The sequence below is a fragment of the Bacteroides fluxus YIT 12057 genome (assembly GCF_000195635.1).
Classification (GTDB): domain Bacteria; phylum Bacteroidota; class Bacteroidia; order Bacteroidales; family Bacteroidaceae; genus Bacteroides; species Bacteroides fluxus.
The window spans coordinates 1-51,958 of record NZ_GL882639.1; the positions used below are offsets into that span (position 1 = coordinate 1).

Below are 51,958 nucleotides of genomic sequence, written 5' to 3' on the forward strand. Positions count from 1 at the left end.
GTAGATAAATCAGGGTTCCTCACCTTTGGAAGGGGCGCACGTTCTATACAAACACATTATCTGGATATAATCATTTTTTTTGAAAGGAGGGCAACCAATGCCGCAGCAGAGTCATTCAATGCTAAAATCAAAGCATTTAGAGCACAGTTCAGAGGAGTAAGAGATAGAGCTTTTTTCTTATATAGACTTGCTAAATTATATGCTTAAATACAAAATCCCTCAGGTTTTTACGTTGACCCAAAATGCGCCCTTATTTGCCTAAAAACAACCTCAAATAAGAGGATTTTTACAAAAAAGGACGAGCCGACGCAAACTGCATCAGCTCGTAACCAATAATTTACCTTCTAATAATCAGTGTTTTATCACTGATTTTGCTCGTGTCGGGGTAGCGGGATTCGAACCCACGACCCCCTGCTCCCAAAGCAGGTGCGCTAACCGGACTGCGCTACACCCCGAGTGCTTTACTTCTTAAAAGCGAGTGCAAAGGTAAATACTTTTTTGATTTCCACCAAATGTTTTGAAAACTTTTGTGCTAACAAAATTACATTTTCAAATAAAAATCTTTTGTCAAAGCTATATATTCGGGAGTGAACTCATTGTGATTCACTTCAATACATAGATTCTCCTCTATACATGTTTTTTCTTGAAAGCCAAAGGTCAATAATACCCGCCGGCATGGTTTTCCCGGTTTGGTAAAGACCTGCATGCGGTGTGATGGAAATAATTTGTGGCTCCAAGCCGCATCAACTGCTGTTTTCTCGACTTCGGATGGAATAATGATACTCACTTTTCCTTGCTCGGAAAGCAAATGAACTGCATGGCGGAACAGTGAATGATAATTTAATCCCCCTGCATGCCGTGCCATGCAGCGTTGCTCGTCCGGACATTTAAGAGCATCCATAAAATAAGGGGGATTGGATACTATGAGGTCAAATTTATCATCCTGCTGATAATTTCGGAAATCAAGACATAGTACTTCTATTCTATCTGCCCATGGAGAATGTAGCACATTATTTTTTGCCTGTTCTGCGGCAACAGTATCTATTTCAATGGCAGTAATCTTCGCATGTGGGTTACGCTGAGCTAACTGCAAAGCTATTAAACCAGTACCTGTACCTACGTCAAGTACACGTTTAACATTGGCTATCGGAGCCCAAGCCCCTAAAAGTACGCCATCCGTACCTACTTTCATGGCGCACTTGTCATGGTAAATGGTAAATTGTTTGAACTTAAAGGATGAATTGGACATATTTGTCTTCTTTAATTGGCTCCAAAATTAATCAAAGACATTAAAATTGCTGCAAAATTGGCACTGTTTTTGTGTTTTTAAAGGAAGAAGAACTTCTATTTATAAAGAAATAGCTTAACTTTGCAGGCGCTTTATTGGCCTGTCAATATGACATAAACTAAAAAGAAAGAAATGAAGAAAAGAAATTACCTGAGTGATATCGAAGATAGAAGTGGTAACGCTTTCTCTGTAATTGCTGATTTTGAGGGAAATGAAGAACAATTAATGGATATTGAGGTGGATGAAGTCCTTCCTGTGCTGCCTCTTCGGAATATGGTATTGTTTCCGGGTGTGTTTATGCCTGTATCTGTAGGAAGAAAATCTTCTTTGAAATTAGTGCGTGAAGCAGAAAAGAAAAACACTTATATAGCTGTGGTATGCCAGAAGACGGCTGAAACCGAGGCTCCTTTATTCGAGGATTTGCATACCATTGGTACGGTTGCCAAGATTGTCCGTGTTCTGGAAATGCCGGACCAGACGACTACCGTCATTCTCCAAGGTTCCAAGCGGATGGAATTGAAAGAGATTATAGCCACAGCACCTTATCTGAAGGGACGCGTGACGACCCTGAACGAGGAACTTCCCGACAAGAAAGACAAAGAGTTTCACGCATTGGTAGAAGCATGCAAGGATTTGACAGTACGTTATATCAAGTCCTCCGATATGTTTCCGCAGGATTCCTCTTTTGCCATCAAAAACATCAGCAATCCTATGTTTTTGGTGGATTTCATCTGTACCAACCTGCCGTTGAAGAAGGATGAAAAGATTGAATTGCTGCGTATTGATTCGTTGCGTGCGCGTACTTACCGTTTATTGGAAATATTGAACCGTGAAGTACAGCTTGCAGAAATCAAGGAGTCTATTCAAATGCGTGCTCGTGAAGATATAGATCAACAGCAGCGTGAATATTTCTTGCAGCAACAGATTAAAACCATTCAGGATGAACTGGGTGGCGGCGGCCAGGAACAGGAAATAGAGGAAATGCGTAAGAAGGCTGAAACCATCAAGTGGAATGAAGAGGTGAAAGCTACTTTTCTGAAGGAAGTGGACAAGTTGGAGCGTACCCATCCGCAATCTCCCGATTATAGCGTGCAATTGAACTATCTGCAAACAATGCTCAGTTTGCCTTGGGGCATTTATACGACGGATAATCTGAATCTTACCAATGCGGAAAAGACACTGAACAAAGACCATTATGGTTTGGAGAAAGTGAAAGAGCGCATTCTGGAACACTTGGCTGTATTGAAGCTGAAGGGTGACATGAAATCACCCATCATCTGCCTGTATGGTCCTCCGGGAGTGGGAAAAACATCATTGGGACGTTCCATTGCAGCTGCTCTGAAGCGGAAGTACATCCGCATGTCCTTAGGAGGTGTACATGATGAAGCGGAGATTCGCGGACATCGCAAGACGTATATCGGCGCTATGCCGGGACGCATCATCAAGAGCCTGATCAAGGCAGGTTCTTCCAACCCTGTTTTTATTTTGGACGAGATTGACAAGGTAAGCGCAGACCGCCAGGGGGATCCCTCCTCTGCCCTTCTTGAAGTGCTTGACCCGGAACAGAATACCACTTTCCATGATAACTTCTTGGATGTGGATTTCGATTTATCCAAAGTAATGTTCATCGCTACTGCCAACAATCTGAATACTATTCCCGGCCCGTTATTGGATCGCATGGAGCTGATTGAGGTAAGCGGATACATTACAGAGGAAAAGATTGAAATCGCCCGTCGCCATCTGGTCCCGAAGGAATTGGAAGCTAATGGGATGAAGAAAAGCGACATTAAAATTCCGAAGAATACGCTGGAGGCTATCATCGAAAACTATACCCGTGAGAGCGGTGTGCGTGAGTTGGAAAAGAAGATTGGAAAGGTTCTCCGCAAGTCGGCGCGCCAATATGCTACGGACGGTTATTTCTTGAAGACGGAAATCAAGCCGGGAGATCTGTATGAGTTCCTCGGTGCTCCGGAATATACCCGTGATAAATATCAGGGCAATGAATATGCCGGTGTCGTGACCGGTTTGGCCTGGACAGCAGTCGGCGGTGAGATTCTGTTTGTAGAAACAAGCCTGAGCCGTGGTAAAGGTGGGCGTTTGACGCTGACCGGAAATTTGGGTGATGTAATGAAGGAGTCAGCTATGCTGGCATTAGAGTATATCAAAGCCCATGCATCTCTGTTGGATCTTGATGAAGATATCTTCGATAACTGGAACATTCATGTCCATGTACCCGAAGGCGCCATTCCAAAAGATGGTCCGTCTGCAGGTATCACGATGGCTACGTCATTAGCCTCTGCCCTTACCCAACGAAAGGTGAAGGCAAACCTTGCCATGACGGGCGAAATAACCCTCCGGGGTAAAGTGTTGCCGGTTGGCGGCATCAAGGAGAAAATATTGGCTGCTAAACGTGCCGGTATCAAAGAGATTATTCTGAGCGACGAGAATCGTAAGAATATAGATGAGATACAAGAAATCTATCTGAAAGGACTGACTTTTCATTATGTAAAAGATGTAAAAGAGGTATTTGCCATTGCGCTGACTGATGAAAAAGTTGCCGATGCCATTGACTTGTCCGTAAAAAAAGAAAAGAAAGAAGAATGACATTTGAGTTACAGTACACAGACAGTAAGACAAATGCGCGTGCCGGTCTGATTACTACCGACCACGGGCAGATTGAAACACCTATCTTTATGCCGGTAGGGACGGTAGGGACAGTGAAAGGCGTGCATTTGCCCGAACTGAAGGAGGACATAAAGGCGCAGATTATACTGGGAAATACTTATCACCTCTATTTGCGTCCGGGACTGGAAGTAATTGAAAAAGCCGGTGGACTTCATAAGTTCAACGGTTTTGACCGTCCTATGTTGACAGACAGCGGTGGCTTCCAGGTATTTTCTTTATCCGGCATTCGTAAACTGCGTGAGGAAGGTGCGGAATTCCGTTCGCATATAGACGGCAGCAAGCACATTTTTACTCCCGAAAAGGTGATGGATATCGAACGTACTATCGGTGCGGACATCATGATGGCCTTCGACGAGTGTCCTCCGGGAGATTCTGATTATGAGTATGCCAAGAAGTCATTGGGGCTGACGCATCGCTGGCTGGACCGTTGCATTAAACGCTTCAATGAAACCGAACCTAAATATGGCTACCAACAGTCATTGTTCCCCATCGTACAAGGATGCGTATATAGAGATCTTCGTGAGCAGTCGGCCGAGTTCGTAGCCTCCAAGGGAGCTGACGGCAATGCTATCGGTGGACTGGCGGTAGGTGAACCGGTGGACAAGATGTACGAGATGATTGAATTGGTGAACGGCATTCTCCCCAAAGACAAACCCCGATATCTGATGGGGGTAGGTACTCCCGTAAATATTCTGGAAGGCATAGAACGCGGAGTGGATATGTTTGATTGTGTAATGCCCACCCGTAACGGACGTAATGGCATGATATTCACCAAAGATGGTATCATCAACATGCGTAACAAGAAATGGGAAATGGACTTCTCTCCTATCGAGGCAGACGGTGCTTCTTATGTGGATACAATGTACAGCAAAGCTTACTTGCGGCATCTGTTCCACGCCCAGGAACTACTTGCCATGCAGATAGCTTCCATACACAACTTGGCTTTTTATCTATGGTTGGCAGGTGAGGCTCGCAAACATATCATTGCCGGTGACTTCTCCACGTGGAAACCGATGATGGTGAAACGCGTATCGACAAGGTTATGAGAAAAATTGATTGGAAGATACTGAAAGAAATAGGACTGCCCAAAGGCAAATTCCTAAAGCGGCTGGACTGGTACATCATCAAGAAGTTCTTAGGAACGTATGTCTTTGCCATCGCTCTGATTATCTCTATTGCGGTAGTGTTTGACTTTAATGAGAAGATGGACCGTTTCATGTCGCACGAAGCGCCATGGAATGCCATTGTTTTCGATTATTACCTGAACTTCATCCCCTATTTTGCCAATCTGTTCAGTCCGTTGTTTGTTTTCATTGCAGTAATCTTCTTTACTTCCAAACTGGCGGAAAACTCGGAGATTATAGCCATGTTTTCTACCGGTATGAGTTTCAAGCGTATGCTGCGTCCTTACATGGTGTCTGCAGCCATCATTGCGATAGTCACCTTCAGTCTAGGATCTTATGTCATACCGAGAGGCAGTGTGACACGCATCAATTTTGAAGACAAATACTACAAACCCCGTAAAGCGAATACTGCACGTAATATCCAGTTGGAAGTAGATTCCAATGTCATTGCCTACATCGAGCGTTTTGAAGATTACAGCAAGACCGGTTATCGTTTTTCTTTGGACAAGTTCCGGGACAAGCAGTTGGTATCCCATCTCACTGCCCGTTCCATCACGTATGATACGGCATCTATACACAAATGGACTATCAAGGATTATATGATTCGCGAGATGGACGGAATGAAGGAAAGCATCACCAAAGGAGACCGGATTGACACGACCCTTTTCATGGAACCTGCAGACTTTCTGATTATGAAGAATCAGCAGGAAATGTTGACCAGCCCCCAGCTAAGCGAATATATCGACAGGCAACGGCAACGAGGCTTTGCCAACATCAAGGAGTTCGAGATAGAATATCATAAGCGCATTGCAATGTCATTCGCTTCATTCATTCTGACATTGATAGGTGTTTCTCTTTCATCAAAGAAGACAAAGGGAGGAATGGGACTTCATTTAGGGATAGGATTGGCATTGAGTTTCTCGTATATCCTTTTTCAGACAATTGCTTCCACCTTCGCCGTTAACGGAAATGTGCCCCCGGTAATTGCCGTGTGGATACCTAATGTACTTTATACATTTATAGCGTTCTACTTATATAAGAAGGCACCGAAATAGATACAAGGAAACGGAAAAATAAGAAGCCCCTCCCGCTTATGTGAATTCACAAGTGCGGGAGGGGCTTTTTGTTGTATTCGTTTCCTCTTTTGTTCTGCTCTCTTTCAAGTAAGCCCTATTATGCTGTTGTCAAGAGAACATTTCACTTTCTTCTCATAAGTTCTTCAAGTTCCACGGCATCAAGGGATGCTTATAAAACTCAATTCAAATAAGCAGAAAGCTCTGCAGCAGAGATGTTTTTGGCAATAATAACACCATTATCATCCAGTAAATAGTTAGTAAATCCACGGCCTAAACGGTATTTTTTAAATAAGCCTGAAGATTCGCCTTTAGTTTCCACGAAACAAGTGGGCGTAACTATTTGGTCCTTACGAATGGTTTCCTCGAAAATAGACTGGTATTCATCGAATGAAACAGAAACCATTTCCACATTACTACGGGAAGTAGAACGAAGTGCATTGCTCAAACTTGCGTTTTGCATCCGGGACTGCGCATCGTAACTTGCCCAAAAGCTAAGCAACACATACTTACCTTTCAGTTCAGAAAGGTCAGCTTTAAAAGATTGCTTGGCCGACATAGTTTGGATTTCAAAATCCGGGGCTATGTCACCCACATTTAAACCTCCGGTAGGTTTGTCTTTTTCTACAAAAGAAGTCAAGGAACTGATTAGTAATACAACAAAAATCCATTTTACATATCTCATGCAATACGGTTTTGGTTAATACTATCCGGGACTGTCCTTCAACAGTGATTTCTTCCCGGAACATTGTCTTTTCAGACTTTGCATAGCAGATAGAAACCTACTGATATTCAAAGTATTTAGTTCTGAAATCGGGCGCAAAGGTAAGTAATTCTTAAACTAACTTCCAAATAAACAAGCAATTTTCTTACTTTTTAGAGTTTATTTTTTATGTTATTTAGCATATTTATCGGAATTTTTCTCCTGTTTCCGATGAACAAAAATCAATTGTAACCCTGCAATAAGTGAGCATAAATTTCTTTATACATCCGATTTGTACTACTTTTGTGACTTGTTATTTTTTTCAAATATAGATAACTTTATGCAATCATTGAAAACAGAACTCATTCTTATCCGTATTACGGGTGAAGACCGTCCCGGACTGACAGCTTCCGTTACCGAAATATTAGCCAAATATGATGTGACCATTCTTGACATCGGCCAGGCAGATATACACAACACCCTTTCACTGGGAATTCTGTGTAAAACAGAAGAGCGACACTCCGGATTCATCATGAAAGAGTTGCTTTTCAAGGCTTCGTCTTTGGGAGTTACCGTACGCTTCTATCCCATTACGTCCAAGGAATATGAGGACTGGGTGGGCATGCAGGGCAAGAATCGTTATATCCTTACTTTATTGGGACGCAAATTGTCTGCTCGCCAGATTTCGGCAGTTACTCGTATTCTTGCAGAGCAGGGAATGAATATCGATGCTATCAAGCGTCTGACAGGACGTATTCCGTTGGACGAATGCGGATCGCGCACACGGGCATGCATTGAATTTTCTGTCCGCGGCACTCCCAAAGACAGGATTGCCATGCAGGAACAACTGATGCAGCTGGCTTCCGATTTGGAAATGGATTTTTCTTTTCAATTGGATAACATGTATCGCCGGATGCGGCGTCTCATCTGTTTTGATATGGATTCTACCTTGATTGAAACGGAGGTGATTGACGAACTGGCAATACGTGCAGGTGTAGGAGATGAAGTAAAAGCCATTACGGAACGTGCCATGCGCGGTGAAATAGATTTCACAGAGAGTTTCCGTCAAAGAGTGGCATTGCTGAAAGGACTGGACGAGTCCGTGATGCAGGAGATAGCGGAGAAACTTCCCATTACAGAGGGGGTGGACAGATTGATGTATGTCTTAAAGAAATATGGTTATAAAATAGCCATCCTTTCGGGGGGATTTACTTACTTCGGAGAATACCTTCAGAAAAAATATGGAATCGACTATGTATATGCCAACGAACTGGAAATTGAAAGCGGTAAGTTGACCGGACGTTATCTCGGTGATGTGGTGGACGGCAAACGTAAAGCTGAGCTTCTGCGCCTGATTGCTCAAGTAGAAAAAGTAGATATCGCACAGACCATTGCCGTGGGTGACGGTGCCAATGATTTGCCGATGCTTGGAATAGCCGGATTGGGAATCGCTTTCCATGCGAAGCCTAAAGTAGTGGCGAATGCCAAGCAGTCCATCAACACCATTGGTCTGGATGGTGTACTTTATTTCCTGGGTTTCAAGGATTCGTATATCGACATACCCAAGTAATCCAGTGATGAGACAGAATGCATTTTAACGATACAAAATCAGATAAATTTAATCATGCTGCCATGCTAATTGCATAATCTTTTGCATTATCTTTGCAGCAAATAAAAAGAAACATGAAGTTTTCCGAACTACAACTAAATGAACAAGTGCTTGAAGCATTGGATGCCATGCGCTTTGATGAGTGTACTCCCATACAAGAGAAGTCTATTCCCGTCATACTTGAAGGCCGGGATTTGATTGCCGTGGCACAAACCGGAACAGGAAAAACCGCTGCATACTTATTGCCTGTACTTGACAAACTGTCGGAAGGCAGACATCCCGAAGACTCCATTAACTGCATCATCATGGCTCCCACCCGTGAACTGGCTCAGCAGATAGACCAGCAGATGGAGGGTTTTTCTTATTTTATGCCAGTCAGCAGTGTTGCTGTGTATGGTGGAAACGACGGAATTCTGTTTGAACAGCAGAAAAAGGGACTCACTTTGGGAGCCGATGTCGTGATTGCTACTCCGGGACGTTTGATTGCTCACCTCAGTTTGGGATACGTGGATCTTTCACGTGTCTCTTACTTTATTTTGGATGAAGCGGACCGTATGCTCGACATGGGTTTCTATGACGACATCATGCAGATTGTAAAACACTTACCGAAAGAGCGCCAGACCATTATGTTTTCGGCAACCATGCCGGCAAAGATACAACAGTTGGCCAATAATATTCTGAATAATCCGGCGGAGGTGAAGTTGGCAGTGTCCAAGCCTGCCGACAAAATTGTACAGGCGGCATACGTGTGCTACGAGAATCAAAAATTGGGTATCATCCGCAGCCTCTTTGCGGAACAGACTCCAGAACGCGTCATCATCTTCGCTTCTTCAAAAATAAAAGTGAAAGAAGTAACAAAAGCCTTGAAGCAAATGAAACTGAATGTAGGTGAAATGCATTCGGATCTGGAACAAGCGCAACGTGAAGAGGTCATGTACGAATTCAAGGCCGGACGAATCAATATTCTGGTGGCCACTGATATTGTTGCAAGAGGCATTGATATAGATGACATCCGGTTGGTAATCAACTACGACGTACCTCATGACAGTGAGGACTACGTGCACCGCATCGGCCGTACGGCGCGTGCCAACAATGACGGGGTGGCTTTGACTTTCATCAGTGAGAAAGAACAGAGTAACTTCAAGAATATCGAGAACTTCCTGGAAAAAACCATTTATAAAATACCCGTACCGGAGGAATTGGGTGAAGCTCCTGAATACAAGCCCAAATCCGGTGGCGGAAGCAGGAGAAAAGGCAGTTATAACAATAGCGGTAACGGACGGAAGAAAGGAAACGGAAACAGGCGGAATGATGACGGCAAAGCCAAACCAAAGCGTCCTCTAAAAAAAGAGACTAAATAAAAAAAAGCGGTTTATTCCGCTTTTTTTATGCTCAATTTATTATTGAAATCAATAATCATGTTCACCAGATTGGATACGGAACTCTCCGGAATACGGAGGATGGCTTGGTAATGATACCCTTTACTGCTAACTCCCGTGAAGTTCATGTCCGAGAGAATGGTCTGGCTCAGAAATGCTTCCGGGAATATACCGGAGAACACCTTTTTGGTAATATCCTGTCCATACAGCATTTTTCGTCCTTCATATACACAGATGTGTATCACATTGTCATAGTACACATTATCCACGCTGTATCCGTTTTCCGAATAGGAAGTCTTGGTCACTTTCATTTTGGATGGGTTGATATACACATATCCCCTGTAGCGTGTACCTTTGTACAGCACGATACTATCTTTCTTTATCACTTCGGGAGCAGTGGGAATTACTTCTACTTCCCCGTTGGTAAAAGCCAAGGAATCTTCCGCATTGTCCGACTTATGCATTTTTATAATTTCATCTGCCAAGGAATGAAACCAGAAACTATATTCGGTTTGCCTGTCTATCTTGTAGCGGGCAGGTTCGTTACCGTAAACGTAGAGAGTGTCGTGAACGACTTTGAACATTACGGGTGCATTCTGCGGGTCAGCATAATAGATAGTATCCCCGTCAATACGCATCATCGGCATTTCAGTTTCGTCATCCATCCAAATACCCTGCAATAACCCTTTGGCAGTAAGATCCTCCTCTGTCAGTCCTGCATCCTTGCTGCTGCCGTTGCAGGCAGCCAACAGAATGATGGAACATAGTCCAGTGACAATTTTTCTCATGGATACTTCTCTCCTTTTATTTACCAATGCAGTGATAAACAAATCCTTGTTCTTCCATTTCTTTTTTGTCGTAGATGTTGCGGCCATCCAATACTACCGGCTGTTCCATTGTTTTTTTGATGACAGCCCATGAAGGCAGGCGAAACTCTTTCCATTCCGTTATCAGCATCAATGCATCCGCATCCAATACGGCGTCATACATGTCTGTTGCATAATGGATGCCTTCCCCTATCCGACGGCGGCATTCGTTCATCGCAGCAGGGTCGTATGCACGTATCTTGCAACCCGCTCTCAACAAATTGTCTATCAGAATCAAAGCAGGGGCTTCGCGCATGTCATCTGTTTCCGGCTTGAAGGATAGCCCCCATAAAGCAATCGTCTTGCCCTGCAGGTTGCCATTGAAGTGTTTCTGCAATTTTTCAAACAGAATACTTTTCTGGTTCTCGTTCACCTCTTCCACGGCCTTTAGTACACGCATCTGGTATCCGTTTTGTTCGGCTGTCTTGATTAAAGCCTTGACATCCTTGGGGAAACAGGAGCCACCGTACCCAATGCCCGGATAAAGAAACTTGCGTCCGATGCGGGTATCCGAACCGATACCACTACGTACCATATTGACATCTGCTCCAACCAGTTCGCACAGGTTGGCTATATCATTCATAAAACTGATACGGGTGGCAAGCATGGAGTTGGCGGTATATTTGGTCATCTCAGCCGAAGGAATATCCATAAAAATAACCCGGAAATTGTTCAGCAGGAATGGTTTGTACAACTTACTCATCAATTTTCGGGCATGTTCCGACTCAACTCCTACCACCACACGGTCCGGACTCATAAAATCGTTGACAGCATTACCTTCTTTCAAGAATTCGGGATTGGAAGCGACATCAAATTCAATATCAATCCCTCTCTTGTCCAGTTCTTCCTGAATGACAGCACGTACCTTTTGGGCAGTTCCCACAGGAACTGTACTTTTGGTGACCACCAGTATATACTTTTGCATGTTGCGTCCGATAGTACGGGCAACGGCCAATACATAGCTCAAGTCGGCGCTTCCGTCTTCGTCCGGGGGAGTACCCACGGCGCTGAACACTACATCCACTTCATTGAGGCAACTCTCTAAAGAAGTGGTGAACTGCAGACGTCCGGCTTTTGTATTCCGGATAACCATTTCTTCCAATCCATTCTCGTAGATAGGAATAATACCTTTTTTCAAGGATTCGATTTTTTCGCTGTTGGTATCCACACATATAACGTTAACACCGATTTCAGCGAAGCAGGTACCGGTTACCAAACCGACATATCCTGTACCGACAATGGCTATTTTCATAAATTATTCAAAATAAACCGCATCTTTGAAAGATACGGCGTGTCCGTCTTTTTCAGATAATAAAAGCTGTTCTTCGGCAACCGGCCATTCAATGCCGATCGTTTCGTCGTTAAAGCGAATGGAGGCTTCTGCCTGCGGCGCATAAGCATTATCTACTTTATAGGTAAAGACCGCTTCATCACTCAGTACCAGAAAACCATGTGCAAATCCGCGTGGAATGAAGAACTGCCGTTTGTTTTCTTCGCTCAGTTCCACACTGACATACTTGCCGAATGTAGGAGAAGACCGGCGCAAATCAACGGCGACATCCAAGACTCTGCCTTTGAGGACACGCACTAACTTGGCCTGGCTATATTCACCCTTCTGATAGTGCAGTCCGCGCAATACTCCGAAAGAAGATTTCGATTCATTGTCCTGAATGAAATGAACATCTCCGATGTGTGCACGAAACTCCTCTTCCTTGAACGCTTCCATGAAATATCCACGGGCATCACGAAAAACCTTGGGCTCAATTAGCCACACCCCATTAATCTCTGTTTGTATGTAATTCATTTTTCAAAATGTTTTATGTGCTTTCAGTTGGAAACCAACATTGTCTCCATATAAGTCCCCCATATCAAGGGCAAGGGAGGCATTGTAACTCCAACCTTTCCATTTGCGGGGGATATAGTAAAACGATGCAAAAGTAGAAAAATTTTCTAATATTTGAGGTATAGGACGATTAGGAGTTCCAAAAGTTTTATTGTAAGATAACTTTGCGATGTATTTCCACTCTTCGCTGATGACACCGCTCCATCCCAGATGCACTGCTTTCACACGGTTGTATTTGAAACTCATATCACCGTCTTGATTGTATATGGGTGAGGCAATAAGCGGATTGGCTATACCCATTCCCCAATGTATCCATCCCGGGTAGTAGCCGTTATTGTAATAGTTGTCGGCTCCTCCTGTTTTTCCAACGGGAGAATCCTGAAGGCCATGCAGCGGACCGCTCATATTGGTAGTCTGTAGATATTCAACAACGACTCCGCTGATGCTTCCTCTGTGGTTGGACTTATACTCAAGCCCCCACAGTCCGTCCCATCCGTTCAGTTTTCCCATAGCGGAGAAATCGTCGAAATGGTTATCCATATAGGCACTTATCGAGAAATCCGTTGGATGGCTATAGGTCATCTTGATATATTCGCTTCCCAGAAAATTGCCCTGGAAAGCAAGATGCTCCCCTACCGGTCCGTCTTCGCCCCCATGACCGGGGAAAAAGACCCGTATGTAATCTTTCCAACCGTTGCCCAGGTCTCCAGGTTCGGCACCTCCTATTTTATGCCCTCCAAACTGTGTGTCAAGGGTCACGCCTATTTCCAATTGCCATTTTCCTTGAGGAACCCCAATACGCAGAAAACCTTCTTTATGATGATACTTGATATCCTTGGTGTACCAGTATCCGTTGCCAACCTGTTTTTTCTGATATGTATTGTCGGTAAACCATCCGTATGAGATCTCTCCCTTCAAGCCCAGGCGGGGCAATATCTGTACATATTCCGGTATTCCTATCTGTACCTGCGGAAGGGGTCTTGCATTGCCCGCCCATGTCATACCACCGCTGCTTAATTGCTGGTTTAACAAGGGGGAACTCTTTTCCCTGCTTCCTGCATAGAACCCAAGCCATTTGTAACGGATATCCACATAAGCCTGTTGGACGACGAAGGTGGAAGTGAACCCGGCTGCCGCTGCCAAATCCACCATTTCTTCGAATTTCCATTTGCCCAGCTCATGCTTGTAAGATACACCGCCACGGATATAGGTATTGTTGTCGAGAGAGGAAAGTCCCTGCTGATTGCTCACCTGCCAAAGAGGAGTATGGTCTCCGGAGTGAACAGAAGTTCCATATTCCACGAAAGATGAAAGTTCTTGTGCCATAATTGCGTTTTTCCCTATCATCAGAAAAACCAATAGGCAGAAACAAATACGCATAATAGTTTTTTGTTAAGTGCCGTTTCAAATCCCCTTTATTTCATTCGTCGGGGCAGATAAACGGTGCAAAAGTAGGGAAAAAAACGGATATAACGACAAGGGGTTGTGTGTTGTTTATAAAATGTTGATAAGAAAAAAGCTCTGAAAGTAGCGTATATCCGATATTTCCGCTACTTTTGCAACATGATTGAATTAGCACAGCACATAGAAGTTTTGTTATTGGAGAATGATTGTGTCATTGTTCCGGAACTGGGAGGATTCGTAGCTCACTATACTCCGGCAATGAGAGTGGCGGAAGAGAATATTTTCCTGCCCCCTACCCGTATTATCGGCTTTAATCCTCAATTGAGAATGAACGACGGTCTGTTGGTACAATCTTATATGGCTGTGTATGGTACCAGTTTCTCGGATGCGACGAAGATGGTGGCCAAGGAAGTGGATGAGTTATTTGCAGTCCTGCATGAAGAAGGAAAAGCAGACCTGCCCAATGTAGGAGAATTGCGTTATTCCATTCACGACAGATATGATTTTATTCCTTATGACCATAAAATCACAACTCCTGGCCTTTACGGGTTGGACAGCTTTGAAATGAAAGAATTGTCGGCCTTGGCACAACCTGCCGGAGTGAAGGTAATTCCGGCAGTTCCTGCCGCACCTGAAAAGAAGAAATACCGGTTTGATGTCAGAATCAACCGTTCATATTTGGCCAATGCAGTGGCTATGATAGCCGTTGTTGCGCTCTTTTTCCTTTTGTCCACTCCGATAGAGAATACGGAAGTAATTGAGGGAAACTACGCGCAACTACTCCCCGAAGAACTTTTTGAGAAAATAGAAAAGCAGTCACTTGTCATTACTCCCATCATTGTCAAACAGACAAAAGACCCTGCGAAGACCAAGACTCAATCCAGATCCGCGTCATCTAAAAAGAAAACAGTGGTTCCGGTTGTAGTCAAGGAAGTCAAGGTTGGCCAGCAGCCCGATACAGTCGCTACGGCTACTCCGGCTCCGCAACCGAAACGTGCGGCAGAAAAGCCTCATGCAGTTGTTGTCTCTTCCAAATCTTACCATATAATCATTGCCAGTGTAGGTACCGAGAAAGATGCTGAAGCCATGGCAAAGCAGTTGATTGGAAAAGGATTTTCCGGTGCAAAGGCCATCATCGGCGATGGCAAGATGCGTGTCAGCATCGAATCCTGCGACACGGAGGTGGAAGCCTACCACACTTTGAATAAAATTCGTCAGAATGAGGCCTATCAGAATGCATGGGTATTGAAGAAGTAAAGTTACCCTAGCCTTTTCCTATGTTTTAATTTAAATATCCCGTCTATAATGAAACGAATCCGTTGCCCTAAATGTGAAAGCTATCTGACCTTCGATGAAACAAAGTATAGCGAAGGCCAATCGTTGGTCTTTGTCTGCGAACAATGCAAGAAGCAGTTCAGTATCCGTTTGGGCAAGACCAAAATGCAGGCTCCCCGAAAAGAGGAAAAGCTGGACGAGGAAGAGTTCAAGGAAGCTTTCGGCAGCATCACGGTCATTGAAAATGTATTTGGTTTCAAGCAAGTATTACCTCTGCAGGAGGGCGACAATGTGATAGGACGCCGTTGTGTGGGTACGGTTATCAACGTTCCTGTCGAAACTTCCGACATGAGCATGGATCGTCGCCATTGCATTATCAATGTACGGCGCAACAAACAGGGAGGATTGGTATACACACTGCGTGATGCTCCAAGCCTGACGGGTACATTTCTGAATAATGAGATTCTGGGTGACAAAGACCGTATCCGTATAGAAGACGGAGCCATTGTCACTATCGGTGCCACTACTTTCATTTTGCGTGCAGCAGAACAATAACCATTCCTTTTCAAAAAGCTCCAGGGCTATTGTCGCAAACTTCGTTATAAATAGAAAACATAAAAAAACAGGGCAAGAGTGGTGAGTACTCTGCCCTGTTTTCACTACATTATTTTAATTAATCGGATTAAAGAATTCCTTTAACGGTTTCCAGCATACCTTTTTCCTGAATGGAATCAAGGAAAGATACTACCATATCGGTCAATCCGGGGATGGCATTCAAATCACCATGTTCGCCCCAAATGAGATTCTGAGCCGCCAACACACCTTCTGCTACCTTGCGGTTGTCACCGGTTGCCCAAAGGTCTTTCAGCAGTTGCATGATTTCCGGAGCATCGTTGGGCGTGATTTCCGCACCGTCCTCACGAACACCGCCCTTATAATAAGTGATGATGGCTGCCAGACCGAGAACCAGTCCTTTCGGCAGTTCACCTTTGCGCTGCAAGTATGTTTTCAAACCGGGAAGGTCGCGAGTCTGGAATTTCGGGAAAGAGTTCAGCATAATGCTGGTAACGGCATGATCAACAAACGGATTGTTGAAACGCTCCAACACATCTTCTGCAAACTTTTTCAGTTCGTCTTTCGGCAAATTCAAGGTTTCCATCAGTTCGTCAAACATGACCTTGTGAATATATTGGCCGATGACCGGATGCTGGCAAGCATCACGGACGATATTTACGCCCGACAGGTAAGCCACCGGTGACAATACAGTGTGAGGCCCATTCAGTAAAGTTACTTTTCTTTCGTGATACGGTTCTTCGGAAGGAACGAACAATACGTTTAGTCCGGCCTTGTCGGCAGGGAATTCCTTGGCTACTTCCCGGGGAGCCTCTATCACCCACAAGTGGAAGATTTCTGCCTGTACAACCAGATTGTCGTCGTATTGCAATTTTTCCTTGATGGCAGCAATGTCCTTGCGGGGGAATCCCGGAACGATACGGTCAACCAACGTTGCGTAAACACCGCAAGCCTCTTCAAACCAAGTTTTGAACTCGTTACCCAATTGCCATAGCTCGATGTATTGATAGATGGTTTCTTTCAGTTTGTGTCCGTTCAAGAAGATAAGTTCGCAAGGGAAGATGATCAAGCCTTTGCTCTTGTCACCGTTGAAGGTCTTGAAGCGGTGGTACAGAAGCTGGGTCAATTTGCCCGGATAAGAAGAAGCCGGAGCGTCCGTCAGTTTGCAGGCGGGGTCGAAAGCAATGCCGGCTTCGGTGGTATTGGAGATGACGAAACGCATTTCAGGCTGTTCAGCCAGTTTCATGAACTCGTCGTTCTGTGAGTAAGGATTCAATGCACGGCTGATGACATCAATCATAGTCAGGCTGTTGACAGATTCACCCTTGTCCAATCCCTGCAGATTTACGTGATAAAGGTCGTCTTGTGCATTCAGCATATCTACCATGCCTTTGTCAATCGGCTGAACAACTACTACACTGCTGTTGAAGTCAGTCTTCTGGTTCATGTTGTAGATAATCCAGTCAACAAACGCGCGCAAAAAGTTTCCTTCGCCAAACTGGATGATGCGCTCCGGACGTTGCACTTTGGGAGCAGTTTCTTTGTTTAATGCTTTCATCTTAAAAGTGATTTAAATTGATTTATATGATATTTATTGCAAATGACAAATTTGAGATCCTTGATTTACTCGAATTCAAAATAGAAGTCAATATTCTCTTTCATGAGAATGTCTATAGGCATATACTTGACAGCAGTAACCGGTTTCTTGAATACGATATGGTTACAAAGTGCCTTTACGCCATAATAACCTTGGAGTCCCGGACGTTGTCCGATAAGATAATTCACTTCCCCTGCCCTCAAGGACTCAACGTTTTTCCTTAAAAGGTCGTAACCTACCAACCCTTCCAGTTTTTGGCCTTTTTCGTGCAAGTAATCCGCCACTTGATATACGCGTGAATTGAATACGGCACCCAATGCGGCACGCGGATGCTCTCTAAAGAAAACGTCCAACATTCGTTTATTGCCATCAATATCTTTTTTATGCAACACGACGTCGTGAATTTTCACCTGGTCATGTTCCTCGGCAAGATATTGCATGAAACCTTCCAAGCGGCGTTGCATCTGGATTTCTGCCGGATTGTTTTTCTGGTTATTTAGGAAAAGGACAAGCTCCCGGCCTTCCTGATAACGGCGCATCAAGATTTTTGCCGCCATATATCCGCTGGTTTTGGAGTCTTGGCCAATGTAACACAGAGGATGTGTCTGTTCTACATTAAAATCGATAAATACGTAAGGTATATCTTTATCCTCCAGATAACCGGTAAGTCTGATGGTTTCTTCGCGAAAGTTGGGTGCTACCAGAACAGCATCGGCAGTTTCCTTTTGAAGCAAGGTACATGCTTTTTCGTAGGAAGCCTTGTCTGTATGATGATAATGCAAATAATCCACTCCTACATTGAACGGACGCAGTTCTTGTGCGGCACGCTCAATACCCTGCGCTACGGCATGCCAATAATCATGCTCTATATAATAAGGTAGGATACAAACAATGCGGTAACGCTTTTTGGCTGCCAGTCCGATGGCAAACATGTTGGGATGGTAATCTATCTCATCAAGCACTTTCTGCACTTTTTCCATACTTGCCAAAGATACATCTCCGCGATTATGCAGTACACGATCTACGGTTCCGGCAGATACACCCGCCATCCGGGCAATGTCCTTGATTGTATAATTCTTGTTTTCCATCTTGTTTCTTCCCTAAGGTGATAAAGGTTCAATGAGTTAAAACTTAAATATTATAAATATTTGCCGCAAAGATACGAATTATTTTGTTTCTCCAAGTAAAATTTCTACTTTTGTGTTCGATAACGGTTAATAAAAGCAAAAAGACCTATCAAGCCTATTAGCTTTACAATCAATACTATATAGGTGTAATGACAAGAAAGTAATATTTTTAGATACTTAAAACACAAGAAGATGAAAAACTTTATGGACGAAAACTTCCTGTTGCAGACGGAAACCGCACAGAAGTTGTACCACGAACATGCGGCTAAAATGCCGATTATCGACTATCACTGTCACTTGATTCCCCAGATGGTAGCAGAAGATTACCAATTCAAGTCATTAACGGAAATCTGGTTGGGTGGCGACCATTATAAATGGCGTGCCATGCGTACCAATGGTGTAGACGAGCGCTTCTGTACCGGCAAAGACACTACGGACTGGGAAAAGTTTGAGAAGTGGGCGGAAACCGTACCCTACACTTTCCGCAATCCTTTATACCACTGGACTCATCTGGAATTGAAGACGGCTTTCGGCATCGATAAAATACTGAATCCGAAAACAGCACGTGAAATCTACGATGAATGTAACGAGAAATTAAAACAACCCGAATATTCAGCCCGTGGCATGATGCGCCGTTACCATGTAGAGGTGGTTTGTACTACGGATGATCCGGTTGATTCCTTGGAATACCACATCAAGACCCGTGAAAGTGGTTTTGAAATCAAGATGTTGCCCACCTGGCGTCCGGACAAAGCCATGGCTGTAGAGGTTCCGGCCGACTTCCGTGCCTACGTAGAAAAGTTGGCCGAAGTAAGCGGGGTAACGGTCTCCACTTTCGATGACATGATTGCCGCTTTGCGCAAACGTCACGACTTCTTTGCCGAACAGGGCTGTAAACTGTCCGACCACGGTATCGAGGAATTCTATGCAGAAGATTATACGGATGCTGAAATCAGGGCTATATTCAATAAGGTATATGGTGGCACCGAATTGACGAAAGAAGAGATCCTCAAATTCAAATCGGCCATGCTGGTTGTATTTGGAGAAATGGATTATGAAAAGGGCTGGACGCAACAGTTTCACTATGGTGCCATCCGTAACAACAACAGCAAGATGTTCAAGCTGCTCGGTCCGGATACCGGTTTTGATTCCATCGGTGAATTCACTACAGCCAAAGCTATGGCTAAATTCCTTGACCGCCTGAATTCCGAAGGCAAGCTGACCAAGACGATCCTTTACAATCTGAACCCGTGCGCAAACGAGGTGATTGCCACTATGCTGGGTAATTTCCAGGACGGTACTGTCGCAGGAAAGATCCAGTTCGGTTCCGGATGGTGGTTCCTCGACCAGAAGGACGGTATGGAAAAGCAGATGAATGCCCTTTCCGTACTCGGACTGCTGAGCCGTTTTGTAGGTATGTTGACAGACTCCCGTTCATTCCTCTCCTATCCGCGTCATGAATACTTCCGCCGTACGTTGTGTAACCTCGTAGGCCGTGATGTGGAAAATGGCGAGATTCCAGTTTCAGAAATGGAACGCGTAAACCAAATGATTGAAGATATCAGCTATTACAACGCCAAGAAATTCTTCCAATTCTAAACGGCAGGAAGATTTCCGGTCAATCAGTGCCGACTGTCATGTTGAGCGTATCGAAGCATCTCTTCTTTTTTAAGGGGGAATATCCTTCGATTCCGCTCGGCATGACAGTTGTTTTATGACGCCCGGCCTGCTAAAGATATCCCGGCACCTCTCCAATAGTATTCAAGGACAGGTATCGGGGATGTTTTATCTCTCCTTCATACTGTTCGTACGCCCACGTCACATGATGAGGAATATGGACGGCATATCCGCCGAGTTCCAATACCGGAAGGATATCCGATTTTATGGAATTGCCTATCATAAGGAAATTCTCCGGTGAACAGCCTATGTTCCCGAGCAGTTTCCGATAGTCCGCATCTTTCTTGTCGCTCATAATTTCTATATGGCAAAAATACTCCTGCAATCCGGAAGCTGCAATTTTTCTTTGTTGGTCGAACAAGTCCCCTTTGGTTGCCAATACCAATTTATATTTTCCATAAAGCTGTGTCAATACTTCCTTGCTGCCCTCCAACAGTTCGACCGGTTTTTCCAAAAGTTCCTGCCCTATATTTATTATCTCTTCTATACAACCGGTCTTTCCATCCTTACCAATGATCCGGCACGCTGTCTCAATCATGCTGAGCATCATGCCTTTCAAGCCGTAGCCATATAGGCGCAGATTCTTCATCTCTGTGCCGAGTAATTCCCGGGAGACTGTTGAAGCAGGCAAATGACAGGCAAGCAGGTGACAGAACTTGCGTTCAAACTCCTGGCAATGGAGTTCATTTTCCCAAAGCGTATCATCTGCATCGAACGCTATAAATTCTATTTTATCTTTCATGGGTTGCTCTTTTTACGGTTATATTAAGTATCTTTGCCCCAAATATACTTATTTTAAACATAAAAAAGAATAGCAAAGGATGACACAATCACCCCAAACTACCTCCAAAGGGTTCAGCAGGGCCTTTTGGGTAAGCAACACAGTAGAGCTCTTCGAGCGCATGGCCTATTATGCCGTATTTATCGTTCTCACTATCTATCTTTCCAATATTTTAGGTTTCAATGACTTTGAGGCAAGTATGATTTCCGGTCTGTTTTCGGGCGGACTGTATTTATTGCCCATCTTTACGGGAGCGTATGCCGACAAGATAGGTTTCCGCAAATCGATGATTATCGCTTTTTCATTGCTTTCTGCCGGATATTTAGGATTAGGATTGCTTCCTACGCTCTTGGAGGCGGCAGGCCTGGTGGAGTATGGCGAAGTGACACGTTTCACCGGTCTTCCCGGCAGTAATGACCGGTGGATGATTGTTCCTGTCCTGACACTGATTATGGTGGGCGGTTCATTCATAAAGTCTATCATTTCGGCTTCAGTTGCCAAAGAAACGACTGAGGCAACCCGTGCACGCGGTTATTCCATCTTCTATATGATGGTAAACTTCGGTGCCTTCACCGGAAAAACAATCATTGACCCCTTGCGCAATGCCATCGGTGAACAAGCTTATATTTACATCAACTATTTCTCGGGAGCAATGACCGTCCTGGCACTGCTTGCTGTCATCTTATTGTACAAGTCGGCCCATACGGCAGGCGAAGGAAAAAGCATGCGTGAAATAGGACAAGGTTTCCTCCGCATCTTGACAAACTGGCGTTTGCTGATGCTGATTCTTATTGTGACAGGATTCTGGATGGTGCAGCAGCAATTGTATGCCACAATGCCGAAGTACGTTATCCGCATGGCGGGCGAAACGGCAAAACCGGGTTGGATAGCCAACGTCAACCCTTTTGTAGTAGTCTGCTTTGTCAGTTTTATTACCAAATGGATGGCCAAGCGTACCGCCATCACTTCCATGAATATCGGAATGTTCCTGATTCCTGTTTCCGCATTGTTGATGGCATGCGGAAATCTGTTGGGTAACGACCTGATTACAGGCATGAGCAACATTACGCTGATGATGATACTCGGTATTGTAGTCCAGGCATTGGCCGAATGTTTCATTTCTCCCCGTTATCTGGAGTACTTCTCTGTACAGGCTCCCAAGGGAGAAGAGGGCATGTACTTGGGGTTCAGCCATCTGCATTCATTCTTGTCTTCTATTTTCGGATTTGGTATAGCCGGTGTGCTGCTTACCAAATATTGTCCCGATCCAGCTTTGTTCGACACGCATGAGGCTTGGGAGGCCGCCAGTGCCAATGCGCATTACATTTGGTACTACTTCGCTGCCATCGGTTTGATTGCGGCAATCGCTTTATTGATTTTTGCCAAAGCCACCGAATTCATCGACAAAAAGAAGAAAGCATAAGTTTATATATTGCATATTTTCACTATATTTGCGTCCCAATGCAAAGATAGGAGGCACTGTCTTTGCCGCCGCTTTTACTGAAAGCGGCGTTTTTTGTAATTAAGAAGATTAGGATGAAAGTAAAATTTATAAGCCTGGCAAGCGGAAGCAGCGGTAACTGCTACTACATAGGTACAGAAAAATACGGAATACTCATTGACGCCGGCATTGCCGTACGCACGATAAAGAAAGGATTGAAAGAGGCGGGTATCAGTATGGAAATGATACGTGCAGTGTTTGTAACCCATGACCATGCAGACCATATCAAGGCTGTAGGCGGATTGGGAGAAAAATTGAATATACCCATTTATACTACCGCCCGCATTCATGAAGGAATCAACAAAAGCTACTGCATGACAGAGAAGTTGCATACTTCCGCCCGCTATCTGGAAAAGCAGCAACCCATGCAGCTGGAAGACTTCCATATCGAATCTTTTGAGGTTCCTCATGACGGAACGGACAATGTGGGTTACTGCATTGAAATAGATGGAAAGACCTTTTCTTTCCTTACCGACCTTGGCGAAATCACCCCTACTGCAGCAGAATATATCCGCAAGGCCAATTATCTGATATTGGAAGCCAACTATGACGACGAGATGCTGCGTATGGGAACATACCCCCAATATCTGAAAGAGCGTATAACCAGCCGTACCGGCCACATGAGTAATATGGATACTGCCGAGTTCCTTGCCGACAATATAACGGAACAGTTGCAGTATATCTGGCTTTGCCATCTAAGTAAAGACAATAATCATCCGGAACTGGCATACAAAACAGTGGAATGGAAACTGAGAGAGAAGGGTATCATTGTAGGCAAGGATATACAGTTGTGCGCATTGAAGCGTACTACTCCCTCTGATTTATACGAGTTTGAATAAAAAACACCGATTCCATCGCAAAAAACAGCCCTTTTATTTGGCTAAATAAAATAAAAGGGCTACTTTTGCACCCGCAAACAGGAAAACAATATGCACTCTTAGCTCAGTTGGTAGAGCAACTGACTCTTAATCAGTGGGTCCAGGGTTCGAATCCCTGAGGGTGTACTTAAAGAAATGCGTGAAAGATATTCTTTTACGCATTTTTTGTTGGTTTCCTTTCTTCCACAAGCGGTTTCTCTACTGACAATGAAAAAACTCAATTGACAACCAATATATTATGATGGAGAATACTATAATCGATATCCTGCACACCGGCCAATATTCGTGTGTCATAAAGAACCGGACAGAAATCCGTACGTTTACCCAACGGGGTGTGGCCGACCTGTATGATTTGTACCAATCGGATCCGGCATTTATGAAGGGGGCTTCCATTGCCGACAAAGTCATAGGCAAGGGAGCCGCGGCATTGATGGTGCTTGGAGGTATGAGGACGGTATATGCCGACATCATCAGTACCCCGGCATTGACGTTGCTCCGCCATGAAGGCATAGAAACTACTTTCGCCAAGGAGGTGCCGCATATCATCAACCGGGACAAGACCGGCTGGTGCCCGTTGGAAACGGCATGTGACAAACTGGAATCTGTGACGGAAATGTACCCGGTCATCCAGAATTTTATAAAGAATATACGGTCAAAGAAAAACCAGCCCTTCTGATTGTCTCCCCTTTCCCAACATACGGATATGGTCATTGAAGCCAATACTCCGTTCAAAGCCTGTGAATGCTTGTTCGCACTGCGTGAATATATGTTCAAGCACTGCGGATATCCGTTCGCAGGCTTTGAACAGAGAATGCACCCTATAGAGAAAGACTTTATTACCTGTATCCGGGACTTTTGTAGTTAGTATCGGGAAACTTTTCCTCCTGTATATTGAATCCCCTTTTGGTCCAGCATTTCAAAGTCTTCCTTGCACATTCCTATATCGTCCAAAGAACGTGCTTCATTGTGGTCGTTCAGATATACCCTTTGCTTTTCAGTGAACAAGGCATTCACTACAGATAAAGAATCATTCCGGTACGGCATTTCTATACCTCCCAGCTCCAACATGGTCTGGAAAAAGGAGCTGCTGGAAGAGATTTCTTTTTGCCGGTTACTTCGGGCGGCTTCAAGCAGAGCCGGATAGGTTTCTTTGTAGCTGTCCGACATCCAGACAAGGAAAGGCACATGTATCTGATAATATGAAGGCACCGGTGAGGCATGCAGGAAAAGATGCCTGTCGTCATCGAAGATGTCTTCTCCGTGGTCGGATGTATAAAGCATGGCTGCATCTATGCCCCGGTCTTGCAACAGGTGGATTACGCGTGCCAGAAAGTTATCCGTATAGCGGACGGAATTGTCATACGCGTTCAGCAGGTTCTTTTTATACTTCACTTCAGCGTCTACAGGAGTATCCGGCAGGAAAAAAGCTTTGTCGGCCGGATAGCGTTCGCGGTAATTGAAGTGGGAACCGTAAGTGTGCAGAACAATGAACTGCTTGGATGCGCCTTTGTCCAACTCTGAAGCCACCCGTTTCAGCAGTTCGTCGTCAGAAGGATTATAGCCGGAATTTCCCGTATCTTCCTTGATGAAATCAAAGGTATCGGCCTCCTTGCCAAAAAAATCGATGAAGGAATGGTTGTATCGCTGATTGGAAAAAAAGGCCGTCCGATAACCGGCTTCTTTAAATGCCGTAATAATCCCCTTTTGATGATAGATGGAATCAAAATCATTGGCATTGACGGCAGAAAGCAACATCGGGACACTTTTATGAGTGGTGTTCGACTCTGTCAGTACATGGCCGAAAGCTGTCAAGCCTCCTACTTTCGACAGTTCCGGATTCGTCTCACGGCCGTAACCGTAGATAGACCAGTTGGCGGCACGGGAAGTCTCACCCACTACCATTATATAAGCTTCTTTCCTGTCCGCTGAATGAGTGGCTCTGGCATTGAATGTGAAGTCTTTCGAGGTTTCCCCGTAATTCTGTGTCCGGGCAGTCCGCTGGAAAGCAAGTGCAATATTATAGCACACATTTGCCGGATAGAGATCTGATTTCAATTCATAGCGGTTGTCCAACCAAAAGGCTGAACCTAAAGATACGATACCGATAGCCAATGCAATCCACGACCGTTTCCGTTCCCGACGGAGAAATGATTCGGGCAATTTCCGTTTCCGTATCATTGAGACCGTTGCCAGGACCAGTGCGGGTATATACAGCACTACTACGAGAACGATGGCAGGTATCAGATTATCGAGCAACTCCAATGCCTCGCTCGAATTGGTCGTTACCAGATTCAGGAACATATCCACAGCAATAATGGATTGTCCGAAAAGATAAAGCAGCACTAACTGGAAAGCCCCGAAGAATAGGAACGGAAATAGAATCCAGAAAGTCCTGCCGCAGTTTCCCGACCGGGCCATTACTGCATAATACACGGAGAACGGAAACAGCACATTGCTGATTTTTGCCACCAAAGACATCGGCTCCGTAAAACAAAGTACGATATTGGGTACTGTCAGAATGACCAGAAACAAATAGAACAGATGTTCCTGATTGCCCAACCAACCCTTTATGTTTTTAAAAAGCTTCATTGATATTGAATATAAATCCTGTTTGATGTTTGCCAAATCCTAAGTCCAGACGCACGTTCACTCTTTTCTTGAACTCCCAACGATAACCGAATCCATAGTTGGGGAGAATGTGTTTGGTGTCAAACGCCGAAAAATCCGGGAATACGGTTCCCGCCCCTACCCATACGGCCACTCCATTCCGCTTCCATACATGCTGGCGCAGTTCCAGCTGGATATCCATCGCACATTTATCGCGATAACGTCCTTCGTAATAGCCACGCATGGAATAAGAGCTGCCCAATGTCGCCATCAGCCCCCAGGGAGGATTGCCGTAGTTCAATAAGGTATGAAACTGGCCTGCCAGCACCCCTCCTTTCCAGACCGGATGATAATAGCTGGTCGTTAACTCCGTACTGCTGAAAGCATATCTGTTTCCCATAAAAGCAGGGCTGAAACGCTGGTCTATCCTCAAGTAATATCCTCGGTAGGCATTGGTCAAGAAGTCGCGTGAATCATACAGCAGAGAAAATCCCAGGCTGATGTTGGCAGTCCTTGCCTTCATGCCTCCCCACAATTCCGGCTTCTCAAAGTCGTGCCCGTTTATATAATCGAACACAGCCATCGGGCCGATATAGAAATTCCTTGCCATTCTGAACATGAAATCTACCTTTACCTGCGCCTGAAAACGGTCATACTCACTTTCATTGTCATCATCGGCACCCATATCATATCCTTTTCCCCAGTAAAGGCTTGGAAAAGAATAGAAATACAGGTTATAGTTCAAACGGTATTTATCTTGCGGAAAGAGATGGTTTCCCCGCACTCCCAATAGATAAAACCCTACCGTGGAAATATCTCCATACAGAGATACATTAGACGGCGGAAGCAAGGTGTCGTTGCGGTCTGTCCGGTAAAGTCCGGCAGCTACCAACCCTAGTCCCAACTTGGTGTCACTCGAATAATGCGGCCCTCCTATGATGCTGAAATCAAATTTCTTATTTTGCTTTTCCTTATTGGCATCATTGAAATAATCAAGGAATTTCTTGAAGAAGCTACGCTTTGCAGGAAGCGAATCCGTAACCGGCACAGATACGGAATCCGCCGGAATATCAACTTCCGCAGAGGCCGTTTGTGCATGGACAGCAGTTTCTGTTATCAGCAACAACCCTGTCAATATACATTTCGTTAGTTTAGTGTTCATCTGCCAATAGGAAACTTCAAGGGCAAAGTTAGTTTTTTGTTATCCTTATTACAACAACGTTACCGGTGTTTTTGTTTCCTTTTTATCTGTTTTAGTGGTCCATTTTGTCTTTCTGCAAAAGTTCACTCTTTTTAACCCGGTCATTCATAGAACATTCCGCCATTTGTAGTGTTTCTTTATATACAAAGAACAACATGATATTTGATTATGAAAACAGCAATGGACATTCCCGCCAAAGAGGGGCGGAAACGGGTGGTTATCGCAGGTGGTGGTTTTGGCGGACTGAAGCTGGCACGTAAATTGAAAAGCAATAAGTTCCAGATTGTTTTACTGGATAAAAACAATCACCATATTTTCCAGCCTTTACTCTACCAAGTAGCTACGGCAGGTATCGAGCCGAGTGCCATCTCTTTTCCGTTCCGGAAGATATTTAAGAAAAGAGAACATTTTCATATACGCATCTGCGAAGCGCAACGTGTCATTCCGGAAAATAATCTTTTAGAGACTTCGATCGGTACATTGGCCTACGATTATCTGGTCATTTCCACCGGATGTGACACGAACTATTTCGGCAACGCCTCTATGGCCAGGCAGACCATGGCTTTGAAAAATACTTCGGAGGCCCTGTTCAACCGGAACCAGATACTGGACAGTTTCGAGCAGGCACAGAATACCGGCAACGAGGAGGAACGGAAACGGCTGATGACCTTTGCCATTGTAGGGGGCGGCGCCACGGGTATCGAACTGGCGGGTGCCCTGGCTGAAATGAGAAAATTTGTACTGCCGCAAGATTTTCCGGACCTGGACATCAACGAAATGAGGATTATTCTGATAGATGCCTCTCCCCGCCTTCTATCCGCCTTTTCGGATGCCTCTTCCCGAGATGTGGAAGACTATCTGCACAAAAGGAATGTGGAAATAAGATTGAACGCACGCGTGGTCAGTTATGAAAACAATGAGCTGGTGCTGAGTGACGGAACCATAGAGACAAAAAATGTATTCTGGGTGGCCGGTGTAAAAGCAAACAGCATTCAAGGGTTGCCGGCAGAGGCTTACGGGCCGGGAAACCGGCTGAAAGTGGACAGTTACAACCGACTGGTTGATTTTCCAGACATCTTTGCCATCGGAGATACGGCTCTCATGGTTTCTTCCGAGTACCCTAAGGGGCATCCTCAAGTGGTGCAGCCCGCCATCCAGCAGGCCCGGAATCTTATATATAATTTACACCGAATGCAGGAAGGCCTTCCTTTGCGTCCTTTCATTTACCGCAATAAAGGTTCCATGGCAACTATCGGACGCAATCATGCGGTCGTCGAGCTGGAGAAACTCCGTTTCGGCGGTTTCCCCGCATGGGCTGTATGGCTGTTTATCCATCTGATGAGCATTGTAGGAGTAAAAAACCGTCTATTCATCTTTATCGACTGGATGTGGAGCTATTTCACTTACGACCCGTCTTTGCGGATTATTATCAAACCGTTGAAGAGGGAGTAAACATTATTCATTAATGATTGTTATAGTCCATATACGAACTTAAAAACGGATGAATATGTTTAAACGACTTTTATTTCCTTCCAGACCGGACGGAACGGCAGCATCTGCCATATTGTTGATTGTAAGAATTGTATTTGGTTTATTATTGATGAACCACGGTATAGAGAAGTGGTCCAATTACCAGGAATTGTCCGCAGTATTTCCCGACCCGTTGGGCATAGGCAGTCCTTTGTCCTTAGGACTGGCCATCTTTGGTGAACTGGCCTGTTCCATGGCATTTATCATAGGCTTCCTGTACCGTCTGGCCATGATACCGATGATTTTCACGATGATGGTCGCATTCTTTGTGATTCACGGCAATGATCCGTTTGCCGCCAAGGAACTTGCTTTCATTTACTTGGTGGTATTCGTGCTGATGTATATCATTGGCCCGGGAAAATTTGCCGTCGATCACTGGATAGGAAAAGCCTTTTCACAAAAGGCTGGCAGATAACTTATTTGGTTTTACGGATTATAGTTTTTAAAGCCAAAATTATATTTTTCATTAAAAAAGCCTATATTTGCAGATACTTAAAATGGCCTATCAGGCTAAACTTATTAAACACTGTAAAATAAAAAGAGCAAATTATGAAAAAATTAAATTTGAAAATGGCTGCAACTGTAATGATTTGTGGTACATTTCTTTTCAGTTCCTGTATTGGTTCTTTCGGATTGCACAGCAAGTTGGTAAACTGGAATCAAAGTATCGGCACTAAGTTTGTCAATGAACTTGTATATCTGGCATTCAATATTATTCCTGTATATGGCGTATGCTATTTGGCTGATGCCTTGGTCATCAACTCCATTGAATTCTGGAGCGGCAGTAATCCGATGGCCAGCGTGGGCGACGTCAAAAAGGTAAAAGGTGAAAATGGCAACTACCTGGTAGAGACACTTGAGAATGGCTATTCCATTACAAAAGAAGGCGAAACAGCTTCTATGGAGCTGATTTATAATAAGGAATTGAATACCTGGAATGTGGTAGCCGATGGTGTCAGCACAGAATTGCTGCAAATGAACAATGACGGTACCGCACAGATGACTTTGCCGAACGGTGAGGAAATGACCGTTACTCTGGATGCCCAGGGTGTGGCTGCTGCCCGTCAGGCTACAATGGTTAACTGCTACTACGCTCTTAATTAATTGTCAGAAAGGATATCCCACTGCAAAGTGGAATGCGAAATCACGACCGAAATCCGGATGAAAGACCGGATATCGGTCTTTTCCTTTTTTATAGACCGGGTTGATGGCCTTCATGCCTCCGTCAAAACGGAGTACAAAGAAATCCAAATCCATACGCAGCCCTAAACCGTAGGCTACGGCAATCTGTTTGTAGAATTCATTGAACTTGAATTTTCCTCCCGGCTGGTCCTTATAATCACGCAATGTCCAGATATTGCCGGCATCCACGAAAACAGCTCCTCTGAATTTCCAGAACAAACGTGTACGGTATTCTATGCTCATATCCAGTTTGATGTCTCCGGACTGGTTCAGGAAGTTGTCGTCACCGGGGAAAGAGCCCGGTCCCAAATCACGGACCGACCAACCGCGCACGCTGTTGGCACCTCCCGAGAAGTAACGTTTTTCGAAAGGTATGATGGTGGCGTTGCCATAAGGAACGGCGATGCCCGCACCGAAATGGAATGCCAGCGAATTGCGGTTGTCAATGACTATGTTTTTGGCGAAATCAAAATCTCCTTTCAGATACTGTGCAAAAGGTATGCTTAATAAGGTATATTCCCCGTTGTCGTTTTTCTTCATGCGGCCCATCTTGGCTACGGCATAAAGGAGATTTCCGGCAGACTCGAAATTAACGCGGATCGTGTATGAATTACCCATAACAGCATTGTTCATCAACGCCTGGCCGGTACTGTTGTAGGTATAACTGTATCCGGTACGGACAATCAGACGGTCATCGTAATTGTACTGCAGAATGTAATTCTCGTCTTTTTCCAGATAATTTTCTTTGAACGTCGGATCTATCCAGGGCATATACAGGTAGTTGATGTCCAGCAAGTCTATGCGGTGTTGTGAGCGTTGGCGCTGCACTCCCCATTTATAGCTCCAGCCCGCCGATGCCACGATACGTGTAAACTCCGGACGCATCTGGTAACTGTATTGCAGCCCGAACTCCGTAGTAGCCCGTATCCTCCGTTTGAAATCGTTGGAGAGGAACGGGAACATGAAGCGCGGGAAGTTGATGGTAGTCTCCGCTCCAAGCTCGGTATAATTCTGGTTGTGTGCCCCACTGCCCTGCAAGCCTGACACAGCCTCGTATGCACCGCGCAATTTGATCATGAATGCCTCGGAGCCCTTGAACAGGTTACGATGTTGAAACGCCACCGATGCCGCAGCTCCCAAATCGCCCGCCGAATTTGTTCCTTCCACCTCAAAAGAGATGGACTGGTGCTTGCTTTTGGTCAAGAGTACATAAGCATTCAGCTTGGCGCTGTCTCCTTGCTGTGTCTCGAAAAAACGGATATTGGTATATTTCAATGCCTGCAGGCGGCCGAAGTTGGAATAGGTACGCTGCACATCCTGCTCATTGAACAAACTTCCCGGAGTAATCCGCAAATTATTTGTCAACACCTTGGGACGCAGATACAGCTTGTCCTTATAATATATGGGGAACCCTCTGTAGTGCAGGGAATCGTTTACCTCTACACTGCTCAGGGCAGATGACTCCAATACATTATAATCCGTAATAAAGTTCACCTTATTGATAGTGTACTGGCGATGGTTCTGCGTCTTTTCCTCATTAGGCAGACGGTAGGGAGACAAGTGCAAGGTCAAATCTACCAGATAAGTGTTTCGTACGGTATCCGCTGTGTATGAGATATAGTCCTTATTGAATTTATAATATCCGTTCTGCAAAAGATGGCTGGTGATACGCTGCCGTTCCGAATCCAGTGTATTGACATCAAAGTACATCCCTTCGGACAAAAGAGTGGATGCAGAATCCTGCCGCAGATACTCTTCGATTTTACTGTCTCGGATATCATATTTCAGTGTACGCACTTTATATGGCTTTCCTGCAGTGACTTTGTAAGTCAGTTTCATTTTCTTCTTTCTGACCTGCCGCACCGGCTCCACCATGGCACCCATATATCCCATGTTCTGTACGGCTTTCGTCATCTCTTCACTGGTACGGCCGGTCTCCGTTTCACTATAGATGACGGGGGCATCCCCCAACCTGCGTAAAGTACGGTTGATCCAACGTGTGGAGTCGCGCCCGGACCAGTTGTAAACATACAACTGGGTTTTTATCAGACTGAACCATTTCGAATTGGGATTCTGACGGACATAGACCGACAGGCTGGAGGGCTTGATCTCTTTATTATCCGTCTGTATGCGCACCTCATCCAACAGATACGCACCATCCGGCACATATTTGGTGGAAGAACAAGAAGCCAACAAAAATATAACAGTAGCATATATCGCGTAACGAAAGCCTTTCTTCATATCGAATCATTTATTGCGCATAAACAGTTACAAATATACTCGTATTTTTTTGTTCCCGAAAAAAGAAAGCATTTTGATTTGCTCTCTTTGGTACTTTTATTCTCCTGCCTGCAAAATATTAAATATTTCTTCTGCAAACTCTGTCGGTTATATAGAAATAATCATGTATTTTTGTCAAGTGTAACAAGTTTATCCTATGGCATTAAGTAAAAACCGGATTAAATATATCCACTCGCTGGAATTGAAGAAAAACAGGAAAGCAGACAAAGTATTTCTGGCAGAAGGTCCTAAACTGGTAGGCGACCTGTTAGGACATTTTCCCTGCTGTTTCCTTGTCGCAACCTCCGAATGGCTTTCCCAAAACCATCATTTACCCTTGACGGATGTGACGGAGGTTTCAGAAGAGGAACTTTCCCGTGCCAGCCTGCTGAAAACGCCCCAACAAGTATTAGCCGTCTTCAAGCAACCTGAAGACGAAACGGATGCATCCGTTATCGGCCGTTCCTTATGTCTTGCCTTGGACGATGTACAAGATCCCGGTAATCTGGGAACCATCATCCGCCTTGCCGACTGGTTCGGGATAGAGCATATCTTCTGCTCCCCCAATACGGTGGATGCATACAACCCCAAAACCGTACAGGCCACTATGGGAGGCATTGCACGTGTCAAGCTCCACTATACTCCCCTGCCCGCACTGATAGGCTCGCTGACTGACATTCCCGTTTACGGTACCTTCCTCGACGGGGAAAATATATACGGACAGCCTTTGTCGGAAAACGGGCTGATTGTGATGGGAAATGAAGGGAATGGCATCGGAGAAGAAGTAAGGCAACTCATCAACCGTAAACTATATATTCCCAACTATCCAGCAAACCGAGAAACCTCCGAATCTCTGAACGTAGCCATCGCTACCGCAGTCGTCTGTGCCGAGTTCCGGCGACAGGCCGCATCGTTGTAAAGTTAAAGGGAAACAATAGATAAGGAATAAAAGAAACAGGCTTCCCTTTCTCCTTTTCAAGGATATATGATAAATTTCCGGAAACCGGCGACAATATAAGGGAAGTATCGAAATACGGCTCATACGAAGTTATATCCGGCCGGATATCTTCATCAAGCAGCAGGATGACACCCGGCAGCCACTCGGTATTTTCCACTTCTTCCGACAGGGGGAATATACGGACCGCATGTCCTCCTTCCATCTCAACGGCAAACTGCCTCAAATAGCCATATCCTGGAAGAAACAGGAAATGAGAAGCATAGCGTTTCATTATTAGCGTTCGGTTTGGCGGACAGGCTTGTCTGTATTCTGTATCGTGGGGCGGGGACGAAGATTGCCGCGACGATTGACGTCACTGCCCTGTTTCCGAATCTCTACCGGCTTGACAGCAGTCGGTTTCCGTTCAATTTTCTTGCTTTCCTCCTTACCGGCATTCTCACGGATACTGTCCCTGTCAGCAGAAGGTATGGAATCCGTAGCATGGTAGCGCATCAATGAGATACGGTCTATCAATAAAGGTTGGGGAACTTTCTGCATCGGATAATAAATGAATCCGCGCACTTCCTTGATTTTTCCCAATGTGTCGGCAAACAGGCTGATGGTTTCAATCCCCGCATCCTTCACTTTCAGCATGCCGTTGATGACACTGTCATTCTCATACTTTATCTGCATAGCCATCAAAGGAGCATGCAGGCTGTCCGGTGTCCCGTTGTAGAAGCGGAAACCTACATTCCAACGCAATGTATCCCTGTCATGGAAATTAGTGTCGGCAGGAAGGGTGAATGTAAGCTTGTTGTCCAAAGGCATGCCGGTCAGTTGACAGATATGCTGTCCTATCCAGACATCGATACTGTCACCGGGAAGGGATTCTTTCGGCTTATGGTCACGCAGGGCAATCAAGTGGTTGATTCCATCTCGCTCGGCTTTCAACCGCAGGTTGACTTTTTCATAAATCTTCGTGAGTATCTGGGGATTGCGGGCAAACCAAACCATAGAAGAGTCGAAGTCGGCTTTGGTAATGCCATGTTTTTTAAAAACCGATTCAATGTACAACAACCGCTTATAACTTTCGTTATAGGGTGTCTCCTCACCCATAGCTTTCGCTATGTGGTAGTCATAAAGCACGTTTTCCATCTTGGCATCCGGCAAAACGTCCTTAGGTCTTTTCACCTGACAGGCCGTTAGGCAGAATGCCAAAAGGATTACGCTATACCATTGAATTCGATTTCTTCCTTTCATGATTTCTTCGTGACAGCATGATAGGCATCGTTCAAATATTTGCTGTAGAACAGCAGCATCGCAATTATGCCGCAACTGATTGCCGCATCGGCAAAGTTGAATATCGGACTAAAAAAGATAAAATGATCTCCTCCGATAAGCGGCATCCATTCCGGCCAGTTGGTGTCAATGATAGGGAAATAGAACATATCCACGACCTTGCCATAGAAGAGCGGAGCGTATCCGCCTCCTTCGGGCATGAAAGAGGCTATTTGAGAATGGGTGCTTTCATTGAACAGTACACCATAAAGCACACTGTCAATGATATTGCCCAACGCCCCGGTCAGAATCAAGGCGACACAGACTATAAATCCGGTCTTCATGCCCTGCTTCACGAACTTGTATAGAAACCAGCCGATTACTGCAACAGCAATGATGCGGAATGAAGTGAGGAACAATTTCCCGAATATTTCCATACCGAACGCCATACCGTTATTTTCCGTAAAGTAAATGTAGAACCAGTCTGTCATACGTATGCTTTCGTGCCAATACATGTGCGTCTTGATCCATACCTTTATTACTTGGTCGATAATCAGTACCGAAAAAATAATAAGCAAGGCAATACGGCCTTTCGTGAAAAGTTTACTCATTCTTATTTCTTGCCGTTGTTTTTAGCTTCGATACTCAATGTCGCATGAGGTACGGCACGCAAACGTTCTGCCGGAATCAACTTACCGGTTTCACGGCAAATGCCATACGTTTTATTCTCGATACGTACCAAAGCAGCCTGCAAGCCTTGAATAAACTTCAACTGGCGCTGTGCCAGACGTGTGGTTTCTTCCTTGGACAAGGTATTGGCACCTTCTTCCAAGACCTTATATGTAGGAGACGTGTCATCGGTATCGTTACCGTCTGCACCCGTAAGGCTGGATTTCAGCAACTCATAGTCACGTTGTGCCAACTCTAACTTCTCATTTATAATGGCGCGGAATTCTTCCAATTCAGCATCCGAGTATCTTGTTTTTTCTGCCATAACTTTAAGATGTTAATCGGTTAGTATTATTATTCTTTTACTACGCTTGCATACAATGAGAAATCGTCGAAGTTCAATTCAGCACCGTTTTCCACACCGTCTGCCAACGTTAGCGAGGTTCCTAAAACTTGGTTGCAAATATAGTCTTTATATTCTGTTACCGCATCATCCGTTTGCGGATTTTTTGAGATTGTAATCTTTATTTTATCCGTTATCTCGAACCCGCTTGATTTACGGATATTCTGGATACGGTTCACCAGTTCGCGTGCGATACCTTCCCGACGAAGCTCCTCGGTAACGGTAACTTCCAAGGCCACGGTCAGCTTGCCTTCATTGGCAACCAGCCACCCCGGAATGTCCTCACTGATAATCTCCACATCTGATGTCTCAATCACAGCTTCCGCACCGTCCAGGTTCAGCATGTATGAACCGTTCTTTTCCAATTCGGCAATAGCCTCCTGCGACATGCCTGCAACAGCGGCAGCTACGGCCTTCATCTGCTTTCCAAACTTGGGGCCCAATTTCTTGAAGTCGCACTTCACTTTCTTCACCAATACGCCTGCGGCGCCGTCCACGAACTTGATTTCCTTTACGTTCACCTCGTTCATGACAAGCGCTTTCACAGCCTCGATATGTGCACGCTGCTCTTCGTCCACTACCGGTATCATGATGCACTGCAACGGTTGGCGCACTTTGATGTTCACCTTGCGGCGCAATGCCAGCACCATGGAGGTAACATCCTGGGCCATTTGCATGCGTGCTTCCAGTTCCTTGTCTATCATTTCCTCTCTGCATTCGGGGAACTTGGCAAGGTGTACGGAAACTACGTTGTCCCGTCCGGTTGCTGCGATTAGATCGGAATACAACATGTCCGCATAGAATGGAGCGATAGGAGCCATCAACTTGGCCACGGTTTCCAAACAGGTATAGAGAGTCTGGAAGGCGGACAGCTTGTCCTGCGTCATTCCCCCACCCCAGAAACGCTTACGGTTCAAGCGAACGTACCAGTTGGAAAGGTTGTCGTTCACAAAGTCAGAGATGAGACGTCCGGCTTTAGTCGGTTCATATTCGTTATAACAAGCATCTACATTCTTCACCAAGGTATTTAGTACGGACAGAATCCAACGGTCGATTTCCGGGCGTTCCGCCATCGGCACATCAGCCTCTTTGTATTCAAACCCATCTACATTGGCATAAAGGGCGAAGAATGAATAAGTATTATATAAAGTTCCGAAAAACTTACGACGTACTTCTTCCACTCCATCCACGTCGAATTTCAAGTTGTCCCACGGTGAAGAGTTGGTAATCATGTACCAGCGCAACGGGTCGGAACCATACTTTTCTATTGTAGAGAACGGATCGACGGCATTGCCAAGGCGTTTGGACATCTTGTTGCCGTTCTTGTCGAGTACCAGACCGTTGGAGATGACAGCCTTGTAGGCTGTGCTGTCAAATATCATTGTGGCGATAGCGTGCAGCGTGAAGAACCAACCGCGTGTCTGATCCACCCCTTCGGCGATGAAATCGGCAGGATATACCTGATGGCTATCCAGTAGTTCCTTATTCTCGAACGGATAGTGTATCTGTGCATACGGCATGGCGCCGGAGTCAAACCACACATCGATCAAGTCCGTTTCGCGCTTCATCGGCTTGCCGTCTTTGGAAACGAGAATGATATCATCCACATACGGACGGTGAAGGTCTATCTTATCGTAGTTTTCCTGTGTATATACTCCCGGCTGGAAACCTTTTTCTTTATAAGGATTCGATTCCATCAGCCCGGCAGCCACGGCTTTCTCTATTTCATCATAGAGTTCTTCTACGGATTCAATGCACTTTTCGTCGCTGCCATCCTCCGTACGCCAGATGGGCAGCGGAGTACCCCAGTAGCGTGAACGGCTCAGATTCCAGTCATTCAGGTTCTCCAACCACTTGCCGAAACGCCCCGTACCCGTGCTTTCCGGTTTCCAGTTGATGGTCTTGTTCAGCTCCATCATGCGTTCCTTACAAGCTGTACTACGGATAAACCAGCTGTCCAGCGGGTAGTACAATACCGGCTTGTCCGTACGCCAGCAGTGGGGATAGTTGTGCACATGTTTCTCTATCTTGAATGCCAGGTTACCGATCTTCATCATCATGCAGATTTCAATGTCGAGCGTTTCGGCAGCCTGTGCGGCTTTTTCGTCATATTTGCCGTCAACGGTGAATTGCGGGTCGTAGGCATTTTTCACCCACTTGCCCTGATATTCCTTGTAGAGTTCCACATCCACACATTCGTTCACGAATCTTTCATCCAGTTCATCCAACAGATAGAACTTTCCGGCAAGATCCACCATCGGGCGGGTTTCACCTCTTTTGTTTATCATGAACAAGGAAGGGATACCTGCCGCACGGGCTACAAAGGCGTCATCCGCACCGAATGTAGGAGCGATGTGCACAATACCCGTACCGTCCTCGGTCGTTACATAATCACCGAGGATTACACGGAACCCCTTGGTGCTGACACTCCAGTTACCATCGTTATCAACATCAACCGGCTTTACCCACGGGATGAGCTGCTCGTACTCCATACCTGCCAAGTCCGGACCTTTATATTCACCCACTACCTTGAACGGGATTAGTTTATCTCCCGGCTTATAATCCTCTAATGCAGCGTCTTCCGCCTTTTTATTGAAGTGAGTATACAGCAAAGCTTTGGCCAATACCACAGTCATCTTTTCACCGGTATATCCATTGTAAGTCTGCACGGCAACGTAGTCTATCTTAGGCCCTACGCAGAGTGCGGTGTTACTGGGCAATGTCCACGGAGTGGTAGTCCATGCCAAGAAGTAAGGAGTCCCCCACTCTGCCATTTCCGGCTTCGGGTTCTTTATCTTGAATTGTCCCACTACGGTCGTATCTTTTACGTCACGGTAGCATCCGGGCTGGTTCAACTCGTGCGAACTGAGTCCCGTACCGGCAGCGGGAGAATACGGCTGTATGGTATATCCTTTATAAAGGAGTCCTTTCTTATAGAGTTGTTTCAACAGCCACCACAAGGTTTCAATGTAACGGTTGTCGTAAGTGATGTACGGGTTCTTCATGTCCACCCAATAGCCCATCTTGTGCGTCAGGTCTTCCCACTCTTTCGTGAATTTCATGACGTCCTTACGGCAGGCAGCGTTGTATTCCGCCACGGAAATAGTCTTGCCAATATCCTCTTTGGTGATACCGAGTGCCTTTTCCACACCCAGTTCCACAGGAAGCCCGTGGGTATCCCATCCTGCCTTACGCTTTACCTGGAATCCCTTCATCGTTTTGTAACGGCAGAAAATGTCCTTGATGGAGCGAGCCATTACGTGGTGAATGCCCGGCATACCATTGGCCGAGGGAGGCCCTTCGAAAAACACGAAAGAAGGACAACCTTCACGTTCTGTCATACTCTTGGCGAAAACCTGGTTTTCGTCCCATTTCTCCAACACTTTCCCGTTCACTTCGGAAAGGTCAAGTTTCGAATATTCGGCAAACTTCTTACCCATCTTGATATTTACTATTTGACAATTTACGATTTACGATTGAAGGAACTCTTGACAGGCACTTCTCAGCATACCCGGAGCCACCCTTCTGTTTTTAAGGGTGCAAATTTACAAAAAAGTTAGATATAAGAGTTGTTTGGACGGAAAAAATAAAAAGAGCCGCCTTCCTTATACATCAGAAAGGCGGCTCTGTCTAAGAAACTGTCTCGATTTTCACCAAACTATTGTCTAACGAAGGGGAACAAGAGTGTTTTTCACTTTTGCATCACGCCAGCTTCCGGGGATAATGGTTGGAGGCAATTGCTTACCAACCTGCCTTTGCGTACTGTAATCGCGCAAAACGCTGCGGTTTTTCACACGGTTTATGCCGTCGTAAGTTGCAAATTCCTCGAAGCTGTATTTCCACTCTGCACCTTCGGACAGGGTCATGATGGCTTTGTAGATTGCTTCACGGCTTGGAGCATTGAACCACGGGATATTATAGCGCATCATACTGTTGTCAGTGGGGCGATAGGCACCGAATCCATAAAGGTAAGAACCTTCATAAATCCCCGTTTCATCCTTATAACGCTCATCAGCCAGCAGATGTGCCCACTTGACGGTAGAGGTTGTGCCATGATAATCCACATTGGCTCCCCACCCCCAATCAAGGTTCCACACTTCATCCAAGTATGTTTTTTTCTCTTTGGGAAGGGTCAGAGCCTCATTGCCTTGTTCTATATATTCATCCAGCAGCTTGGCAAATCCATGGCCGCCAACCTCATGAACCAACACCTCATTCACTCCTTCCAACATATAGCCTACAAAAGAACCGTCTTCATACATATTGGTATAGCTTCTGCCTGTTGAACCGATAGTATTGTATACGACAGAAACCATAAGCCTATCTTCTGTAACCGGTGCTTTCAAAGCTAAATCGAAGCATATCCTGTCATCCCCATTGAGGCGGCGCCTGGCATCCGGCGCAAATTCTGCGTTTGGCGAAATCACCTTTACGGCATATGCGTTGAAGCGATTTCTGAATGATTTATAAGGCTCAATGGAGAAGAGCTCTTCCATAGCTTCGTTCATCCGTTGCTCATAAAGTCCTCCGTCGCCCATGTCTTTATCCACGAAAGCTTCGCCCATAAATACAAGATTGATTCCCTTACCCTTAGAGGCTTTCTGCAGGGTGACGACCTCACCGTCGCGAGAATAGTCGGTAGAAGTATAATAACCCGCAGGCTCTATCTCTCCAAGCTGTCCGGCGAGGAAGTCAGAAAATTTTGCATAATGTTCCGTAAGAGACTGGAATACAATGTTTTTATTCTGGTCTACAACATATACACAAGGAGTACCTCCATAACTCCAGAATGCCGGAATCATGTTGGGGCTTTCGGCAAAACTACCACCGATGAATTGTTCAGCAAAGTTCCTCCAAGGTATGTTGTTGTCAGCGATATACTGCTTCATCTCTTCCAGCTTGTCACAAGGTTCTGAGTAAGGGCATATCGTGTTGAAGCCAATTATGTCCAGTCCTTTGGAGTGGTATCCCTTGTACATATTCAGAAGTTTCCCCATGAAAGCCTGAGAGTATGGACACCAAGCCGCCCAATGACATAAGATTGTGAACTTGCTCTTCACGTATTCCGCTTCGGAGTCAATCAGATTGCCCGACAAATCGGTTGCCGTAAAGCTGGGGGCAGGTATGACTACATCTTTAAAGTCTATTCCACCACCTTTGTCCGGATTCTGGCACACAAAGCTGGGCCAGTAGTCTTTCCAACGGGCATGTTCCACAATAGCCTTTGGCAACTTGCCCGAAAATCCGTTAGTCTGTACGTGGAAGTTTCCAACTGTAATTTGTCCCATCAGTACGGACAATGTCTCTGGAAATTCCCCTTGTAAGTTATTCCATGATATGTCAAAGTATTCAAGCGCAGTAAGATTGCCGATAGAGGCAGGTAGATGCCCTTTCAAGTTGTTATGGTCTAACCTCAGCATTAAGACTCTTCCACTTTCCATCGTAGATACCCCATGCCACTCGTCCAGCGGCTTGTCGCTACACCAATTTGTATTTTTGGTCCAATTGTCTCCATCGGTGGCATTGTACAAGTCAATCAGCGCTTGCCGGTCTTGCTTTCTTTGAATATCCACCTCATTCTCATTGATACTGAGTGTATAGACGTTTCCGGCTTTGAGTCCCTCGGCAGGGGCTTTCTTGACCAGCAGGCAGTCTCCTCTTCCATCTTTCCTTTGATGATGAAATTTGAGAACCGCCTCCTTGCTTTGGGGTAATATGGCTATATAGCAGGTCACTTCTCCCGCACTTCCCGGTGTAATATCTTCAGGAATGAGATAGTTGATATAGTTATATAGCTCATTGGTAATCTCTTCCTTTTCCAGATTGAAGCAGGAGTTGGAGGCATAGCTGATGTTCTCGGATGATTGAACGAGAAGCCCGCCATTGTCCCCCCTATCCGGTATTAAATCCAACGGGATGGTGAGCTTGATAAAGGCAAGCAGATGCTTGAACTGCAATGCCAGTTTGTTGTCTGCCACTTTGCCGGTGGTGTAGACAAAATCCAGTTTGGTCACGTCATTGGTATAGTTTTGCCAAACCATGACGGGTAGTGCTATATGATCCTTGCTTTCAGAAGATTCGCTGTACGGATAGTAAGCATACACGGTTTCTCCGTCGGCGGCATTCAGCTTGCTGCTTGCCGCCTTGAAAGAAGTCTCCTTACCCGCACTTTGTGCCATGTACTTCAGATTAGCCTGTTCCTTGCTTATCAAGCCGATTCCATCTCCCGTATTCCAACTGACATGGGTAACTCCATTGGCTTCTGTAAAGGAAGTGCGGGTATTTGTAAAGCCTGCCGTAACCGAGATGTCTCCATTGCTTCTGAACGGGTCTTCATCGCTGCAACCGAAAAGAATGATTACTGCCAGAACTTGAATTATATATTTCATTTTACAGTTCATATTTTTTACATTTAAAGATTCCTACCAAGGTTGTGTGGGCATATCGTCAATGCCTCCATCCGTCTCTTTTCCTGCCGACTGCTTCACCGTGACCGTCCGGGAAATGCCTGCACCCTTTATGGCAATCTTGCCCGAACGTGCGTCATCGTCCTTGTTTTCCGCAATGGAAAAGCGCAATGTTCCTGTTGCCAGCCCCCGTGTCGTGACCTGCTTTATCCAGTCCTCACCGACAGTTACCGTATAGTCCACATTCGCACTCACCTTGACATCTATCGTGCCTCCTGCCGCCGCTATATGGTACTCGTTCTGTGTCACGACGATGTCGTCTTTCTGCTTCTGGGTTACCTTCACCTTCTCCTCGATACCGTTCTCCTTATTTAGAAAGGAGATTTCCGCCATACGGGCATCATGGGTTCCGTTGGGCTTTATCGTGAAGTAGTGCGTGTTCGAAGAAAGAGCGCGTGTCGCGGTCTCGCTTATCCAGTCGACGTCCGGTAGCTTTATCTCGTAATCTACATTGCTACGCAGTTCCACTTTGATGTTTTCCCCCTGACTGCCTACGGTGTATTCGTTTTGCGTCAGTATGACCGCAGGCTTGCTACCTTCCTGATAGACAGTGACCACTTCCGTAAACTCTTCGTCGCGGATGGTAATCTTCCCTTCCCGCTTGTCGGTATTCTGATTCTCCGATACACTGAATTCCAAGACGGAAGTCGCCAGTCCCCGTGTTGCCGTATGCGTAATCCAGGATTGCGCCTCCTTTTCTATTTCATATTCATACAGCACATTGGCCTTTACCTCTATGACGGCCTTTCCGCCCGCAGCTTTCACCTCTATCTTATTGGAACTTACAGTCAGTGCATTCTTTTGCTTCTGGCTGATGGTGAAAGACTTGCTTGCCGCGCCCGCCTTCAGCACGACCGTAGCATTGCGTTCATCGAAAGTGTCATTTTCCGTAGTGGTGACGGTAAGGGTATGCGAACCTGCGCCACCACTTTCGGGCAACACGCTGACCCACGATGCCGAACGGGCGGATGCCGCATTGACGGTTGCCGTCCATGCCGTATTGGTGGTGAATGATAGACTTGCCTTCCCTCCTTTCTGCTCTATCACGGGCAAAGGGTCGGTAGAAGGAATATTTATCACCGGCTTTTCGTCCGGTGCGGGAGGGATAGGCTCTTCTTCTCCACCGGAACCGCAACTCCAAAAGAAAAGACAACTGAAAATAAAAATAAAATGTTTCATCATGGTTGAAAAATGTTTTAAGGATTGGACTTCCGTTTATTCGCAAATATGGCGATTTAACGTTTCATTAAAGATTCATTCAAACAAAAGAGCTTTCATTCAGACAAAAGAATTCCAATTTTTGTCTGAATGAAGCCTCTTGTTTGAATGCACGGAAAAGCAAATTGCCGCGTTTTTTGGAGCATTGCTTAATAAAAAGAGAGTTAGAAGGAGTTATCGCCCTTAAATGAAAGCTCCGTGTAATAAACCTTTGTTTTTGTTTTAAAGAACCAATTCGTTTCCATACTTTTGTTTTTATTATTCTATATCAATACTATGACGGAACAAAATATAGCCTATTTCTTGAACGGCTCTGCCTTTATGTACTTCCTATGTACGGGTTATTTCATGTTGAAATACTCTGCCCGCCTGCGCATACATCTGATAGTAGGAATCATTTTCTGTTATCTCGCCGCATGGAACTTCAAGGACATCATCTATGCTTTTCAGGCTTTCCATACCGATGAAATGCTCAACCTGATTGTTTTTCTGGACGGATGGTCGGCCGTGTCATATGCTGTGCTTCTGTTTGAGTTGGTATCGCCCGGATGGGTTACTTTAAAAAGGATGGCAGTCTTGTTGCTGCCCTTCCTCTGTTTCACCGCTTTGTATACAGTGTTTCCTTCGGATACTCTGCAGCAGATATATTGGGGGTTCTTGATATTATTCGGGCTGACCATCATTTTCATCGCCTACTTTAAGGTGAAGAAATACCAACAGTATATCTATAATAATTTTCAGAATATTAAACACATGGACTTGTCGTGGCTGAAAACCATCTTTCTCATCGCTTTTATGTCCCAGCTGCTCTGGGTGCTGGACAGTTTCTATCCTTCGGGCATCACAGACGGAGCCTATTATTTCAGCCTCATTATCCAGTGGCACTTTGTGGCCCATTATTGCTGGAACCACCGGAGCATCACCATGCCCGGCAAACTGGAGCTGCAAAAGGAAAAGGAAATGGTAGCCAAAGAGGAAGAAACGGCAGGTTTTCCCTTTGCCGGCAAGCTGGAACAACTTATCGGCGAACAGGAACTATACCTAAAACCGGACCTTACCTTACAGGACCTTGTGCAACTGGTAGGAAGCAACCGCACATATCTGAGCGACTACTTCAACAAGGAACTGAACACAACTTTCTATAATTACATCAACCAACGACGCATAAAAGAAGGGTGCATCCCGCTCTTCGTCCACCATCCCGAGCTTACCATAGAGACTATCGCCTACCAGTCGGGCTTCAATTCCATCTCAACTTTTCGCAGGGCATTCCAGAAAGAAACGGGAATGACCCCGAAAGAATACCGGAAGAAACTGGATGAAACATAGAGGTTACTATCCGAAATAAGATTATTTTTTCATTTTCACCTCATATAAATCGCTTCTCCGGTCTTTCAGGTTGCGCACACTGCCATAGGTATGCAGTTCATTCAGCAAATCCAGATCGACATCCGATACAAGAATCATTTCGGTATTCGGAGTAGCTTCCGCACGCTTACCGTCCGTGGGGAAAGCAAAATCGCAGGGAGTGAATACACCGGACTGGGCATACTGGATGTCCATATTGTGTACACGGGGAAGATTGCCTACACTGCCGGCTATCACTACGAAACACTCGTTTTCGATGGCGCGGGCATGGGCACACACCTTTACGCGGCTGTAAGCATTCTGCGTATCGGTAAGAAAAGGCACAAAGAGTATCTGCATGCCTTGGTCTGCCATGATACGGCTCAGTTCAGGGAACTCTACATCGTAGCATATCAGTACGCCTATCTTGGCACAGTCCGTATCGAAAGTCTGGATGGACTTGCCGCCGCTCAGTCCCCAGGACTTTATTTCATCGGGAGTGACGTGTATCTTCTCATACATTTCATAGCTCCCGTCGCGTCGGCAAAGGAATCCTACATTGTATAGCAGTCCATCGTCCTTGATAAGCGGCATGCTGCCCGTAATGATGTTGATGTTGTAACTGATGGCAAGTTTGACGAAACGTTCCCTGATTTCTTCGGTATAGGTTGCCAGTCCGCGGATGGCCTGTGACTCTCCCTCATTGTTGAATTTCGCCATCAACGGTGCGTTGAAGTATTCGGGAAAAAGGATAAAATCACTCTTGTAGTCACTCACGGCATCCACAAAGAACTCCACTTGTTCAAAGAGGTCATCCAGTGTCTTGTAGGTACGCATCTGCCATTGCACCAGACCGACGCGGACGGTGGTTTTCGGATTTACGAACTCTTGCGTGGGGGGTTGGTAATAAATATTATCCCATTGCAGCAGACAGGCATAGTGTTTGGACTCCTCATCATTCGGAAGATAATTGCGCATCACCTTGCGCACGTGGAAGTCGTTGGAGAGTTGGAAAGTCAGCACCGGGTCGAAGATTTCCTTCTGCTTCACCTTGTCTATATACTCTTTGGGACGGATTTGATCGGCATATTTATAGTAGTTCGGGATACGCCCGCCAAACATGATTGCCTTCAGGTTCAGCGTTTCGCAAAGTTCCTTACGGTATTCATACATGCGGCGCGCCAAGCGCAAGCCGCGGTATTTGGGATGGATAAATACTTCGATACCGTAAAGTATATTACCTTTCGGATTGTGGGTGTTGAAAGTCTCCTTGCCTGTCACTTGGGCATAGGTGTGGTCGTTCTTCACGTCATCATAGTTCACGATGATGGAAAGCGCACAGCCCACAATTTGCTCATCGACCACCGTCACAATCTGCCCTTCGGGAAAGATACGAATCAGTTTCTCTATTTGCTTGTGTGTCCAGAATACATCGCTTCCGTCTGAATAAACGCGTGTGAATGATTGTGCCAGTTGGTCGTAATCTTCAATCTGCAGGTTACGTATCTGCACCTTATTAATTTTCATTGAATCCATAACTATCTTGTCATTCCTAATTAAAAAACGGTACAAAGGTACAGTTTATCCTTACACGTTATCCTCCTTAGGGAGTTTTTCTTTGCGTGTCGGGCGGATGAAGGGCATGCCGGAATAACAAAAAAACAACACATATTTCTGTTCTTCTATCCGAGAAACAGAAATATGTGTCCAAGTCTGAAAGATTCTTATGAGACAGGCTTATTTCTTGTTTTTTCTGTCCTGCCACAATTTGGTCATGTCCTCCAGAGTCTTACCTTTCGTTTCGGGGACAAGCTTCCACACAAACAGGGCAGCCACCACACAGATGATGCCGTACAAGCCGTAGGCAAACATGTGCCCGAATTTATCTCCCATATCTCCCAAACTCATATTGTACATAGGCACGAAAGTGGAAGATACGATGAAGTTGAATATCCACTGGAAAGCCACGGCAATTGCCACTGCCGCACCACGAATGGTATTCGGGAAGATTTCGGCAATCAGTACCCAACAGATGGGTCCCCAGCTGAACATGAACGAAGCGCTATAAACCATGATGCTGACCACCGCCAACATGGGAGGAAGTCCTGCCACAACATTGCAGAGAGCTACTCCGAAAGCACCTATCGCCATACCGATAGAACCCGAGATGAGCAGCGGTTTACGTCCCCATTTCTCGACTGTAAAGACCGCCAGCAACGTGAACAGAATATTGATGATACCCATGATGACAGTCTGTACCATCGGGTTACCCATGCCCATCGTCTCAAAGATACGGGGAGCGAAATAAAGCACGGCATTGATGCCTACCGCCTGCTGGAACACGCTCAACATGATGCCGATGAAGATAACCATCCAGCCGTAAGTGAAAAGTTTTTCCGTCTTTTCCTCTGCCGTTGCCTTAATCTGCGCCAGAATGACCTTTGCCTGTGCCAACCCGTTGATGCGGCTCAACACTTGGAGCGCCTTCTCGTCCTTGCCGCTCATGGCAAGATAGCGCGGTGTTTCGGGCACAAACAATACGAGCAATGCAAAGAGCCCTGCCGGAACAGCTTCGCTGACAAACATCAGACGCCAGCCTATTTCCGTAGTCCATGCCGCAGCCTCTGGGTTCAGTATCTGGTTGACTCCTTCGACGGCCTTGATTACCGGATTTGAATTCTCGCCCAGAATGAGGAAGTTCACGAAGTAAACCACCAACTGGCCGAAGATAATGGCAAACTGGTTCCATGACACCAGCGTCCCGCGAATGTTGCTCGGCGCAATCTCCGCAATATACATCGGGCAAATGGCGGATGCCAAACCTACACCGATTCCTCCCAATACACGGTAGAAGTTGAATGCTACAAGCAGTGAATAGGAAGGAACACCGTAATCAAAGAAAAGGAATTCCGGATTGTAGGAGCCCAATGCCGAAAGGAAGAACAGGACACCGGCGATGAAAAGAGAATTCTTGCGCCCCAGGTTGGATGCGAATAACCCCGAAAGGGCACTGCCGATGATGCATCCGATAAGTGCGCTGGAGGAAGTGATGCCGTGAACTGTATCTGTGTAGGCAAAGTCGGAAGCCCCCATAAAGAATGCCTGGAGTCCTTTGTCGGCACCGGATATGACTGCCGTATCGTAACCGAAAAGCAACCCTCCGATTACGGCCACAAGCACAATGGAGAAGAGATAGAGTTTACTGCCTTTTTCTGTATAATTCATGATAGTCGATTTAAATAGTTGATAGATGACAGATAAAAGTGATAGATGACAGTTGACAGACGCCTGCGTGCTTATGCCGCATGGCAACTGTCAACCGTCATCTGCCAACTATATCTATTCATCAGCAATACATGTTGACGATTGCCTCATACAATTCCTGCTTGCCGCTGGTTTGTTTCGGTTCACCGTTGGCTTTAGCGTATGCCACAACGTCTTCCAGCGTCAGCTTGCCGTCTTCGAACTCCTTACCCTTGCCGCTGTCGAAGGAAGCGTAACGGTCGGCCAGCATCTTCCTGTAAGGAGATTCTTCAAGTAGTTGGGCTGCACTTTCCAATGCACGCGCCATCGCATCCATACCTGCAATGTGGGCGATAAAGATGTCTTCCAGGTCAGTAGAGTTGCGACGGGTCTTGGCGTCAAAGTTTGTACCACCGTTGCCGAAACCACCGTTACGGATAATTTGCATCATGGCCTGTGTCAGTTCGAAGTTGTCGATGGGGAACTGATCCGTATCCCAACCGTTCTGGTAGTCACCACGGTTGGCATCGATAGAGCCGAGCATGCCGTTATCCACAGCCACTGCCAGTTCGTGCTCGAAAGTGTGACCTGCCAGAGTGGCGTGGTTCACTTCGATATTCACCTTGAAGTCCTTGTCCAGATTATGGGCTTTCAAGAAACCGATAACAGTTTCTGTATCCACATCATACTGGTGTTTAGTCGGCTCCATAGGTTTCGGCTCAATCAGGAAGGTACCTTTGAAACCACGGGCACGGGCGTAGTCGCGGGCAATGGTCAACATCTGCGCGAGATGTTCTTTCTCACGTTTCTGGTCTGTGTTCAGCAGAGACATATAGCCTTCGCGGCCACCCCAGAATACATAGTTTGAACCGCCTAATTCAATGGTCGCGTCAATGGCGTTCTTGATCTGAACAGCCGCGCGTGCCACTACATCGAAATCGGGATTGGTAGCTGCGCCGTTCATGTAGCGGGCATGACCGAATACATTGGCGGTACCCCACAGCAGCTTGATGCCGGTTTCTTCCTGCTTTTGCTTTGCGTATGCAACAATAGCTTTCAAGTTGGCTTCATACTCTTCGACAGTGTCTGCTTCTTCGCAAAGGTCCACATCGTGGAAGCAGTAATATTCGATACCCATCTTTTGCATGAATTCGAAACCGGCGTCCATCTTGTTCTTTGCAGCCTGAAGCTTGTCGGCATCACCGTTCCACGGGAACTTTTTAGTACCGCCGCCAAACTGGTCGCCGCCTTCTGCGCAAAGCGTGTGCCACCATGCCATGGCAAACTTCAGCCAATCTTTCATCTTCTTGCCCATAATGACCTTTTCAGCATCATAATAGCGGAATGCCATGGGATTCTTACTCTCTTTACCTTCAAACTTAATCTTTCCTATTCCAGGAAAATACTCTTTTGTTGCCATAATGTTTTTTAGTTTTTTACCACTCCCATCCCTCTGGAAAAGGAAAGGAGGCGGTTGGGTTTATTATAGAATTTGTTTACTCTTCAGCTATGTCCTGCAAATCAGACGAATCCTTTCCAGCGTGCATATGCATCCGCATAAGCCTGGCTGTCTGCCGGATCCGGCTCTATCACTTCCAGCCTGTCAAGTGTGGCAAAGGCCTCCTTGTTATCTTTATAGATACCTGCGCCGATGCCTGCACCCTTGGCGGCTCCTACGGAACCATCCGTATCATATAGCTCTATAACTGCTCCCGTCACACCCGCCAACGTTTCGCGGAACAGGGGACTGAGGAACATATTTGCTTTTCCTGCGTGAATTTTCTGTACGGGAATACCCATGCTTTCCATGATGTCGATTCCGTATTTGAAAGAGAATACAATTCCCTCCTGGGCCGCACGGATGATGTGCTGCTTACCATGCTGGTTGAAGTTGACGCCATGAATGGAACAGCCGGTTTCCTTGTTTTCCAACATACGCTCCGCACCATTGCCGAAAGGCAGGATGCTGATGCCCGCACTGCCGATGGGGGCTTGTGCCGCCAGCAGGTTCATATCGTTGTAGGAGATGCCTTCGGGAGCGACGGTGCGTTTTATCCATGAGTTGAGGATGCCCGTGCCGTTGATGCACAGCAGAACACCCAGACGGGTTTGCCCCGCAGCGTGGTTGACGTGCGCAAAGGTGTTGACACGCGATTTCGGGTCGTAATTCACTTCACCGTTCACACCATATACCACACCGGAGGTTCCGGCGGTAGAAGCTATTTCTCCCGGATTGAATACATTCAATGACAAAGCATTGTTGGGCTGGTCACCGGCACGGTAAGTAATCGGCGTACCTTCTTTCAATCCCAGTTCTCCGGCCGCTTTGGCATTGACACGACCCTGTTCGGAGAAAGTAGGCTTGATGTCAGCGATCAAGGAGTTGTCAAAGCCGTAATAGTCCATCAGAAAATCAGCGATCCGGCTATTCTTGAAATCCCAGAACATCCCTTCGGACAAGCCCGAAACGGTTGTGCAGATTGTACCGCTTAACTTCATAGCGATATAATCGCCCGGTAACATTATTTTATATATCTTTTCGTAAATGCCAGGTTCGTTTTCTTTAATCCATGCCAGCTTGGACGCGGTGAAATTACCCGGTGAATTCAGCAGACGGGAAAGACAAGTCTCCTCCCCCAGCATTTCAAAAGCTTTCTGCCCGTAGGGAACAGCCCTTGAGTCACACCAGATAATGGCAGGACGCAGCACCTGCTGGTTTTTGTCAACGCATACCAATCCATGCATCTGGTAAGAGATGCCGATGGCTTTTATGTCTCCGGCATTCACTCCGGACTCCGCCAGCACAGCTTGCGTGGCAAGTTTTAAGTTCTCCCACCAGTTTTCGGGGTTTTGTTCCGCCCACCCCTGTCTTACCGCAATAATTTCCGCTTCTGTCTTCGGGAAAAATGCTGACGATACACACTTACCGCTTTCAGCGTTTACCAGACTCGCTTTGACAGACGAGCTACCAATGTCATAACCTAATAGAAACATATTTATGATTTGAGATTTATAATTTATGATTTATTCTGTTGAGATCTATAATTTATGATTTATTCTGCTGGGATTTATAATTCATCCCCCTTATACGGCATAAATCTTAAATCACACCCCTTTTCAGCGCCTGATTTTATTGTATATCTTCTTATCGAAGCGGTAGTAACGTGCTGCCCGGTGGGCCACTCCCTGCTGTTTCTCCTCCATGGGGACGACATATTCCATCAAAGCTATTTTCTTGTGGAAATTACGTACGTCATACTGTCTCCCATATACCAACTCGTACAATGTACGCAGTTGGGAAGCCGTAAACTTTCGCGGCAGTAAGTCAAACAAGGAAGACGGATTGATTTCAACGTACTGGCGTATGTATATCATGGCCTCTTTGATAATCAGATTATGATCGAACGCCAAAGCCTTTATATCGTGCATCGCCACCCAACACGCCTGGTAATCGTCCAGCTCACGGCTCAGCGTCCGGTCTATCTTTACCAAGGAAAGATAGGCTATAGTGACAATACGCTCTACTTTGGATTGCATGGCACGTTCCAGCCAATGTACATCTTTAGGATCTTTCGTCCGATTCTTAGAACCGAAAGCCTTGAACTGCATCAGGTTGACGTTCTTCAGTCCCGTCAATTCATTCAATACTCTTTTGGCGGCCTCATCCAGATCCTCATCCATGTAAATCAAACTTCCGGGAAGTTTCATATCGTGAAATACTTCCCCTTGCTCTTCGCCCACACGTTTAATCAGCAGAACCTTCAGTTGCTCCCCGTCAAAACCAATCACAACACAATCTACAGAGATATGATTGTTGGCCAAAGGTATTTTTTGTTCCATGTCTTGCATAATATGTCTGTTTAAGCGCTGCAAATATAAATAGGTTTTTCTAATCCGCAATAGATAAAAAGAATATTTTTATAATGTTATAAAGCATTATTTTTCAAATAAATACATATCATACTTTATACAATAACAAAATATATAGTTATCATATGAAATACAATATGTATTCCAGGAAATGTTCCACAAGTGGTAATTGTATGATGTACAATAAGAGGAAAATACTTAATTTATAATGATTTCTACAATCTTCCGGCAAGCACGGGAAACATATACATATTGTATTTTACGGAATCTAAAAACAAAGGGGATTGCACGGCTTTCATTTAAAAAGTTAACTTTATTGAGCGAATGCTCTGGGATTGTTATA

At 45.6% G+C, this 51,958-nt stretch carries 41 protein-coding genes and 2 tRNA genes; 18 read left to right on the top strand and 25 right to left on the bottom strand.

Annotated features, from left to right (window positions below):
• Nucleotides 1–207, top strand: a 207-nt coding sequence (locus HMPREF9446_RS10165) for a transposase (protein ID WP_009125553.1), incomplete at its 5' end; no start/stop codon positions are given.
• 173 nt (nt 208–380) lie between these two features.
• On the opposite strand, the gene HMPREF9446_RS10170 is transcribed toward HMPREF9446_RS10165, so the two are convergent.
• Together HMPREF9446_RS10170 and HMPREF9446_RS10175 are read right to left on the bottom strand one after the other, a co-directional pair.
• A tRNA-Pro gene (locus HMPREF9446_RS10170) sits at nt 381–455 on the bottom strand.
• A gap of 86 nt (nt 456–541) precedes the next feature.
• On the bottom strand, nt 542–1,249 hold the full coding sequence (locus HMPREF9446_RS10175; RefSeq protein WP_009125554.1) for a tRNA1(Val) (adenine(37)-N6)-methyltransferase: 708 nt from the start codon (nt 1,247–1,249) through the stop codon (nt 542–544).
• A 171-nt stretch (nt 1,250–1,420) separates the two neighbouring features.
• On the opposite strand from HMPREF9446_RS10175, the gene lon reads away from it, so the two are divergent.
• The 3 genes from lon to HMPREF9446_RS10190 are packed head-to-tail and all read left to right on the top strand — an operon-like array spanning nt 1,421 to nt 6,152.
• Nucleotides 1,421–3,892, top strand: a complete 2,472-nt coding sequence (gene lon, locus HMPREF9446_RS10180; protein ID WP_009125555.1) for an endopeptidase La — start codon at nt 1,421–1,423, stop codon at nt 3,890–3,892.
• Nucleotides 3,889–5,019, top strand: coding sequence for a tRNA guanosine(34) transglycosylase Tgt (gene tgt, locus HMPREF9446_RS10185; RefSeq protein ID WP_009125556.1), 1,131 nt, complete (start codon nt 3,889–3,891; stop codon nt 5,017–5,019). Before lon ends, tgt begins: the two co-directional genes overlap by 4 nt.
• Entirely contained in the window at nt 5,016–6,152 is a 1,137-nt protein-coding gene (locus HMPREF9446_RS10190; RefSeq protein WP_009125557.1) for an LptF/LptG family permease, read from the top strand. The genes tgt and HMPREF9446_RS10190 overlap by 4 nt, the downstream gene beginning before the upstream one ends.
• Nucleotides 6,153–6,351: 199 nt before the next feature.
• On the opposite strand, the gene HMPREF9446_RS10195 is transcribed toward HMPREF9446_RS10190, so the two are convergent.
• On the bottom strand, nt 6,352–6,855 hold the full coding sequence (locus HMPREF9446_RS10195; RefSeq protein WP_009125558.1) for a thioredoxin family protein: 504 nt from the start codon (nt 6,853–6,855) through the stop codon (nt 6,352–6,354).
• Between the two features lie 358 nt (nt 6,856–7,213).
• On the opposite strand from HMPREF9446_RS10195, the gene serB reads away from it, so the two are divergent.
• Both serB and HMPREF9446_RS10205 read left to right on the top strand, forming a co-directional pair.
• Nucleotides 7,214–8,443 (top strand): phosphoserine phosphatase SerB, encoded by a 1,230-nt coding sequence (gene serB / locus HMPREF9446_RS10200; protein ID WP_009125559.1) that lies wholly within the window; start codon nt 7,214–7,216, stop codon nt 8,441–8,443.
• A gap of 113 nt (nt 8,444–8,556) precedes the next feature.
• A complete protein-coding gene (locus tag HMPREF9446_RS10205; RefSeq protein ID WP_009125560.1) occupies nt 8,557–9,843 on the top strand; it encodes a DEAD/DEAH box helicase in 1,287 nt (428 codons plus the stop codon).
• Nucleotides 9,844–9,854: 11 nt separating this feature from the next.
• On the opposite strand, the gene HMPREF9446_RS10210 is transcribed toward HMPREF9446_RS10205, so the two are convergent.
• The 4 genes from HMPREF9446_RS10210 to HMPREF9446_RS10225 are packed head-to-tail and all read right to left on the bottom strand — an operon-like array spanning nt 9,855 to nt 13,950.
• Entirely contained in the window at nt 9,855–10,649 is a 795-nt protein-coding gene (locus HMPREF9446_RS10210) for a DUF4738 domain-containing protein (protein WP_009125561.1), read from the bottom strand.
• A gap of 16 nt (nt 10,650–10,665) precedes the next feature.
• Entirely contained in the window at nt 10,666–11,979 is a 1,314-nt protein-coding gene (locus HMPREF9446_RS10215) for a UDP-glucose dehydrogenase family protein (protein WP_009125562.1), read from the bottom strand.
• Between the two features lie 3 nt (nt 11,980–11,982).
• A complete protein-coding gene (gene rfbC, locus HMPREF9446_RS10220) occupies nt 11,983–12,531 on the bottom strand; it encodes a dTDP-4-dehydrorhamnose 3,5-epimerase (protein WP_009125563.1) in 549 nt (182 codons plus the stop codon).
• A 3-nt stretch (nt 12,532–12,534) separates the two neighbouring features.
• A complete protein-coding gene (locus tag HMPREF9446_RS10225) occupies nt 12,535–13,950 on the bottom strand; it encodes a capsule assembly Wzi family protein (protein WP_039969053.1) in 1,416 nt (471 codons plus the stop codon).
• Nucleotides 13,951–14,133: 183 nt separating this feature from the next.
• Between HMPREF9446_RS10225 and HMPREF9446_RS10230 the strand changes: the two genes are divergently transcribed.
• Both HMPREF9446_RS10230 and HMPREF9446_RS10235 read left to right on the top strand, forming a co-directional pair.
• On the top strand, nt 14,134–15,231 hold the full coding sequence (locus tag HMPREF9446_RS10230; protein ID WP_009125565.1) for an HU domain-containing protein: 1,098 nt from the start codon (nt 14,134–14,136) through the stop codon (nt 15,229–15,231).
• Between the two features lie 48 nt (nt 15,232–15,279).
• Nucleotides 15,280–15,804 (top strand): FHA domain-containing protein, encoded by a 525-nt coding sequence (locus HMPREF9446_RS10235; protein ID WP_009125567.1) that lies wholly within the window; start codon nt 15,280–15,282, stop codon nt 15,802–15,804.
• A gap of 127 nt (nt 15,805–15,931) precedes the next feature.
• On the opposite strand, the gene HMPREF9446_RS10240 is transcribed toward HMPREF9446_RS10235, so the two are convergent.
• Entirely contained in the window at nt 15,932–17,380 is a 1,449-nt protein-coding gene (locus tag HMPREF9446_RS10240; RefSeq protein WP_009125568.1) for a tagaturonate reductase, read from the bottom strand.
• 65 nt (nt 17,381–17,445) lie between these two features.
• Nucleotides 17,446–18,507: a LacI family DNA-binding transcriptional regulator gene (locus HMPREF9446_RS10245; RefSeq protein WP_009125569.1), complete on the bottom strand. Its 1,062-nt coding sequence runs from the start codon at nt 18,505–18,507 to the stop codon at nt 17,446–17,448.
• Between the two features lie 231 nt (nt 18,508–18,738).
• Between HMPREF9446_RS10245 and uxaC the strand changes: the two genes are divergently transcribed.
• Nucleotides 18,739–20,145: a glucuronate isomerase gene (uxaC, locus tag HMPREF9446_RS10250; protein WP_009125570.1), complete on the top strand. Its 1,407-nt coding sequence runs from the start codon at nt 18,739–18,741 to the stop codon at nt 20,143–20,145.
• Between the two features lie 130 nt (nt 20,146–20,275).
• Here uxaC and HMPREF9446_RS10255 read toward each other — a convergent pair whose 3' ends face one another.
• Nucleotides 20,276–20,965 (bottom strand): HAD family hydrolase, encoded by a 690-nt coding sequence (locus tag HMPREF9446_RS10255; protein WP_009125571.1) that lies wholly within the window; start codon nt 20,963–20,965, stop codon nt 20,276–20,278.
• Nucleotides 20,966–21,044: 79 nt separating this feature from the next.
• On the opposite strand from HMPREF9446_RS10255, the gene HMPREF9446_RS10260 reads away from it, so the two are divergent.
• From HMPREF9446_RS10260 to HMPREF9446_RS10275, 4 genes are all read left to right on the top strand, one after another.
• Nucleotides 21,045–22,427, top strand: a complete 1,383-nt coding sequence (locus tag HMPREF9446_RS10260; RefSeq protein WP_009125572.1) for an MFS transporter — start codon at nt 21,045–21,047, stop codon at nt 22,425–22,427.
• 113 nt (nt 22,428–22,540) lie between these two features.
• A complete protein-coding gene (locus HMPREF9446_RS10265; protein WP_039969055.1) occupies nt 22,541–23,344 on the top strand; it encodes an MBL fold metallo-hydrolase in 804 nt (267 codons plus the stop codon).
• 92 nt (nt 23,345–23,436) lie between these two features.
• Nucleotides 23,437–23,509, top strand: a tRNA-Lys gene (locus HMPREF9446_RS10270).
• 112 nt (nt 23,510–23,621) lie between these two features.
• The gene (locus tag HMPREF9446_RS10275; protein WP_009125574.1) at nt 23,622–24,059 is read left to right on the top strand and encodes a DUF1893 domain-containing protein; all 438 of its coding nucleotides are present in this window, start codon (nt 23,622–23,624) and stop codon (nt 24,057–24,059) included.
• A 185-nt stretch (nt 24,060–24,244) separates the two neighbouring features.
• Here the strand turns inward: HMPREF9446_RS10275 and HMPREF9446_RS10285 are convergent, their stop codons facing one another.
• The gene (locus HMPREF9446_RS10285; RefSeq protein WP_009125576.1) at nt 24,245–25,972 is read right to left on the bottom strand and encodes a lipid A phosphoethanolamine transferase; all 1,728 of its coding nucleotides are present in this window, start codon (nt 25,970–25,972) and stop codon (nt 24,245–24,247) included.
• Complete coding sequence (locus tag HMPREF9446_RS10290; protein ID WP_009125577.1) at nt 25,959–27,152, bottom strand: BamA/TamA family outer membrane protein; 1,194 nt, start codon at nt 27,150–27,152, stop codon at nt 25,959–25,961. Before HMPREF9446_RS10290 ends, HMPREF9446_RS10285 begins: the two co-directional genes overlap by 14 nt.
• A 207-nt stretch (nt 27,153–27,359) precedes the next feature.
• Here HMPREF9446_RS10290 and HMPREF9446_RS10295 point away from each other — a divergent pair, with 207 nt between their 5' ends.
• The 3 genes from HMPREF9446_RS10295 (at nt 27,360) to HMPREF9446_RS10305 (ending at nt 29,825) form a co-directional block, all read left to right on the top strand.
• Nucleotides 27,360–28,643, top strand: coding sequence for an NAD(P)/FAD-dependent oxidoreductase (locus tag HMPREF9446_RS10295; RefSeq protein WP_009125578.1), 1,284 nt, complete (start codon nt 27,360–27,362; stop codon nt 28,641–28,643).
• Nucleotides 28,644–28,698: 55 nt separating this feature from the next.
• On the top strand, nt 28,699–29,136 hold the full coding sequence (locus HMPREF9446_RS10300; protein WP_039969061.1) for a DoxX family protein: 438 nt from the start codon (nt 28,699–28,701) through the stop codon (nt 29,134–29,136).
• Between the two features lie 134 nt (nt 29,137–29,270).
• Complete coding sequence (locus tag HMPREF9446_RS10305; protein ID WP_009125580.1) at nt 29,271–29,825, top strand: DUF3332 domain-containing protein; 555 nt, start codon at nt 29,271–29,273, stop codon at nt 29,823–29,825.
• A gap of 3 nt (nt 29,826–29,828) precedes the next feature.
• Here HMPREF9446_RS10305 and tamL read toward each other — a convergent pair whose 3' ends face one another.
• Nucleotides 29,829–32,144, bottom strand: coding sequence for a translocation and assembly module lipoprotein TamL (tamL, locus tag HMPREF9446_RS10310; protein ID WP_009125581.1), 2,316 nt, complete (start codon nt 32,142–32,144; stop codon nt 29,829–29,831).
• 196 nt (nt 32,145–32,340) lie between these two features.
• Here tamL and HMPREF9446_RS10315 point away from each other — a divergent pair, with 196 nt between their 5' ends.
• Nucleotides 32,341–33,102: an RNA methyltransferase gene (locus tag HMPREF9446_RS10315; RefSeq protein WP_009125583.1), complete on the top strand. Its 762-nt coding sequence runs from the start codon at nt 32,341–32,343 to the stop codon at nt 33,100–33,102.
• On the opposite strand, the gene HMPREF9446_RS10320 is transcribed toward HMPREF9446_RS10315, so the two are convergent.
• The 7 genes from HMPREF9446_RS10320 to HMPREF9446_RS10350 all read right to left on the bottom strand — a co-directional run bounded on the left by HMPREF9446_RS10320 (nt 33,053) and on the right by HMPREF9446_RS10350 (nt 43,119).
• Entirely contained in the window at nt 33,053–33,412 is a 360-nt protein-coding gene (locus HMPREF9446_RS10320; protein ID WP_039969058.1) for a hypothetical protein, read from the bottom strand. The genes HMPREF9446_RS10315 and HMPREF9446_RS10320 overlap by 50 nt on opposite strands.
• A 2-nt stretch (nt 33,413–33,414) precedes the next feature.
• The gene (locus HMPREF9446_RS10325; protein ID WP_009125584.1) at nt 33,415–34,380 is read right to left on the bottom strand and encodes a DUF4296 domain-containing protein; all 966 of its coding nucleotides are present in this window, start codon (nt 34,378–34,380) and stop codon (nt 33,415–33,417) included.
• Nucleotides 34,377–35,009, bottom strand: a complete 633-nt coding sequence (locus HMPREF9446_RS10330; protein ID WP_009125585.1) for a lipoprotein signal peptidase — start codon at nt 35,007–35,009, stop codon at nt 34,377–34,379. The genes HMPREF9446_RS10325 and HMPREF9446_RS10330 overlap by 4 nt, the downstream gene beginning before the upstream one ends.
• Nucleotides 35,010–35,011: 2 nt before the next feature.
• Complete coding sequence (locus tag HMPREF9446_RS10335; RefSeq protein WP_009125586.1) at nt 35,012–35,392, bottom strand: TraR/DksA family transcriptional regulator; 381 nt, start codon at nt 35,390–35,392, stop codon at nt 35,012–35,014.
• 29 nt (nt 35,393–35,421) lie between these two features.
• Nucleotides 35,422–38,910 (bottom strand): isoleucine--tRNA ligase, encoded by a 3,489-nt coding sequence (gene ileS, locus HMPREF9446_RS10340; RefSeq protein WP_009125587.1) that lies wholly within the window; start codon nt 38,908–38,910, stop codon nt 35,422–35,424.
• A gap of 225 nt (nt 38,911–39,135) precedes the next feature.
• Nucleotides 39,136–41,859, bottom strand: a complete 2,724-nt coding sequence (locus HMPREF9446_RS17895) for a fimbrillin family protein (protein WP_172634248.1) — start codon at nt 41,857–41,859, stop codon at nt 39,136–39,138.
• 33 nt (nt 41,860–41,892) lie between these two features.
• Nucleotides 41,893–43,119: a BACON domain-containing protein gene (locus HMPREF9446_RS10350; RefSeq protein WP_009125590.1), complete on the bottom strand. Its 1,227-nt coding sequence runs from the start codon at nt 43,117–43,119 to the stop codon at nt 41,893–41,895.
• 312 nt (nt 43,120–43,431) lie between these two features.
• Between HMPREF9446_RS10350 and HMPREF9446_RS17900 the strand changes: the two genes are divergently transcribed.
• Nucleotides 43,432–44,484, top strand: coding sequence for a helix-turn-helix domain-containing protein (locus HMPREF9446_RS17900; RefSeq protein ID WP_009125591.1), 1,053 nt, complete (start codon nt 43,432–43,434; stop codon nt 44,482–44,484).
• 21 nt (nt 44,485–44,505) lie between these two features.
• Here HMPREF9446_RS17900 and HMPREF9446_RS10360 read toward each other — a convergent pair whose 3' ends face one another.
• The 5 genes from HMPREF9446_RS10360 to HMPREF9446_RS10380 form a co-directional block, all read right to left on the bottom strand.
• Complete coding sequence (locus HMPREF9446_RS10360; RefSeq protein ID WP_009125592.1) at nt 44,506–46,038, bottom strand: carbon-nitrogen hydrolase family protein; 1,533 nt, start codon at nt 46,036–46,038, stop codon at nt 44,506–44,508.
• 201 nt (nt 46,039–46,239) lie between these two features.
• Nucleotides 46,240–47,727 (bottom strand): D-xylose transporter XylE, encoded by a 1,488-nt coding sequence (gene xylE, locus HMPREF9446_RS10365; protein WP_009125593.1) that lies wholly within the window; start codon nt 47,725–47,727, stop codon nt 46,240–46,242.
• Nucleotides 47,728–47,848: 121 nt separating this feature from the next.
• Nucleotides 47,849–49,165 (bottom strand): xylose isomerase, encoded by a 1,317-nt coding sequence (gene xylA, locus HMPREF9446_RS10370; protein WP_009125594.1) that lies wholly within the window; start codon nt 49,163–49,165, stop codon nt 47,849–47,851.
• A 101-nt stretch (nt 49,166–49,266) separates the two neighbouring features.
• On the bottom strand, nt 49,267–50,739 hold the full coding sequence (locus tag HMPREF9446_RS10375; protein WP_009125595.1) for a xylulokinase: 1,473 nt from the start codon (nt 50,737–50,739) through the stop codon (nt 49,267–49,269).
• A 123-nt stretch (nt 50,740–50,862) separates the two neighbouring features.
• Nucleotides 50,863–51,594 (bottom strand): NUDIX hydrolase, encoded by a 732-nt coding sequence (locus HMPREF9446_RS10380; protein ID WP_009125596.1) that lies wholly within the window; start codon nt 51,592–51,594, stop codon nt 50,863–50,865.
• Nucleotides 51,595–51,958: the final 364 nt, after the last annotated feature.

What these genes read in the sequence shown, in the direction of transcription:
- HMPREF9446_RS10175 (WP_009125554.1), bottom strand. Translation starts at nt 1,249, where the DNA reads ATGTCCAATTCATCCTTTAAGTTCAAACAATTTACCATTTACCATGAC.
- lon (WP_009125555.1), top strand. Translation starts at nt 1,421, where the DNA reads ATGAAGAAAAGAAATTACCTGAGTGATATCGAAGATAGAAGTGGTAAC.
- tgt (WP_009125556.1), top strand. Translation starts at nt 3,889, where the DNA reads ATGACATTTGAGTTACAGTACACAGACAGTAAGACAAATGCGCGTGCC.
- HMPREF9446_RS10190 (WP_009125557.1), top strand. Translation starts at nt 5,016, where the DNA reads ATGAGAAAAATTGATTGGAAGATACTGAAAGAAATAGGACTGCCCAAA.
- HMPREF9446_RS10195 (WP_009125558.1), bottom strand. Translation starts at nt 6,855, where the DNA reads ATGAGATATGTAAAATGGATTTTTGTTGTATTACTAATCAGTTCCTTG.
- serB (WP_009125559.1), top strand. Translation starts at nt 7,214, where the DNA reads ATGCAATCATTGAAAACAGAACTCATTCTTATCCGTATTACGGGTGAA.
- HMPREF9446_RS10205 (WP_009125560.1), top strand. Translation starts at nt 8,557, where the DNA reads ATGAAGTTTTCCGAACTACAACTAAATGAACAAGTGCTTGAAGCATTG.
- HMPREF9446_RS10210 (WP_009125561.1), bottom strand. Translation starts at nt 10,649, where the DNA reads ATGAGAAAAATTGTCACTGGACTATGTTCCATCATTCTGTTGGCTGCC.
- HMPREF9446_RS10215 (WP_009125562.1), bottom strand. Translation starts at nt 11,979, where the DNA reads ATGAAAATAGCCATTGTCGGTACAGGATATGTCGGTTTGGTAACCGGT.
- rfbC (WP_009125563.1), bottom strand. Translation starts at nt 12,531, where the DNA reads ATGAATTACATACAAACAGAGATTAATGGGGTGTGGCTAATTGAGCCC.
- HMPREF9446_RS10225 (WP_039969053.1), bottom strand. Translation starts at nt 13,950, where the DNA reads ATGCGTATTTGTTTCTGCCTATTGGTTTTTCTGATGATAGGGAAAAAC.
- HMPREF9446_RS10230 (WP_009125565.1), top strand. Translation starts at nt 14,134, where the DNA reads ATGATTGAATTAGCACAGCACATAGAAGTTTTGTTATTGGAGAATGAT.
- HMPREF9446_RS10235 (WP_009125567.1), top strand. Translation starts at nt 15,280, where the DNA reads ATGAAACGAATCCGTTGCCCTAAATGTGAAAGCTATCTGACCTTCGAT.
- HMPREF9446_RS10240 (WP_009125568.1), bottom strand. Translation starts at nt 17,380, where the DNA reads ATGAAAGCATTAAACAAAGAAACTGCTCCCAAAGTGCAACGTCCGGAG.
- HMPREF9446_RS10245 (WP_009125569.1), bottom strand. Translation starts at nt 18,507, where the DNA reads ATGGAAAACAAGAATTATACAATCAAGGACATTGCCCGGATGGCGGGT.
- uxaC (WP_009125570.1), top strand. Translation starts at nt 18,739, where the DNA reads ATGAAAAACTTTATGGACGAAAACTTCCTGTTGCAGACGGAAACCGCA.
- HMPREF9446_RS10255 (WP_009125571.1), bottom strand. Translation starts at nt 20,965, where the DNA reads ATGAAAGATAAAATAGAATTTATAGCGTTCGATGCAGATGATACGCTT.
- HMPREF9446_RS10260 (WP_009125572.1), top strand. Translation starts at nt 21,045, where the DNA reads ATGACACAATCACCCCAAACTACCTCCAAAGGGTTCAGCAGGGCCTTT.
- HMPREF9446_RS10265 (WP_039969055.1), top strand. Translation starts at nt 22,541, where the DNA reads ATGAAAGTAAAATTTATAAGCCTGGCAAGCGGAAGCAGCGGTAACTGC.
- HMPREF9446_RS10275 (WP_009125574.1), top strand. Translation starts at nt 23,622, where the DNA reads ATGATGGAGAATACTATAATCGATATCCTGCACACCGGCCAATATTCG.
- HMPREF9446_RS10285 (WP_009125576.1), bottom strand. Translation starts at nt 25,972, where the DNA reads ATGAAGCTTTTTAAAAACATAAAGGGTTGGTTGGGCAATCAGGAACAT.
- HMPREF9446_RS10290 (WP_009125577.1), bottom strand. Translation starts at nt 27,152, where the DNA reads ATGAACACTAAACTAACGAAATGTATATTGACAGGGTTGTTGCTGATA.
- HMPREF9446_RS10295 (WP_009125578.1), top strand. Translation starts at nt 27,360, where the DNA reads ATGAAAACAGCAATGGACATTCCCGCCAAAGAGGGGCGGAAACGGGTG.
- HMPREF9446_RS10300 (WP_039969061.1), top strand. Translation starts at nt 28,699, where the DNA reads ATGTTTAAACGACTTTTATTTCCTTCCAGACCGGACGGAACGGCAGCA.
- HMPREF9446_RS10305 (WP_009125580.1), top strand. Translation starts at nt 29,271, where the DNA reads ATGAAAAAATTAAATTTGAAAATGGCTGCAACTGTAATGATTTGTGGT.
- tamL (WP_009125581.1), bottom strand. Translation starts at nt 32,144, where the DNA reads ATGAAGAAAGGCTTTCGTTACGCGATATATGCTACTGTTATATTTTTG.
- HMPREF9446_RS10315 (WP_009125583.1), top strand. Translation starts at nt 32,341, where the DNA reads ATGGCATTAAGTAAAAACCGGATTAAATATATCCACTCGCTGGAATTG.
- HMPREF9446_RS10320 (WP_039969058.1), bottom strand. Translation starts at nt 33,412, where the DNA reads ATGAAACGCTATGCTTCTCATTTCCTGTTTCTTCCAGGATATGGCTAT.
- HMPREF9446_RS10325 (WP_009125584.1), bottom strand. Translation starts at nt 34,380, where the DNA reads ATGAAAGGAAGAAATCGAATTCAATGGTATAGCGTAATCCTTTTGGCA.
- HMPREF9446_RS10330 (WP_009125585.1), bottom strand. Translation starts at nt 35,009, where the DNA reads ATGAGTAAACTTTTCACGAAAGGCCGTATTGCCTTGCTTATTATTTTT.
- HMPREF9446_RS10335 (WP_009125586.1), bottom strand. Translation starts at nt 35,392, where the DNA reads ATGGCAGAAAAAACAAGATACTCGGATGCTGAATTGGAAGAATTCCGC.
- ileS (WP_009125587.1), bottom strand. Translation starts at nt 38,910, where the DNA reads ATGGGTAAGAAGTTTGCCGAATATTCGAAACTTGACCTTTCCGAAGTG.
- HMPREF9446_RS17895 (WP_172634248.1), bottom strand. Translation starts at nt 41,859, where the DNA reads ATGAAATATATAATTCAAGTTCTGGCAGTAATCATTCTTTTCGGTTGC.
- HMPREF9446_RS10350 (WP_009125590.1), bottom strand. Translation starts at nt 43,119, where the DNA reads ATGATGAAACATTTTATTTTTATTTTCAGTTGTCTTTTCTTTTGGAGT.
- HMPREF9446_RS17900 (WP_009125591.1), top strand. Translation starts at nt 43,432, where the DNA reads ATGACGGAACAAAATATAGCCTATTTCTTGAACGGCTCTGCCTTTATG.
- HMPREF9446_RS10360 (WP_009125592.1), bottom strand. Translation starts at nt 46,038, where the DNA reads ATGGATTCAATGAAAATTAATAAGGTGCAGATACGTAACCTGCAGATT.
- xylE (WP_009125593.1), bottom strand. Translation starts at nt 47,727, where the DNA reads ATGAATTATACAGAAAAAGGCAGTAAACTCTATCTCTTCTCCATTGTG.
- xylA (WP_009125594.1), bottom strand. Translation starts at nt 49,165, where the DNA reads ATGGCAACAAAAGAGTATTTTCCTGGAATAGGAAAGATTAAGTTTGAA.
- HMPREF9446_RS10375 (WP_009125595.1), bottom strand. Translation starts at nt 50,739, where the DNA reads ATGTTTCTATTAGGTTATGACATTGGTAGCTCGTCTGTCAAAGCGAGT.
- HMPREF9446_RS10380 (WP_009125596.1), bottom strand. Translation starts at nt 51,594, where the DNA reads ATGCAAGACATGGAACAAAAAATACCTTTGGCCAACAATCATATCTCT.